The sequence below is a fragment of the Okeania sp. genome, assembly GCF_035285525.1.
Taxonomy (GTDB): domain Bacteria; phylum Cyanobacteriota; class Cyanobacteriia; order Cyanobacteriales; family Microcoleaceae; genus Trichodesmium.
Genome location: NZ_JAYKGW010000165.1, coordinates 1 through 57,671 on the forward strand (window position 1 = coordinate 1; position 57,671 = coordinate 57,671).

37 protein-coding genes and 1 pseudogene are annotated in these 57,671 nt (G+C 34.5%); 20 read left to right on the forward strand and 18 right to left on the reverse strand.

The window, feature by feature from the left end:
- Positions 1-185, forward strand: a pseudogene (locus VKJ25_RS15685) (chlorophyll synthase ChlG); the annotation flags it as partial.
- Between the two features lie 261 nt (positions 186-446).
- Here the strand turns inward: VKJ25_RS15685 and VKJ25_RS15690 are convergent.
- The 4 genes from VKJ25_RS15690 to VKJ25_RS15705 all read right to left on the reverse strand — a co-directional run bounded on the left by VKJ25_RS15690 (position 447) and on the right by VKJ25_RS15705 (position 5,033).
- The gene (locus VKJ25_RS15690; protein ID WP_324237574.1) at positions 447-1,226 is read right to left on the reverse strand and encodes a hypothetical protein; all 780 of its coding nucleotides are present in this window, start codon (positions 1,224-1,226) and stop codon (positions 447-449) included.
- Positions 1,227-1,994: 768 nt separating this feature from the next.
- A complete protein-coding gene (locus VKJ25_RS15695; RefSeq protein ID WP_324237608.1) occupies positions 1,995-2,927 on the reverse strand; it encodes an Npun_R2821/Npun_R2822 family protein in 933 nt (310 codons plus the stop codon).
- Positions 2,928-3,138: 211 nt separating this feature from the next.
- A complete protein-coding gene (locus tag VKJ25_RS15700) occupies positions 3,139-4,014 on the reverse strand; it encodes an Npun_R2821/Npun_R2822 family protein (RefSeq protein WP_324237575.1) in 876 nt (291 codons plus the stop codon).
- Between the two features lie 14 nt (positions 4,015-4,028).
- On the reverse strand, positions 4,029-5,033 hold the full coding sequence (locus tag VKJ25_RS15705; RefSeq protein WP_324237576.1) for an Npun_R2821/Npun_R2822 family protein: 1,005 nt from the start codon (positions 5,031-5,033) through the stop codon (positions 4,029-4,031).
- Between the two features lie 43 nt (positions 5,034-5,076).
- Between VKJ25_RS15705 and VKJ25_RS15710 the strand changes: the two genes are divergently transcribed.
- The 4 genes from VKJ25_RS15710 (at position 5,077) to VKJ25_RS15725 (ending at position 12,459) form a co-directional block, all read left to right on the forward strand.
- Positions 5,077-5,871: a hypothetical protein gene (locus VKJ25_RS15710; RefSeq protein ID WP_324237577.1), complete on the forward strand. Its 795-nt coding sequence runs from the start codon at positions 5,077-5,079 to the stop codon at positions 5,869-5,871.
- Positions 5,872-6,623: 752 nt separating this feature from the next.
- The gene (locus VKJ25_RS15715; protein WP_324237578.1) at positions 6,624-7,511 is read left to right on the forward strand and encodes a polysaccharide pyruvyl transferase family protein; all 888 of its coding nucleotides are present in this window, start codon (positions 6,624-6,626) and stop codon (positions 7,509-7,511) included.
- Positions 7,512-8,963: 1,452 nt separating this feature from the next.
- A complete protein-coding gene (locus VKJ25_RS15720; RefSeq protein WP_324237579.1) occupies positions 8,964-9,851 on the forward strand; it encodes a hypothetical protein in 888 nt (295 codons plus the stop codon).
- Between the two features lie 1,357 nt (positions 9,852-11,208).
- Entirely contained in the window at positions 11,209-12,459 is a 1,251-nt protein-coding gene (locus VKJ25_RS15725) for a glycosyltransferase (protein WP_324237580.1), read from the forward strand.
- A 157-nt stretch (positions 12,460-12,616) separates the two neighbouring features.
- Here the strand turns inward: VKJ25_RS15725 and VKJ25_RS15730 are convergent, their stop codons facing one another.
- Complete coding sequence (locus tag VKJ25_RS15730; protein WP_324237581.1) at positions 12,617-13,003, reverse strand: DUF1823 family protein; 387 nt, start codon at positions 13,001-13,003, stop codon at positions 12,617-12,619.
- A 140-nt stretch (positions 13,004-13,143) separates the two neighbouring features.
- On the reverse strand, positions 13,144-14,175 hold the full coding sequence (gene gap / locus VKJ25_RS15735; RefSeq protein WP_375340338.1) for a type I glyceraldehyde-3-phosphate dehydrogenase: 1,032 nt from the start codon (positions 14,173-14,175) through the stop codon (positions 13,144-13,146).
- A gap of 718 nt (positions 14,176-14,893) precedes the next feature.
- On the opposite strand from gap, the gene VKJ25_RS15740 reads away from it, so the two are divergent.
- From VKJ25_RS15740 to VKJ25_RS15755, 4 genes are all read left to right on the forward strand, one after another.
- Positions 14,894-15,604, forward strand: a complete 711-nt coding sequence (locus VKJ25_RS15740; protein WP_324237582.1) for an HAD family hydrolase — start codon at positions 14,894-14,896, stop codon at positions 15,602-15,604.
- Positions 15,605-15,679: 75 nt separating this feature from the next.
- Positions 15,680-16,780: a Gfo/Idh/MocA family oxidoreductase gene (locus VKJ25_RS15745; RefSeq protein WP_324237610.1), complete on the forward strand. Its 1,101-nt coding sequence runs from the start codon at positions 15,680-15,682 to the stop codon at positions 16,778-16,780.
- Positions 16,781-16,941: 161 nt separating this feature from the next.
- Positions 16,942-17,157 (forward strand): protein kinase family protein, encoded by a 216-nt coding sequence (locus VKJ25_RS15750; protein ID WP_324237583.1) that lies wholly within the window; start codon positions 16,942-16,944, stop codon positions 17,155-17,157.
- Positions 17,130-17,270, forward strand: coding sequence for a cupin domain-containing protein (locus VKJ25_RS15755; protein WP_324237611.1), 141 nt, complete (start codon positions 17,130-17,132; stop codon positions 17,268-17,270). The genes VKJ25_RS15750 and VKJ25_RS15755 overlap by 28 nt, the downstream gene beginning before the upstream one ends.
- Before the next feature lie 592 nt (positions 17,271-17,862).
- Here VKJ25_RS15755 and VKJ25_RS15760 read toward each other — a convergent pair.
- The 4 genes from VKJ25_RS15760 to VKJ25_RS15775 all read right to left on the reverse strand — a co-directional run bounded on the left by VKJ25_RS15760 (position 17,863) and on the right by VKJ25_RS15775 (position 24,834).
- Positions 17,863-19,386: a glycosyltransferase family 39 protein gene (locus VKJ25_RS15760; RefSeq protein ID WP_324237584.1), complete on the reverse strand. Its 1,524-nt coding sequence runs from the start codon at positions 19,384-19,386 to the stop codon at positions 17,863-17,865.
- A 384-nt stretch (positions 19,387-19,770) separates the two neighbouring features.
- Entirely contained in the window at positions 19,771-20,718 is a 948-nt protein-coding gene (locus VKJ25_RS15765) for a lysylphosphatidylglycerol synthase transmembrane domain-containing protein (protein ID WP_324237585.1), read from the reverse strand.
- A 506-nt stretch (positions 20,719-21,224) separates the two neighbouring features.
- Positions 21,225-22,148: an Rpn family recombination-promoting nuclease/putative transposase gene (locus VKJ25_RS15770; protein ID WP_324237586.1), complete on the reverse strand. Its 924-nt coding sequence runs from the start codon at positions 22,146-22,148 to the stop codon at positions 21,225-21,227.
- A 472-nt stretch (positions 22,149-22,620) separates the two neighbouring features.
- Entirely contained in the window at positions 22,621-24,834 is a 2,214-nt protein-coding gene (locus tag VKJ25_RS15775) for an energy transducer TonB (protein WP_324237587.1), read from the reverse strand.
- 882 nt (positions 24,835-25,716) lie between these two features.
- On the opposite strand from VKJ25_RS15775, the gene VKJ25_RS15780 reads away from it, so the two are divergent.
- From VKJ25_RS15780 to VKJ25_RS15800, 5 genes are all read left to right on the forward strand, one after another.
- Positions 25,717-26,598, forward strand: a complete 882-nt coding sequence (locus tag VKJ25_RS15780) for an alpha/beta fold hydrolase (RefSeq protein WP_324237588.1) — start codon at positions 25,717-25,719, stop codon at positions 26,596-26,598.
- 254 nt (positions 26,599-26,852) lie between these two features.
- Positions 26,853-28,172 (forward strand): hybrid sensor histidine kinase/response regulator, encoded by a 1,320-nt coding sequence (locus VKJ25_RS15785; protein WP_324237589.1) that lies wholly within the window; start codon positions 26,853-26,855, stop codon positions 28,170-28,172.
- A gap of 511 nt (positions 28,173-28,683) precedes the next feature.
- A complete protein-coding gene (locus VKJ25_RS15790; RefSeq protein ID WP_324237590.1) occupies positions 28,684-31,008 on the forward strand; it encodes a heavy metal translocating P-type ATPase in 2,325 nt (774 codons plus the stop codon).
- A gap of 1,118 nt (positions 31,009-32,126) precedes the next feature.
- A complete protein-coding gene (locus tag VKJ25_RS15795) occupies positions 32,127-33,206 on the forward strand; it encodes a DUF262 domain-containing protein (RefSeq protein WP_324237591.1) in 1,080 nt (359 codons plus the stop codon).
- An 11-nt stretch (positions 33,207-33,217) separates the two neighbouring features.
- Positions 33,218-34,210, forward strand: a complete 993-nt coding sequence (locus VKJ25_RS15800; protein WP_324237592.1) for a hypothetical protein — start codon at positions 33,218-33,220, stop codon at positions 34,208-34,210.
- Between the two features lie 38 nt (positions 34,211-34,248).
- Here VKJ25_RS15800 and VKJ25_RS15805 read toward each other — a convergent pair whose 3' ends face one another.
- The 3 genes from VKJ25_RS15805 to VKJ25_RS15815 all read right to left on the reverse strand — a co-directional run bounded on the left by VKJ25_RS15805 (position 34,249) and on the right by VKJ25_RS15815 (position 35,697).
- Complete coding sequence (locus VKJ25_RS15805) at positions 34,249-34,587, reverse strand: DUF5615 family PIN-like protein (protein ID WP_324237593.1); 339 nt, start codon at positions 34,585-34,587, stop codon at positions 34,249-34,251.
- Positions 34,584-34,808: a DUF433 domain-containing protein gene (locus VKJ25_RS15810; RefSeq protein ID WP_324237594.1), complete on the reverse strand. Its 225-nt coding sequence runs from the start codon at positions 34,806-34,808 to the stop codon at positions 34,584-34,586. Before VKJ25_RS15810 ends, VKJ25_RS15805 begins: the two co-directional genes overlap by 4 nt.
- Before the next feature lie 118 nt (positions 34,809-34,926).
- Positions 34,927-35,697 carry a metal ABC transporter ATP-binding protein gene (locus tag VKJ25_RS15815; RefSeq protein ID WP_324237595.1) on the reverse strand — a complete coding sequence of 257 codons (771 nt, stop codon included), beginning with the start codon at positions 35,695-35,697 and terminating at the stop codon, positions 34,927-34,929.
- Positions 35,698-35,838: 141 nt separating this feature from the next.
- Here VKJ25_RS15815 and VKJ25_RS15820 point away from each other — a divergent pair, with 141 nt between their 5' ends.
- Positions 35,839-36,861 (forward strand): metal ABC transporter solute-binding protein, Zn/Mn family, encoded by a 1,023-nt coding sequence (locus VKJ25_RS15820; RefSeq protein WP_324237596.1) that lies wholly within the window; start codon positions 35,839-35,841, stop codon positions 36,859-36,861.
- A 286-nt stretch (positions 36,862-37,147) separates the two neighbouring features.
- On the opposite strand, the gene VKJ25_RS15825 is transcribed toward VKJ25_RS15820, so the two are convergent.
- The 3 genes from VKJ25_RS15825 to VKJ25_RS15835 all read right to left on the reverse strand — a co-directional run bounded on the left by VKJ25_RS15825 (position 37,148) and on the right by VKJ25_RS15835 (position 46,913).
- Positions 37,148-42,772, reverse strand: a complete 5,625-nt coding sequence (locus tag VKJ25_RS15825) for an AAA family ATPase (protein ID WP_324237597.1) — start codon at positions 42,770-42,772, stop codon at positions 37,148-37,150.
- Positions 42,773-43,375: 603 nt separating this feature from the next.
- Positions 43,376-44,626 (reverse strand): sensor domain-containing diguanylate cyclase, encoded by a 1,251-nt coding sequence (locus VKJ25_RS15830; RefSeq protein ID WP_324237598.1) that lies wholly within the window; start codon positions 44,624-44,626, stop codon positions 43,376-43,378.
- A 643-nt stretch (positions 44,627-45,269) separates the two neighbouring features.
- Positions 45,270-46,913, reverse strand: a complete 1,644-nt coding sequence (locus VKJ25_RS15835) for an ABC transporter permease (RefSeq protein ID WP_324237599.1) — start codon at positions 46,911-46,913, stop codon at positions 45,270-45,272.
- 311 nt (positions 46,914-47,224) lie between these two features.
- On the opposite strand from VKJ25_RS15835, the gene VKJ25_RS15840 reads away from it, so the two are divergent.
- The gene (locus VKJ25_RS15840) at positions 47,225-48,370 is read left to right on the forward strand and encodes an ABC transporter ATP-binding protein (protein WP_324237600.1); all 1,146 of its coding nucleotides are present in this window, start codon (positions 47,225-47,227) and stop codon (positions 48,368-48,370) included.
- A gap of 330 nt (positions 48,371-48,700) precedes the next feature.
- Here VKJ25_RS15840 and VKJ25_RS15845 read toward each other — a convergent pair whose 3' ends face one another.
- The gene (locus tag VKJ25_RS15845; RefSeq protein WP_324237601.1) at positions 48,701-49,750 is read right to left on the reverse strand and encodes a Fe(3+) ABC transporter substrate-binding protein; all 1,050 of its coding nucleotides are present in this window, start codon (positions 49,748-49,750) and stop codon (positions 48,701-48,703) included.
- 977 nt (positions 49,751-50,727) lie between these two features.
- Here VKJ25_RS15845 and VKJ25_RS15850 point away from each other — a divergent pair.
- The 4 genes from VKJ25_RS15850 to VKJ25_RS15865 all read left to right on the forward strand — a co-directional run bounded on the left by VKJ25_RS15850 (position 50,728) and on the right by VKJ25_RS15865 (position 57,141).
- Complete coding sequence (locus VKJ25_RS15850; RefSeq protein ID WP_324237602.1) at positions 50,728-53,988, forward strand: efflux RND transporter permease subunit; 3,261 nt, start codon at positions 50,728-50,730, stop codon at positions 53,986-53,988.
- A 1,032-nt stretch (positions 53,989-55,020) separates the two neighbouring features.
- Complete coding sequence (locus VKJ25_RS15855; protein WP_324237603.1) at positions 55,021-55,440, forward strand: element excision factor XisH family protein; 420 nt, start codon at positions 55,021-55,023, stop codon at positions 55,438-55,440.
- On the forward strand, positions 55,428-55,763 hold the full coding sequence (locus tag VKJ25_RS15860; RefSeq protein WP_324237604.1) for a XisI protein: 336 nt from the start codon (positions 55,428-55,430) through the stop codon (positions 55,761-55,763). The genes VKJ25_RS15855 and VKJ25_RS15860 overlap by 13 nt, the downstream gene beginning before the upstream one ends.
- Before the next feature lie 484 nt (positions 55,764-56,247).
- Positions 56,248-57,141 (forward strand): metal ABC transporter permease, encoded by an 894-nt coding sequence (locus VKJ25_RS15865; protein ID WP_324237605.1) that lies wholly within the window; start codon positions 56,248-56,250, stop codon positions 57,139-57,141.
- A 225-nt stretch (positions 57,142-57,366) separates the two neighbouring features.
- Here VKJ25_RS15865 and VKJ25_RS24670 read toward each other — a convergent pair whose 3' ends face one another.
- Entirely contained in the window at positions 57,367-57,525 is a 159-nt protein-coding gene (locus tag VKJ25_RS24670; RefSeq protein ID WP_375340339.1) for an antitoxin, read from the reverse strand.
- Between the last annotated feature and the right edge of the window lie 146 nt (positions 57,526-57,671).

Sequence of the window (57,671 nt, forward strand, 5' to 3'; positions counted from 1 at the left end):
GTATTCAAGAAAATTTGTATGCTGTTATTTTGCTGTTAATGGTGATTCCTCAAATTACTTTTCAGGATATGTATTTTCTCAGAAATCCTCTAGAAAATGATGTGAAATATCAAGCCAGCGCTCAACCTTTTTTAGTATTAGGAATGTTAATCACAGGTTTAGCTTTAGGTCATGCAGGTGTTTAGTTTAGTTCAGTTATCAGTTATCAGCCAACTTAGAAACCCGGTTTCTTGAAGAAACCGGGTTTCTTTAGGTAACTAAACCTGCTCCCAGTTCCACGGTATGGGGGGCGGGTTTATTTAATTTAATATTCATACCGATAAATTTCTTGATAAACCCGCCCCTACATAAATTATTGGGGATTGAGAAAAGAATTTTATGCTATTGTTTGTTGGCAATAAAAACACACCTTATGACTGGGATATAGTAACCCGATTTTATACTGCTCATCGATAATAAAATTCAAAATCTTTTAAAGCCATTATCCTAGTTTTATTTAAACGATAATGATAACCCATTCTCTTGCGTAACTTCTCCCCATAAGTTGCTTTTGGTTTACTACGAGAAGCATCCCAGTGCTGAGTCACTCCACTAATTTTTTCCCACGCTTCACTATTAATAACCCATCCCACTTTGGCAGCAGCTAATCCCATTAAACTACCTTCTCCAGCGTGCATTCCTCTTAGTTCTGCATACTTAGAAATCTTTCCCCAAGTTTCCAAAAATTCTATTTCTTTACCATTATCTCTAACTATAATAAATAAAGCTTCTCCTATCCAACTAGAATTATTAAATGAATCATTATCAATATTTAGCTTATCTGCCAACTTTTTCAATATTGGTAAACTATAAGGGCGATATCTAGAAACGTGTTCTACTAAATTTTTATGCCGTCCAGTAATTCCTGGTTTCCATTCAATATCTTCTGGCAATGATTCTAAAATTCTAGTATCAGCATCTATATATATTGCTACTGGAAATAATGATATTGCTTTCTGACAGAGAAATCTTTTATCGTTATAACAATGTAGAATACCTTGTTGATGATATTTAAAAGCCATTACATTTTTATATATCCTAAAATCTTCAGGTTTCTCTGTATAAATTACCAATGAAATTCCTGGAGCATTTATTTCCAAGTCTTTAGCTAATTCTTTGGCTATATCGCGATATCTTTGCCCTAGTGCTAAAGTACAAAAACAAAATTTTTTTTGTTCCTGAGTCATATTTTTACCGATAAATTTTAACAATAAAAAATACTTAAAGTTATTTGATTTGAATAAGTTGCTTCATCTATACTCTTAATACTATATCAAGGAAGATCAAATTTTTTCGTTTTTTATTGGAGCTACATCTAAAAAGATGCGTTAACAAGGAAAAGTAATTTTTGAAACCATTTTTTTTTGTAACTAGGTTTCAAGTACCTCAACCTTTACTATCAAAACACCGATATATTTCTTGATATCCTGAAGCATTAATTTTTAAACTCAATAAACGAATCCAAAATACTAACTTCTTTTTCAGTCTTTTATTTATTTTTACAAAAATATTCGGAGAATAATTAATACTTTTTCTTTCTTTTAAAAATCGTAATTATTCCTCATTAACTTCTTGTTATTTACGCATTTTTGCCAAAGTTAGTCTATCTTTAAAAAATTAATTTTCAAATAGTTACTTTTTCTTTGAGCTAATCCATTATTAATTAGAGTACCTATACCTACAAAACATATTGCTTCATCATTATCAATTAGACTGGGAATTAGTTTTTCCCATAACCAAATATTGAGAGTATCACCAAAGTTCTTTTATTTGTAATAATAGAGTTTCATAGGTAATTGACCTTATTAATATATATAACAATAGTTATAGCAAATATTTAAGAATCCATATTGCCAAGAGTTATAGTTAGCAATAGCTTTTTTCACAAATTTGTACTACTTAGTTCCTTAGTATTTGACTCATCATGTTCTCAAATATTGTTTCCATAAGTTGACTTAATTTCGTATTTTACTTGTTATGTTTTTGACTTTATCTATAAACCTTTTTCCTAAACTTTTTTTGGTCTCAGTTTTTTGAGGATAGTAAGTAGGTTTAGCTTCCCCCAAATATCGATAATGCTCCCAAATATCCCAATAAGGGCATCCAGGTTCAATCCGAAAACCTGCCCAATGTAAATATTGTACAGGTTTACCAACTTTAGGGTCAATCAAGCGATCGCCTTCCCGTTGAAAATGAGAACTACCTGCCCAACTTCCGGAACCTTTACCTTCTGGGAGACGGACTAAGTTCAATCGCCGAGCAATATGTTTTAAGACAATATAGTTAAAAATTGGCTGATCTGTAGTTTTTTCAGAAAAGTCAAAATATTCGGTATTAGCAGCACATTCAGCAAAAGTTTCATATAATTCATCTTCTGTAAACAGGTTTTTCTTTGATGCCCACCAACCACTATTAAATACATCTTGAAGTTGTTCTTCAGTAAATATTTTATCCTCTATAACTTTGGATGTAAAGACATTTTTTATCCCACCTAAATATTGATAGTCGCAACACAGAAAATCATAACTTTCCAGATATTTGAGATTATCAATAATTTTTTCAAAGACAACAATATCAACATCAATATAGAGAAACTCATCGAATGGTCCGAACCAACAAGCTTGTTTTTTTTGTTTATTAGGAGTATTAAAAAAGCCTTCACCAAAAATGTTATATAATTTCTGACAAAGATTATCTACAAATTCAAAATCTGGATAAATTTCTACTCCATATTTGCTTGTAACAATTTCTGCTACCTGGTGATAATTTTCATCAAAAGGAATCATCATAATTGGAATATCAGGATCATGTAACCTGATACTTTTCAGTAGGGCAATTGTGTTATCTAGTACCTTATCATTAGCAACAATATAAATTCCTTTCATAATTTTTTCTATAAAACTACCATTAAAAATCCTTGTTATAGTAATTCCCAAGGTTATGAGGTACAGTTTTTTTCTTCTTTTTCCATTCCCTGTTCTCTAAAACCTAAAATTTTGTAAAATTTTCTACCTCACCAGTATGGGAATTACTATATGTCAATTATTCTAAATTTTCTTTTATCTCCCTAGCTACCTTTTTTACTTTATCAATAAATCTTCACCCAAGACTTTTTTTCCTCTCTTTCATTTGAGGATATTCAGTTGGTTTAGATTCGCCGATGTATCGATAATCTTCCCAGATATCCCAATAAGGACAGCCTGGTTGAATCCGAATTCCTGCCCAATGTAGATACTCTAAAGGCTGATTCAAATTCTTATCTATCAGTTTATCACCTTCTCGATGAAAATGTGATGTACCTGCCCAACTTCCTGGTGCTTTTCCTGGTCTACGAACAATATTGAAACGCTTTTTAATTAGCTTCAAAACCATATAATTAATAATTGGTTGATCGGAAGTTTTCTGAGCAAAATCAAAGTATTCTGGTTGAGTTGCACATTCAGCAAATATATCATACAAATCCTGTTCTGAAATTAAACCTTTTTTTGATGCCCACCATCCTCCATTGAAAATATCTTTAAGTTCATCTTGACTAAAAACTTGATATATTTCTGGAGTGAATACATTTTTAATTCCCCCTAAATGTTGATAATCAAAACATAAGAAACCATATTCATTTAGGTAATTGAGATTATGAATTATTTTATCAAAAACAACAATGTCTGTATCAATATACAAAAATTCATCAAATTCTCCAAACCAGCAGGCTTGCTTACGAAATTGATTTGGTCTGACAAAAAACTTTTTACCAAAGATTTGTTGTAGTTTATTTAATAATCTTTCAATCAATTCTAAATCTTCATAGATTTTTACTCCGTAATCTCTGGAAAAACGCTCTTCTACTATTTGAGAATTATCATCATAGGGAATTAAAATGATTGGTGTTTCAGTATCATATTTACGGATACTATTTAAGAGGGCAATACCTTGTTCAATTACCTTGTCATTTGCAGTGATATATATGCCACGACTCATAAAACTTTCCTCTCTTATTGCATAAATTTTAGCTTCTTGAAAATTCGCTGAAAAAGATTAGGTGTATTTTTATATGGTATTGGTTTGCCTGTAAATTTTGGTCTTTTTTCCGGTTCATGGAGATAGCGATAATGGAGGAAAATATCTCGATAAGGGAAATCTAAATTTTCTCCTGCACAAACTCTAGTAAATACTTTAGATGAGACCCCAATGTAGTGTAAATAAGTTAATCTTACACCCTTATCATAAAGTAAATTATCCCGATATTCAAAATGAGGAGAAGTTACAGAACAACCAGTTTTTTGTTCTGGGGGTAAATGCAGAGCAAAATTATAAATTGAGGCTTGCGATCGCATCATCATATAATTAATAATTGACTGATCTGGGCCATTAAGATATAAAATTTCTGATTCTCCAGAATTTAGTTTTTCTAACAACCAATTCCGCTTTTCTTCCGGAAATAAATCTTTTTTAGAACCATACAAACCAGCGCAAAATATTTCCGACTCAATCCTTTCTTTACTGAAAATTTCTAGTAATTTAGGTGAATTAACATTGTAAACATGGGTAGGATCTTTATATTGAAAATCATATACAACTGCATCATTTCCATCTATTTTTTCAAAGAGATAATCGAAAGAATTTAGCACCAATATATCAGCATCCAAGAAAATAAATCTTTCAAAAGGACTTTCCAAATCAAAAGAGCAAAATCTGCGGTGCATTCCCATCCGGTTCACACCAGAAACCCCTTTTTCCTGCCAACGAGCAAAAGCATTAGGATGACTTTCCCAGATTTTTGTCGAGAAGTCTTCCCACCGACTTAATATTTCCTGATTATCTAATAATTGTACATTTTTTCTGTTTTGAATTTCTGGTATAATTTTATTTAAGCGATCATCATAAGGGATGACACAAACTGGAAAGTCTGGACCAAGATTAACTTCTATACTATTTAGTATAGCAATAAGTTGATCGTAGACAACATCATTAGCGAGAGTGTAAATTCCTGTGGTCATTCAATTTCTCCTCCATACTGAATGAAATTCAATTTTTGTGAATATGAAAAACGAAACCATTGAAAATCCAATTTCCTACTGTTTATGTACTTTAGCATTTGGTCAATCATATCGAATGGCTGCCAAAGAATTAGCAACTAAGGCTGCAGAATCAGGAATCAGATTAACTGTTGCTACAGATGAGCCAGAGGATTTTAAAGACCATTATAATGTTACTGCACTGAATTTTACTAGAACCAGTATCTGGAAACCTTATAATGATAAAAGATTTGCTGTGGCTGCAGCTTTAAAAGACAATGAATGTGTAATTTTAGTAGATGCTGATAGTAATATACTAGCAGAATTGCCAAAAAAAATTAATGTTGAGCCAGGAATGACTGCATACACAGCTTATAAATCACTTGAAGAAGACTTGATTCTGCACCATGCCCAAGAAAATTTAGAAGGGTTTCGTCAATTAGCGAAAAAACTCCATATAGATTTAGCTCAGACAAAATGGGTAGCTGAAAATTTAGTTATAATCAGGAGAGATGGTGGCAAGGAATGGCAATTTCTAGATACATGGGCTTTTGCTGACCGATATTTGGGTATTAGAAAAGTATTTCAAGGGGATCATGGTTTTATAGGAGTTTCTGCTGCTTCCGTAGGTTGGCAAGTGAAGCGCAATGATGATTTTAATCAACTTAAGTCCATAATCAAAAATATGGGTCGCGATAGTTTAGAAAAACGGACAAAACCAACTTATCTAACAAAAACCAAAAGCAGAATAATGTTTCATTATCTCTACTACAAAGCTTTATTCAATTCATTATTGAATTATGACAAGTATTGGTCTTGAAAATTTTATTTTGTTAGAATGAGGCTAAAAGTTAATTTTTACTACCCTAAAATAACTCAAATACTTCAAATTTTCCTAAAGAGACACAAGATAGTTATTGATTTGATTTGATTTTTCGGTTTTGGTGAATCAAGCTATGATATCTAAATTGGAGTAAATAGAAAATGCGTTTGAGTTAATAGTTAGGCGCTCGTTATTGTAGCACAATCATAGCCAAAATCACCAATACTTATTTTTTCCTTCTGATACTTTTGGTGCATCTATCTAATCTAGTTTAAGCAAGAAAGACTGATTCTAGAATCTTGAGAAGGTAAGTTATATTTAGGTATCATTCCTAAATATAAAACACGCATCCTAGAGTTAAAATCTCTAGAGAACCTTATAGCTATCTAAAAAGTCAATATTATCAGGAAAAGGACTCGGCCACTTGAAAAGAAACTTCAATATTTTCAGTAGTCAGTTAAAGTAGGCGTTAAGATTTAGTATTATGTAACAATGTTTCAACCTCCACTCAAGTAAAATTCTTGGATAAATTTGGAGTTAATTTGTAAATCTTAATACATTGACCCAGTGTGCAACTCTCTACGAAAATCAACGGCTTATAGAACCCATTTTGGTTCTATAGAAATCTTTATGTTCCCACAGCAAATCAAACAATTATTGCCAGGAACATGATCGACTTTAATAATTAAGTCCTAGTGAATTTTGCAGTAATGAAGTGATAATTTAACTTAAATTTAGTCAAAAAAATTATGAAATTACATTACTTTAAACCCAGTAAAGGCAATGGTAACTTTGGAGATAATATTAATCCCTGGCTTTGGGAAAAATTAATTCCTGGTTTTCTAGATGAGGATCAAACAGTAGCTTTCATTGGAATAGGTACATTAATTAATGATTCCCTACTACTTAGCACTTCAATGGCTAAAAAAAGAATTATTTTTAGTACAGGAGTAGGGTATGGAGAACTTTCTACGATAAACATAGATAGTTCTTACCATATTTATTGTGTAAGAGGTCCATTATCAGCCTTCAAACTAGGATTATCATTAGATTATGCAGTTACAGATGGTGCTATTTTAGTGAAAAATTTTTTTGATTATAATCTGAAAAAAAATCGCAAATATTCCTATATGCCTCATCATAATTCAGTTAATCAAAATTGGAAAATTCTTTGTCAAGAATTAAATATTAGTTATATAGATCCATCGCTACCAGTTGAAGAAATTTTCAGGGAAATTGCACAAACAGAAATATTATTAACTGAAGCAATGCACGGTGCTATTATTGCAGATACATTTAGGGTTCCTTGGATTCCTATTGTTACTCGTGATGGTATTCTACTATCCAAATGGATAGATTGGTGTTTTTCAGTGGGATTAGAGTATAGACCTAAACATTTACCCCACTTACATTATCATCAATCGTATAAAAAAGATTTAATTACTCCCATGAGAAATGTTAAATATTTGTACCAAAATTGGAATCATAGAAAAGATATTTTGCAAAAATTTCATAAAATAATTAAGGAATCAAAACCTTGTTTAAGTAGTAATTCAAAGCTAAATGAACTAAGCGATAAATTAGAGGAAAAAATGAATCTCTTGATTAGTGACTATCGCTCTGGAAAATTTGAATAATATTTTTAACTATACAAACAAAGGGTAAAGGGAAAAAAACGGTTTGACATTTTTTTTCTTTAACCTTCTACTTATGGAGATAGGGAATAGGGAGTAGTTAGGAGTTAAGAGAAAGTAGGAGTTATAGAGGAGTTAGCCGGAAAAAGAGTAAGAGTGATTCTTCTATCCTAGTCAGCCAAAAATGATCAATTTTTGATTTTTCACCGATTTCTCGGGAACCGTACCCTACCTCAGTAGCCTAAAAGTTAGGACTTTTTGATACCTAAAATTTCCAAAACCTTTACTGGCAAAACTGTTTAGATTTAATCAGCTCATAATTCAGGTTTGCTGAAAAAGTATTTTTGTCAGGGGAGAAGCTAGAATCGAGAATCCAGGAGGAATGAAAATTATAGAATAGGTAGTCAGAATAGTCTTTAGAGTGATTTTCTCCCCTATCTCGCCCAAAATCCTAGAATGCATGATTTTTCGCGAACCGTACCGAAATTACCACTGAAACTGGTACTTTATTAGTTGCCAAGCTTGAAATCTTTATCTTTCAATGCTTTGATATTTAATCAGCCAGCTCTAATTAGAATTGATTAGAATTGTTAAAAATTGGCTCAAATCTCAAATACCCTTCACTAAGGACTTAAGTAAAAAACTAACTGCGAAAAAATGGCCTAACAAGTCAATTGTATAGCGCTGCGGGTAGGGAACAGGCAACAGGCAAGAGGAAGAATGAATAGCCTATAATATAAGGTTTTTAGCTATTGGACACCTCCAGTAATTTGTAAATATTAAGTGCGCACATTGCTATAGTATTCTTTTTAACAAGAGAATGTGTTAAGCAAGGATATGATGTGAAAATTTTCACTAATTGTGAAGATAAAGAGGGTATTTATGGAGTAATTAATATATTATTAACTCTGACAAAATTAACTGGTACGATACCTTTAATACTTTAATTATTTGGAAGTTTCCTAACATATTACCCTCCTATACCAACCCTAAAAGAACCTGGTTGGACTGCCATAATATTATTATTTGTGATCCTAATATTTTGAGCTAGGTATGATAAAAATTCTACTAAAAGTTATTATCACCTTAATTTATTGCTAGACATACCTGATAATAAACTTGTAATTATAAAAAGCACTGCCGATTCCTCTATTTTAGAACTAAATAGGGTTTTGGGAAAAAGTCTTTTTGTATTTGGTAGGGAGTGGGTAGTAGGGAGTAGGGCAAAAAAGTGGATCAAGCTGAAAATTTATTTTCTTTATACCTGTATATGTAAATAAAACATATACAGGTATTTTGATTATTTTCCGGATTTAGGAAATCTTTATTGAAAGATGAAAGAGAATAGTGAAACTTTTCAATATTCTACTGGTAGTTTTAATTAAGGATCCATAATTAATGTTATCTAAAACTTGTTCACTCTCAATCTTAGTAGCAAGAACAGACATACCTTTTATGATGCATACAATTCCTCATATCGTTAGAATGAGTAATTTTAATTTTATTGAAAAAGTTTTGTGTATGGATACAGCACCTCTATCTGGAGATAAAGTTATGCGTCCTGGTATTGGTACTCTAAGTGAACTGAGAGATTGCTGTGACCAACTAATAAGTGAAGGTATTGTAGATAAAGTTGTGGAGATTAAATATGACGAAACTTATCAAAAGGAAATGTACCAAAAGCATTTTGGCAGTCGGATTAAACCCACCCATAACTATAAAGGTTATCCAATCTTGGGATCAATTTTTCATTTAGAGTCTGTACCTGGAGATTATGTGTTGCATTATGACAGTGATATGCTTCTACATCAGCAACCAGATTATAGTTGGGTAGATGAAGGTATGAAGTTAATGGAGAAATATCCGGAAATAATGGCAATTAGACCATTGACAGGACCGCCAACTGAGGATGGTAGTATATACCAAAGACATGAATACCTAAAATCAGATGCAGGGGAGTTTTATCAATTCAAATTTTTCAGCAGTAGGGTATATTTGATTAACCGTAAACGCTTTGACAAGTTACTGCCATTGCCAATTTTATGGCGTTCTTACAAAAATAAATTTCTTAATCAACTGCCACTAAACCTAAAAACTCCCTTAAATTACTATACCAACAAAGGCAAGCTGGATTCTTGGGAGGTTATGGTATCTATGCAGTTAGAGAGAACTGACTATGTACGAGCAACTATGAGTTCCCCCAAGGCGTGGACAATTCATCCTAAAGACCGAAGTCCAGAATATATTAGATCTTTACCAAATATTATCGAAAAAATAGAGCAAGGATGGTATCCACCTGAGCAAGCTGGACACTATGACTTTATTTCAGAATATTGGCTTTGAGGAAACCAGAATTAACTTAAAAATATAGTTTTTTCCCCTATCTTGATCAAGGAAGTTTATGTTATTTAACTTAAGCCAATATGGAAATTTATTTACCTTTCAAACCTCTGCAATCATAAAATTACTATTTCTACAAATATAGCATTTATCAAGCTAACGAAGCCTGCTTATCATTTTCTTACTTATTTAGGACTTACAGAAGGAAACTATATATATTTTCCTGGCGTAAGTCCTGCTATGGCAAAAGTTGCTTTTGCTTATACCAATTTCATAAAATATTGCTACTGGACTGTTTTAGCTAAAATAGTGGGTTTATTTTTAGTTGTGAGTTGTGGCAAGACAAGGAAGACAAGGAAGACAAGGAAGACAAGGAAGACAAGGAAGAAAGGAAGACAAGAGAGAAAAATCTATTGCCACATTTAAGATGAAACAATCCAGTAGTGGACTGTTTCACTTAAAACTGTGCATGATTATTTGTCATGGCGCGACTCGCAGCGCCAGCGAAGCGCAAACACATTCGTTTGCGGAGCATGGCCTCAGGAAAGCAATCTCAGGCCAACTTCACTATTGCACCATTTTAAGAATATACTGACGTGTCAAGACTAAAATTGTGGATTAGGAACAAGCAACAAGCGAAGACCTCTCCCCCAACCCCTCTCCTGCGAGGAGAGGGGAGAAATATCCCCCAACGCTAGTAGGGAAGGGGCTTGGAGGCCGTGTTGTTTCATCCACATTTTCAAGTTTGACGCGCCACTACAGTGCTTTTATCTATAATGATGGGAATTTAGAGATTAACATTGTAACAACCTTTTTTTTCTAAGGACTTACGCACCAAGCGCTACATCTAGTCAGGGCAAATGGCATTTGCTCCTACGGATAGTGTATATTTTTATATTTGACGTAAGTCCTGTTGATTTGGTATGATAACCCATAATATCAAATCCAGTAGTATTGGTATAAAAAAACATAGACAGGACTTATGTATTAGGAAGGAGTTTTGGTCATTTGAGATTGCTTTCCTGAGGTCATGCTCCGCGACATGAATGCGGAGCGAAACGCTGTCGCTTGCTATAGCAAAGCTGCGAGTCGCGCCATGACAGAAATAAGTTGTTTTGCGTAAGTTCTAATCGAAACTGGGTTTATATGAAATACCAACTATACTAATATTTATCTTCCATAAACCGGGTTTCTGATAACCCTTCTATTGCGAAAGGATTTGATATAATTTTGTACTTCACCGCTATGGCAATTCCTATATCTGAACTGCCGATGTACAGGGGAAGTCCAGCTATATTTTGGCAAAATTTATTTATAATAATTGATTTTAATTCATTATTTGTCAATATTGAGCAAAAGCTTGAGCAAATTTTATTTACATCAATTTCATAAATATAAACAACAAAAACATAGTATTTTAGTAAAAATAATGGTTGAGTCAATGAGTATTGATAATTTAGGTAATGTCTCTAAAAAAAAGTCAATTGCTGTCTTTTATCCCTTATTTTCTGGTGGAGGTGCTGAGTCAGTTGGCTTGTGGATATTAGAAGCTTTAAAAGAAACATACGATTTAACATTATTTACTCTATTTAATGTAGATTTTGATAAACTGAATTCTATGTACGGAACTCAAATTTCTCAGGAAATGGTAAAAGTTAAAGCAATTTTTCCTAAAGTAACTGAGCGTTCTTTCAAGTTCTTATTTGCAAATAATAGAAAATTAGCAATTATGGCAATGCATCTTGTGCTACGGCATTTGAAAAGTCATAATCAGGAATATGATTTACTATTATCTGGTTACAATGCTGTAGACTTTGGCCGTATCGGAGTTCAATATGTTCATTGGATTAATGTGATTTCTAATGAGGGGCTGTATGGTAAAATTTCTAACTCTTCCTTGGAGAATATTAAGCTTAACATATCAATGGTAAATTCTTTTTCAGTATCTAAATTATTTAAAGATAAATTTGGTATTGATGCCAAAGTTGTATATCCTCCTGTTTTACTGGATGAGCAAAATATATCTTGGGAAGAAAAAGAAAATGCTTTTATTTGTAGTGGAAGATTGACATCAGCTAAAGCTCCTCATAAAGTGATTCAGATATTGAAAAAAGTTCGTCAAAAAGGTTTTGATGTTAAGCTTTATATTACAGGAGGGGGAGGAGGAGTATATGGGTGGAAATATAAAAGAACATTGACAAAAATGGTTAAAGAAAATAGTGAATGGGTGAAGTTGTGTGAAAATCTACCTTATAAAGACTACGTTAAAATTCTATTCAAGTGTAGATATGGTATTCACCACAAACCAGAACCTTTTGGTATTTCAGTAGCAGAAATGATGAAAGCAGGTGCAATACCTTTTGTCAGAAGTAAACGAAAAGGAATAGCAGGACAAGTAGAGATAGTTGGAGAAGAAAATCAAGAGTTATTTTTTGAGGATCAAGATGATGCTGTAGAAAAAATCACTAATGTTCTTCAAGATTCAGAAATACAGCAAAAACTTCAAGGAGCTTTGCTGAAGAGAAAAGATTTCTTTTCTACTGAGAAATTTATGGCTGGTATTAGTGAGGTTGTCAAAAATTATTTTCAACAACACAGCAATCCTATTTGATAGGAATTTCGTGTTTTTTTATTTGATTTGTCACAATCAATTTAGGATTATGATAATATAAAAATTATGTGATATTTCTAATTTATTGAAAATCTTGTATTGTAAGCAGAGCCTCAAAATATTTAGGGTTTGTTGAAAAAGTCTTTTTCAGCAAGCCTTAATTATCATTTGTGCTAGATTTTTGAGCAATTTCCATATAGCTTAATAGCCAATTTGCCATAGTAGCACGACGAGCTTGTGTAGGGGTAAATTCGCCTATTTTATAACCTTTGAAACCCAATTTTTGTTTTAATAATTGTTTATTTTCTGGAGGAATAGAGCGAGTCAATTTGACAGTGGGCGGACGAAATTCAATAAAATTTGGAGGTTCTGGATATTTCTCTCGCCATTCTGGTGCTACCTGGGAAATATCCCATTTATGAGAAGTATTATCATAACGATAACCAAGATAATACCAAACTAATTGATTGACAGTATTATCATCAATTTTTTCGTCAATAATTGCTTGAATAGTTTCTGTGTTTAGTGGTGGTAGTTCAGGCATAAAAGCTATTTTTTTTTACTATTAAGTTATTAAATATCATTTCTTTATTTTACCCACGCAAAGAAACCCGGTTTCTTCAAGAAACCGGGTTTCTGGGTTTCTGAGTTTCTGAGTTTCTCCGTGTAAATCCTAATACTTTTTTATTTAGTTAAAATGCCTTCTTTTTCTGCCATTGATAACATTAAATCTACAACTCGATTGGAATAGCCCCACTCATTATCGTACCAAGAAATAACTTTAAAGAAATTAGAATTAAGTTCAATTCCAGCGCCTGCATCAAAGATACTAGAATGAGAATCACTGGTAAAATCAGTAGAAACAAGAGGCTCTTCTGTATAGCCAAGAATACCTTTCATTGAACCTTCAGCGGCAGTTTTCATTGCTGCACAAATATCCTGGTAACTGGTTGATTTTTCTGTTTTGAAAGTTAAGTCAACTACAGAAACATCTGGAGTAGGTACTCGGAATGCCATACCAGTTAATTTTCCTTTTAACTGTGGTAAAACTAGGGTTACTGCTTTGGCAGCACCAGTAGCAGCAGGAATAATGTTTTGAGCAGCGCTGCGTCCACCTCTTAAGTCTTTTTTACTTGGACCATCTACAGTTGGTTGAGTAGAGGTCATGGCGTGAACGGTTGTCATTAGACCTTCTGTTAAACCAAAATTATCATCAATAACTTTGGCGATAGGAGCTAAACAGTTAGTGGTACAGCTAGCATTGGAAACAATTGTATCTTGATCAGGATCGAATAAATCGTGGTTTACACCCATCAGCAAAGTTTTTACTTTGTCAGGGTCTTTTGTGGGAGCGGAAATAATTACCCGTTTTGCACCTGCTGTCAAATGGTTGGCAGCACCATCGAAAGTGGTAAATAATCCTGTAGACTCGACTACATAATCTGCACCTTTTTCTTTCCAGGGTAGTTCCGCAGGGTTTCTCACTGATACACAGGGAATAAACTTGCCGTTGATGGTTATGCCATCATCGGAGGAGGTTATTTCTCCTTGGAAACGTCCGTGAGTTGAATCATATTTTAATAAATATGCTAAATTGTTGGGTGGTACTAAGTCGTTAATTCCCACAAATTCGATTAAGTCTGGGTAGTTTAGTCCAGCACGGAATACTAGACGTCCGATACGGCCAAATCCATTGATGGCTACTTTTAAAGGCATAATATACAACTCCTATATAATTAAAAGTTTCTCAGGCGAACCTAGAAACCCGGTTTCTCGTAGAAACTGGGTTTCTTTGTGTAAGTTCTGTTAATAACTTCACGTCACTACCAGAATAGAGTAGAGATATTCTATGGAACATTCCTACTCTGGTTTAACAATTGAAAACCGTTGTAAGTATTAAGACTTACCGATTAAAAATTATCACAAGAGAAATTAGTTATGAATTATTCTTTTCCATATCTTAAGAATCTGGAAGTACCTGGAGGAATATGGGAGGTGTGGGAAGGTTGGGGAGTTTGGGAAGTATCACTTCTGACTTCTGACTTCTGACTTCCAAAGGAGTATAGGGAGATTTGGTCAGGACTTACGCAAAATAGCAAATTATACATCAGGTGTAGGGGCGTTTCATGTCGCGGAGCGCGATACGGCCGTTTGCTTCGCATACTTCGTAACGCCCCTACTAAATATAGTGGTTCTGCGTAAGTCCTGTTGGTAATAGAACATTTTTTTCTACTGAGTGAATTAAGCTGATATGATTTATTAATCTCTCAAAAATTAATTGCTTACCAAAAAATAAGGGTAGGTGCCTCCCCTTTTAAGGGGATGAAAAAATATTGAACACGGTTCCCGATAAATCAGTATTTCAAGCCTCCGATTTCTAACGCCCACCGTGTTTACTCGGAGGTTCGCTCTCTACTGATAACTGATAACTGAAATGACCCCAATCAAAATGACTACAATCTTATTCTGGGATATTGATGGAACATTATTAACTACTGATAGAGCAGGTATCTTTGCTCTAGAAGATGCTGCAAGAGAAATTATTGGTAAAGAGATAGATTTATCAAACCTTAATACAGCAGGAGCAACGGATCGTTTACTAGCAGCTCAAATTTTAGAATTAGGGGGTATTACTCCTGATGATGGAAAAATAGATCAACTATTACAAGTTTATGGTGAATATCTACCTGAAAGTCTCACTAGAAAACAAGGAGGAGTATTACCAGGAGTCAAAGAAATTCTCTCTCATTTACATCCTAACCGTAACGATGTAGTTTCTCTATTACTAACAGGAAATACCTCTGTGGGAGCAAGGGCAAAACTTACTTACTATGGTTTAGATAGTTATTTTAATTTTACTCAGGGTGGATTTTCAGATACAGTAGCAGATAGAAAAGCGATCGCTCGTCAAGCGTTAACCAGTGCCCAAGAATTAGTAGGAGAAATTAATTTAGAAAAAGTTTATGTGATTGGAGATACACCCCATGATATAAGTTGTTGTCAGGCGATTGGTGCTAGGTCTATTGCTGTTGCTACTGGTTCGTTTAAATTAGAGGAGTTACAAGAACATAATCCTTGGTGGGCTATACCTTGTTTACCAACACCAGATGTTTTTATCGATAAAATCAGCTTAAGAAATTATTAAAAAGGTACCGAAAAACAAAACTTTCAAATAAAAATAAATAGAAAAATATATTGAGACCCAAAAGTTTTGAACAATATGAAACTACTAACTAAGACTCATAAATTTTCTCATGTTTTAGACAGAAAGTTAGATTTATTTGGATGTGTGCGTGTAGGTAATGGCAATGTAGCTTCATGGCATGAAAAAAAATTAAGGGATATAGGAATTAGTACTCTAGGGATTATCGAACCAAATTTGCTTAAACAACAAGAGGCAGTCAAGAGAGGAATCAATGTATTTTCATCTTTTGTAAAAGCAGCAGAAATGCGCCCGCTATTCTGGGATATTTGTTGTCCTACTAATACTCATGTTGAAGTTATTAGGAAAATTATAGAAATTGATAATAAGGCTAATATTGTTGTAGAAAAACCTGTCTGCAATTACGAAGAGATTGAAATGTTATGTGAATTGTTGCAGGGATTTCAAGGAAAGCTTGTTGTTAATGAAAATTATATAGAATCATCAGTAACTCAGAAGATTAAAGAATTAATTATATCTCTGAAAATTACGCCCCAAAGGGTTGTCTCAGAAATGACTAAAAATAGAGTAAATGATTTTATTAATGGTCGATTTTTAGATAATAATTTTTATGCTTTTGGCTATGAAGATTCACATATAATTGCCAATGTTATGGCTCTGGGAAAAGAATATTTACCTCATAAAATTGGGAATATCTTTTATCAAGATATAGACATAAAAGTTAAGGATAAAAATTACTTTTTGCCTAAGCAAGGAATGGTAGAAAAACATTATACCGCAGTTAATGATGCAGAAGTGGTATTGTACACTTCTATGACAGGAAAAATCAAATATTTTTATCCAGGATGGTCTTCAAAATACTTTGATCGAGTTCCTGAAGAGGAAAATGTTCGGTATCGTGTATTAGCTGTAGAAGACTATAACACGGGTATAACTATAGCTGGATTTTATGAGCCAATTATTGGTCAAAATCGAGGGGAAGGAAAAGTTGTTGTTTACCAAGATGGCATTGTAGAAGAAATTATCTCCTCTATAACTGATGATACAATGGGCATATCAATGAAAAATGCTGTAGAATATTTTCAGGGAAAAAGAAATAATCCTTGTTCGGCAAAAACAGCTATTCAAATAGTAGAAATTATGAATTTATGGCATTAGTCATTTCAGTTATCAGTTATCGGTATCTTCCAGCTTTTGCTAGAGACTTAAAATACTGAATTTTCTTTTTTTTTCATGCCCTTGAGAGGAGAGACAAATATCCCTTGATTTCGGCAAAAAAATGAAAGTAAACATTAAAAAAAATGGAGGTTTTAAATAAAATGATACTTTCTAGCGATAATATTCCCCAGGTAAGAGGACATTGTGGTACTATTAGAAAACTTGTATCAGAAGGACCTGCTAAACTGATACATCTAATTGTAGATAAAGCAGAAAAGCATTATCACAAAAAACCACAGAATATTATTATGTACTTGATGGAAAAGGATACATATCTCTTGACGATCAAATACAACCTATTAAGAAAGGAGATGTGATTAAAATAGAACCGGGAGTAAAACATCAGGCGATTGAAGGCGAAACTCCATTAGAAATTCTTGTCATTGAAGTACCTCCTGCTACAGGTGACTGTTATATAGTAAATCAATAGTTCAAAATCAATGACTATTCCAACTATCTTAAAAGGCAACAGTCATTTTAGTTATCAGTTATAAGTGATATCAAATCCGGTAGTATCGGTAGAATTAAAGACCGTAGGGGTTGGGTTTCCAAATCCCTACAAGCTAGGAATTTTAGCCAATACTGATGGTATAACCTTATCCTCCAAAGCAAGCAGATTTGATATAACTCTGGATCAACCTAGAGAGTTGAAATACTGAAGTTCATTTTTTTCATCCCCTGAAAAGGAAAGGCGTAAGACCTTATTTTTTGGTTAAAGTTTGACAAGTAAGAAGGAATAGAATATTTGTAAATGGATACATCTCATATAGCAAATTTTACTAAGCGTGAGGTACGCCTGCGCGAGCAAGATGCACGGTTCCCGAAAAATCGCACGGATAAAATTTAATTATTAATATTTGTACCTCACGCTTCTTGGAAAATGCTATATTTTATTTACCAAAATACTTTTTTCCTATTCTATTGAGTGTTAAGTATTCTCTAAAAGCGATAAACTTTTGGCTCTTATATTTTTTTGCTTACATTTTTCTGAGTAGTTATATTCTCAAACATCAACCTAGACTTCAACTCATGTCATACAAATATACATAGGAACCAGGTTGTTCAAAGGTATCTATTTTTATACCAATTTCATCTAAATAAGAATTTAAAAATCTTCTTTCTGCGGGAATAAGAGTATGGGAAAATAATAACCATACTCTTTTATTTCCCAGGAGTTTATTTAAGTCTTTTTTATATCTTTCCTCCTCAGCAATTGATAATTTTTTACCATCATATTGATCTAAATCATCGACTCCAATAATATAGTCACCTTCCTGATAACCATATTTTTCTGCATAATACTGAAACTGATATATTCCCCGTTGATAAATATACAAAATATCTCCTGGTTGTTGATGTTTTTGGATATAATTCAATACGGGTTTAATTTCTGAGGAATTTAATGGTTTTTCTATTAGTTCAATGGCTTTTACTACGGGTTGTTTGAGTAATAAAATAATCAAAAAAAGACTGATAATTTTGATTGGTCGAGATTTCGATTTTTTCAAAAGATAATTTCCACTTTCGGCGATGAGGAAAATTACGAATGGTGTGAGAAATAAAACTAAACGACTCCGAAATGGATATTGATGTAAAAAGGATGCTAAAAAAGTCATTAATATTGGAGAAAGTAAGAGCAACAAAATTTTCTTTTTGTGTAACCAACAAGCAATACAACCTAACAAAAAAAATACAATTGCTAATCCATCAATCCATTTGCCAAAGCCTAATGGTTTATAGAAAAATTTGCCGAAAGCATCTAACATCCAAATAATATCAAATGGGGAACTAGGAAAAGCTTTTCCCCAAGAATTTGTTAATGTTTCATTGCCTGTTAAATTTCTCAAAGATACAAAATAAAAGATGATAAAACTGAAAATCCAACCTGAATAAATAAGTAATAACTGTTTGATTTTAGTTAGGTCTTTCTGCCAATAATTAATTAATAAAGCACTACCACCAATACTTGCCAAAATAAAGATAGAAGGATGAGAAAACCAAATAGCGATCGCTCCGACTAAAGCAGATTTAATTATCTGACTTTGGTTTAATTTTTGTTCTAGCAAAGGTAGTAATAATAGATATAAAAGGAGAGCGATCGCTACATCATTAGAATATTGTTTGACTTCTGCTGAGTAATAGACTAAATATTGTAAGTTGGCAAATAAGGTTAAACCAATTATTATAGCAGATTTAGCCATCCATTTTTTGGCTAATTCATAAAATAAAAATAATGAACCGATACCACAAATTAAGGGAAATAGTCGCAAGGCATATTCATTATTTCCTAATATCTGAACTGCTAATTTTTCTATAATTAGAAAACCTATTGGCGCACCTTGGTCATAATCTAAAGGTTGGAATAATTCTAGATAGGAACGATTGACAATATTCAGGGCTAAAACTGCTTCATCTGCCCAGAGAGAACGATTAGATAAATATTGAATTAACCTCATGGCTACCCCAAAAGCAATTATTAAATAAGGTAGTATTGGAGTGTCAAATAAAAATTTAAAATCTGGTAAATATAACTTTTGATTTTTCATAAAGATCGGAAAGAAGAAAGAAGAAAGAAGGAAGAAGTTGGAACAGAAGGAAAAACCTTACAGAAGGTAGATATTTTCCCAATTTTTTACACGCTCCGATACCAACGGACATGATATTAAATCTAACATTAATAAGATTTTGTTGGGTTTCGTTACAACTATTTTGGTGATTTACACTCTAACATTAATAAGATTTTGTTGGGTTTCGTTACAACTATTTTGGTGATTTACACCTTAACATTAATAAGATTTTGTTGGGTTTCTTTACAACTATTTTAGTGATTTACACCTTAACATTAATAAGATTTTGTTGGGTTTCGTTCCTCAACCCAACCTACAACTATTTTGGTGATTTACATCCTAATTCTTTCTACTCCCTACTCCCTAGTCCCTAGTAACTAAATACTTCCCAAAAAATGGTAAACCTGCTATTGCGGGTAATAAATAACGGGATGTACAAAGTAATCCTAAAGCTGCTCCAACTTCTTGAGGAAAATAAGGTTGATAAAACAGAATAAACGCAGCATCACGAGTACCAACTCCAGCAAATGTTAATGGTAATAATCCTGCTAAAATTGCTAAAGAAGATAATGCTAAACTCTCTATAAATGGTGCTTTAGCATTTAACGCTAAAATAAAAAACCAGATTTGTGATAAATGCCCGAACCAGATAAATAGAGAGAGAGTAGCAAATTTTATTAATTGTAATTTATCGTGCCAAAAATACCTGTGCATTTCTATCCAAGAATTTTCTAAACTATCAATTTTCAAACTCATTTTCTTGGGGGCAATTTTTCGGGAAGTTGCAAAAAATATACTGGCAATTTTACGAGAAGATAATAATAATAATCCGATGATTAAACCTGATGCAACTCCAGCAGTCATCATCCAAAATAATAAGTCTTTTTCTGGATAAACAATTAAACCAAAAACACACCAAATCAATAAAGAAATTAAGTCACAAGATTTTTCAAAGATGACTAGAGATAAAGATAAAGTTCCTTCTAAATGCCCCCTTTGTTTCATAAAATAAGCTTTGACAATATCTCCCATTTTTGAGGGCAATATCATGTTTAAAACACTGGCAGCTAATATTAATTCGTTAGCTTCTCTAAAGTTGAGATAAGATGATGATTTTCTCCCTTTTTTTGGCATTAACTGTTGTAGTCGCCAAGCTGTTAACATTGTCAAAGGAATTATCATACTGATACTGATTATCATCCATATTGGGTTAGAGTTTTGAAATACTTTTATTAGTCCAGAAAAGTCAATTTTCCAGTAGATAGCTATGAGAATAAGTAAGCTGATAATTAGAGAAATTAGTCGTTTCATTCTAGTAGATTTATTAGACGGCTTAATTATTATAGTTGTGTCAGTCCACAACTTTGAAAAATTGAAGCTAAAAACTGAGTAAGCATTCAGCAGTCAGAAGTCAGCAGTCAACTATCTATTTTATTTTGAGATAAAAGCTTTATGATACGGTTCCCGATAAATCAGCAATTTTATCTGACTAAAAAATTCAACTTTCACTTTCTTTATTCGTTTAAATATCTTCCTTAAGGTTGAAGTTTTTATTGCTGAAGTGCTGACAGCTAATATCTGAATGCTTACAAAGCAGTCAGAAGTCAGCAGTCAACTATCTATTTTATTTTGAGATAAAAGCTTTATGATACGGTTCCCGATAAATCAGCAATTTTATCTGACTAAAAAATTCAACTTTTACTTTCTTTATTCGTTTAAATATCTTCCTTAAGGTTGAAGTTTTTATTGCTGAAGTGCTGACAGCTAATAGCTGAATGCTTACAAAACTGATAACTGATATGAGCAACCCTATTTAGCTATTTTAATTGTTGATTTAACCAGTTTTCCAAATCTACTACAGTTGCTAAATCAAAAATTTCATCACCTAAAATATCTAATTTTTCCAGAGATAACTGTTCTATTTTAGCTTGGATTTCTGGAGCTATTTCTCCAAATTTTCGCCGAATTTGACGTTTAACTAATATCCCTATTCCTTCCTCTCTTCCAATTCCAATTCCAATTTCTATTCCTGCGCTTTTTGCTAGAGAAATTTCTGCTTTTCTATCTTCTATCAATATTTCCTGTTTCTGTATTTCCTCTAATTCTTCATTATTTAAGTTCGCCCGATTTGCTATATTTAATGCTGCTTTTATTTCTGATACTTTTTCCAATGAGTTGGGTATTATTTTTAAACTTGGTGCTGATTTCAGAAAATATATCCATTTCTCACTTAGGGTTTCTAAAGCTGATAATTCTTTCTTAAATTTAGGTAATTCCAGAAACATTAATGTTAATTCATCTCGATAATTAAATAACTCTTTCTCTTCTTTAAATCTAAACTTAGTAATGATTTCTTCGGATTCCTCAAATAAAATAAAATCAGTAATTGTTAAACCGATAAAAGGTTTCAACATTCTATAACCTTGACCCACATCTAATTGATTTCCATAAGCCTTAGCTAAATTATAAATTACTCGTTTTTCAAAATCTTCTACATTCAAAACTTGCATTTCAATAATCACAGTCGAACCATTATTTAAAATTGCTTTAACATCTACATAAGTCTCCTTGAGAGTATTAGTAACTCCAGGATTATAAGGGTTGATTATTTTCAGGGATTGAATAATATTTTGATTGTTATAAACAATAGCATTGAGAAAACTAATCAGAATATTTTGACTGTGAATAGAACCAAATATTTTTTTAAAAGCAAAGTCAGTTTTGGGGCTGATAAATTTCATTTTATATATTTTCCTGAACTGATATTATTTATAGCAGGGAACAGGGAACAGGGAACAGGAAACAGGAAACACTTTTTCAACTGTTCCCCAGTCTAAGATTGATCATCAGTCCATGTCCTAACCGCCTTGGCGGTTGCTATATCAGGACTTACGCATGAACGCTATTGGTAGGGTGCGTTTTGCTGCGCGACATGAAAAGCGTAGCGTAACCCACCGATACTCCATATATATTGCCTTTGCGTAAGTCCTATATATGATAAACTATGCTGATGGTAATTTCGTCAAGTTACTATCCTAACAGACATAAAAACTTTGAGGGGTTTAGAAACCAAACCCCTACAAAATCCCTACAGCGCTTTTCACTCTCGATAAACCACATCGAACCAAAATCTAGTAAAGACCTTGTATGCAACATCCTTACTGTGGTTTACTTAAATGAAAACCGCTGTAATTATTAATTATCCATTATTAATTATCCATTACAACTTGAACTATCAAAATTAAACTCATACTGATATAACTTAGACTCATCACTAACGTCAAATGATTCTTTAGCTACCGCATCCAAAGCAGCATCATCCAAAATTGTCGAACCACTTTCTAATAACAACTTTGGTCCGACACTAATACTACCATCAGGATTCACCAAAACTCCCACGATCGCCTTACCTTCCAACTTTTGCCTGCAAGCAGCATCTGGATAAATACCAGAAATAGCTCTAGGTTGAGTCAAACTTTCTTCACCCAACCCTAATTCGATCGCCCACTGCGTATAAGCATCAAAAGCACCTAAAGCTAAATTCCTTGACTGCGACTCTTCAGCAAGTGCAGCATCTGCTTCCTCTAGTTCCTTGAGTCTATCTAACATCGAACCCTCAAATTTTGCTTCCCCTTTTTTTGATGGAGATGATTCAGAAGTAGGTGTTATTTCCTCCTCTGATGTTGACGGTTGTGTTTCTTCCAAATTGTTAGCAGCTAAATTTTCTTCTGGGGTGGGAGATGCTTCAGCTTCAGAATTAGGAGTAGTTTCAGCTTTTTCTGATAATAAACTTTCCAGCTCTTTTTGGGTTTCTAATTTGGGAGACGCTTTAGCAGTAGGAACAACTGACAGTGTTTCCGGTTCAGATTTTTCGGTTTCCGTAGGAGTGATAATAATAATCTTTCCTTGTTTGACTTCTTCCCTGATCTTGTCTAGAGTCTTGCCATCCCATAATTCTTCAAGTATGGAACTTTTGGGCGGTTCATTTTCAGTAGTTTGCTCTGGAGGTAAGGTAGTTTTTGGAGTTACGGCAACTGTCTCTGGTTCAGACTTTTCGATTTCTGGTTCAGACTTTTCAGTTTCATTTTTTGAGGGAGTGACAATAATAATTGTTTCTTGTTTTGCTTCCTCCTGTATCTCATCTAGAGTTTTGCCATCCCATAATTCTTCAAGTATGGAACTTTTGGGCGGTTCATTTTCAGTAGTTTGCTCTGGAGGTAAGATAGTTTCTGGAGTTACGGCAACTGTTTCTGGTTCAGATTTTTCGGTTTCCTTTGGTCGGGGAACGATCACAATAATCTTTCCTTGTTTTGCTTCTTCCTGTATCTGGTTCAGAGTTTTGCCATCCCATAATTGTTCGAGTATTGACTCTTTTGGCGATTCATTTTCAGAAGTCTGCTTTGGAGATAAAGTAGTTTCTGGAGTTGCTGCTGCTACAGAAGTTTCTTCTGTGGGAATAACAGCAGTTTCTTCTGGTTGAGTATCGGTGTTATTTTCTGTGGGAATAACAGCAATTTGATTTTCGGGTTTATCTTGATAACGTTCTGGAGGTAATTCTAAACCGTCTGAGTATGATCCAGTAAATTTTTCTGTAGATGGAACTTCTTGAGAAGTTGTCTCTGGAGTTGAACCACGAGATAAACCTGAGTCATTAACTTCATTAGTCAAGTTTTGATTTTTCCTAATTTGATACTCATCTAATATACTTTGATTTGGAGGTTGTGGTGGTTCAATGGGATATCTATCTATAGGTGGAAAATTTGTACTAGGTACTGGAGATGGAAATATTGTGCTTCGTGGGATTGGAGATGGAAATGTTGTGGTTTGTGGTGTTGGAGATGGAAATGTTGTGTTTTGTGGTGTTGGGGATGGAAATGTTGGAACCTCTAGTGCTGGTGGTGGAAATATTGGGGTTTGTGGTGCTACTGCTCTACCTGGTATGGTATCGGAAAATTCTAGTTCTATTGAAGGCTGATTTTTCAGCAACTCAGAAGCAGTAGGACTTGGAGCTGCAGGACTTGGAGCTGCAGGACTTGGAGCTGCAGGAGATGATTCTGATAATTTGTAATCTGAGGGATCTAATGGAATGGTGGGTAAGTCTGAAGATGAGGATGAAGACAAAGGTGGTATTTCACCTGGAGTTGTTGGTGCAGTTAGGGAAATCTCAGATGGTACTGTAGAGAATTTAATTTCTTCTTCTGGTTGAGGTAAACGTTGGAGTTGTTCTGGAGTTAATTCGATAAATCCTACTGTTGGTGGTAGTTTAGCTTTCTCAGAAAATAGGGAGAGTTTTGGTAAGTTAACTCCTAGAATAGTATGGATAATTACAGAAGTAAAGAGTCCTATCCATATTGGGTGATTCAAGGAGTCTTTGAAGAAAGGTTGTTCAATTGGTTGTTCTAATTCTAGGGAAGAAAAGTTAGACATCTAGGGGACTCCTATAAAAATAAAATTTTAATTTAATAATTTAATTTAATCACAAAAGAAGTAAGAAGTAAGAAGGAAGAAGGAATCACAAAACCTTAAACTTACAGCAAATTCCAAGCATAAGACGTACAGATATAGATATTAATAGTTAAATCTTACCAGTGCGATTTTTCGGGAACCGTGCATCTTAATATCATGTCCGGTTAAATAGTTATAATTAAAGTTATCCTGTAGGGGTTTGGTTTCTAAATCCCTGATGCGCTAGGGTTTGGTCTCCAAACCCCTACGATAAAATGTGACAATCTAGTTAATGAAATTCTATACAAACAAAAACTTTTTTATCACGCTCTTATCCGGACATGATATTACTCCTGTGGATGGATGTACTTCGCTCAACTGGAATCTGCTGTAAATCAGTAACTATCCAAAATTAATTACAAGTTCTCAGGACTTACGCACCACACCACATATATAGTGTTTAAAACTATAACATTATAGTTTTTTAACTCTATATTATAGTACCTTTGCGTAAGTTCTGATTCTATTAGAAATATCCGATTTTATCTATAAATTACCAATTATTTTTTTCCTCTTCCCTCTCTCAACAGTTGCAGTTTAACAAATAATATGTTAAATCGCAACATTAAGTTGGCATTCATGGGTACTTCCTCGGAAATAGAGAATTTTCATTATTCACAACTTGTCAATCATTTACCGGAAATATGATATATATTTATACTATGAATATATCTAACAGGACTTACGCAGGTAAACCCGGTTTCTGGGTTTATCGTAGATATTTATTGTTAAAAACAATGATTTACTCTAGAAACCAGGTTTCTTTGGGTAAGTTCTGTCTAAAAAATATCTCTTTTATTCGACATGACAGAATTTTATACTTGGAAAGGATACCGCTGTGCTTATGAATTATATTCTCAAAAACAGGGTGATACTACTCACATACCTTTATTACTAATACATCCAATTGGTGTTGGTTTATCCAAATTTTTCTGGCATAGATTTTGTTCTTTATGGCAGGAGAAAAATTTCCCCAATCCTATTTACAATCCTGATTTATTAGGGTGTGGTGAAAGTGATATGCCATCTGTGGGATATTACCCTGTGGATTGGGCGGAACAATTACAATATTTTTTAGAGACAATTGTACAAAAACCAGTAATTGTAATTGTACAGGGTGGTTTATTTCCTGTGGCTGTATCTTTAGTAAAACTGCAACAAAAATCAAATTTAATTGATCGTTTAATTTTGTCAGGACCTCCTCAATTAGAATTAATGCAAAGAGCTAGTTCAGCTATGACAAATAAATTGAGATGGAATCTTTTTTATTCGCCAATTGGGAAAGCTTTTTATCGCTATGCACGGAGGAGAAAATTTTTAGATTCTTTCTCCAAAAAACAATTATTTGCTAATCCTAATCAAGTCGATGAAGAATGGTTAGATACTTTAGAAGAAGGAGCCAAAAATCCCCAAAGTCAATATGCAGTTTTTTCTTTTTTAGCAGGTTTTTGGAGACAGGATTTTAGTCAGGCGATCGCTGAAATAAATCAACGGACTTTAGTATTAGTTGGAAATCAAGCATCAACTATTACTAAAACTAAAAAAACTGAAACTCCAGAAGAAAGAATGAATACTTATATAAAATATTTGCCTCAAGCAAAAGGTAAACAAATATCAGGAAAAAATGTTTTACCTTATGAGTCAACAGCAGAATTTGTTCAATCTGTTAGTGAGTTTTTACCATAGAAATTTCCATATTTGTGAGGTAAGTTCATTAATTAATAATTAATAATTAGGGCTTGCTGATTAAATATCAAAGTTTTTACTAGCAAAACTTTCAGCATTTATAGATACTAAATTCCCTATTTTCTATTGCCTATTGCCTATTTTCTATTGCCTATTCCCTATTGCCTATTGCCTATTGCCTATTCCCTGTTCCCTATTCCCTATTCCCTGTTCCCTAATTATTAATTATAACGATCTTTTAGGTATAAAATCAAATGACTATAGTTGAAAATAATAGTAAAAATGAAACACTAAACCCAATTATTTTAGTTGTAGATGATAACCAAATAAATGTTAAATTGTTAGTTAGTGTTTTAAAGAAATATAACTTCGATACTTTAGTATCTTTTAGTGGTGAAGATTGTTTAAAACAAGCAAGAGAAAATAATCCAGATATTATTTTGCTTGATGTTGTGATGCCGGGAATGGATGGTTTTGAAACCTGCAAGCGTTTAAAAGAAAATACAGAAACTAAAGATATTCCGGTAATTTTTATGACAGCTTTATCAGAGATAGAAGATAAAATTACTGGGTTTCAACTGGGAGCAGTAGATTATGTTATTAAACCAATTAAAATAGACGAAGTTTTAGCTAGAATAAAAGTACATACAAAACTGCGAGAATTAAACAAAAAATTAGAGAAAAAAAATATACTACTTGAAGAAGAAATTCAACAAAGAATAAGAGCAGAAGCAAAGCTGCAAAAAACCTTAGAACAGTTGCAAGTAGCTCAAAAGGAAATTATTGCTAAAGAAAGACTTGCTTATTTAAGTAATTTAACTTCAGGTATTGCCCATGAACTTTGTAATCCTCTTAATTTTGTTCAGAATTTTGCCCAACTTTCCTCAGAATTATTAGATGAATTTATAGAGGAATTAAATTTAGAAACTAATAATATTGAAGCTGAAAGATTTGATGAATTTACAGAAATAATTAATGAGCTAAAACATAATGCAGATGGAATTTATCAACATGGTAAAAGAGCTGAAAGAATTATTAAAATGATGGTAAAACACGCCAAACTTCATAATAATCAGTTACGCTCTAGTCAACTGAATCAAATTTTACAGGAATCATTGCAAATTGCTAGTGATACTCTCTGGAAAAAACAGAATTTTTCCATCAAAATTAATACAAATTATGATCAGTCAATTGGTGAAGTTATTGTATCACATTCTGATATAGTTCAGGCTTTTATCAATATACTTGATAATTCCTATTATGCTCTAAAGTTTAAGTCAGAAAAACAGGAGTCTAATAATCAAGATTTTATGCCAACTATATCTGTGAAAACTGCCAATTTAGGAAAAAAAGTAGAAATTAAAATTTATGATAATGGAATAGGAATTGATGCCAAAGTTAGAGATAAAATTTTTAATCCATTTCTCACAACTAAACCGCCTGGAGAGGGAATAGGTTTGGGTTTATCTCTTACTTATCAAATTATTGTTGGGCAACATCATGGCAGTATTAAAATAGAAACTGAATTGGGAGAATATACTGAATTTATTATAGAAATTCCTGTCAGAGAATAATTAATAATTATCTCTTTATTATAAGGAATAGGATTGACTAAAAAGAGTGTTTTTATTTCTCTTGGTCGATATTTTTTGGTAAATATAATAATAGTATAAGGGAAAACTATTGTAGTCAGTTAATGAAATTCGCTGTATAATCAGAGTAATGAGGGCTTGCTGAATCAATATAAAAGCCTTTACCAATAAAATTTTTAACATTTTTTTTGTCAAAAAAAGTGCAAAAAGTTAGGAGAAAAAGTTGAGTATTACAGAAAAATTAAGAGATAATTATTAAAACTAATTCCTTGATAATTCCCATTTTTCCTAACTCTTAACTACTCCCTACTCCCTACCTCCACCATCAGACTGAAGAAGCGCAAATCCTAATTAATTGTCCTGTTAAAAAAACTTAAAAGTAAGAAAAAAAGATAAAGATTTAAGTTAGTAAATTAATTCATTGTAAACTTTTAAAAAAGTACAGTTCCTTGTGTTACCTGTAGAATTTGACAAAATAATTGGAGAAAAATTAATGCAAACTGCCTCTAAACCAGAAACAACAATTAACCATTTCCCATTAGAAACTATTACCCTGGATGTGAGTGGGATGAAATGTGCTGGATGTGTCAAAGCAGTCGAACGACAACTGACTCAACAAACAGGTGTTGTTTCAGCTCGCGTCAACTTAGCAACCGAAGTCGCAACAGTTGAATGTGAAAAAAACCTGATCGATCCAAATACCCTCGCTCAAAAACTTACAAATAATGGTTTCCCAACTCAACCCCGTCTCGATACCTCGGAAATAGATGCTGCCCAAAAACAAAGCGAACGTCATCGCCAAGAAATGAAACAACAAATTTGGCGAATAGCGATCGCTTCTTTGTTACTACTTTTCTCAGTTATCGGACATTTAGATCATTTCATCGGTGTCAAAATTTCGATCCTGGGAAATATTTGGTTTCATGCAGCATTAGCTACCACCGCGCTATTATTGCCAGGACGAGAAATTATTATTGATGGTGTCCGTAGTTTGTTACGCAACTCACCCAATATGAATACTTTAATTGGTTTAGGTGCTGTGACTGCTTATACTGCTAGTATTGTTGCCTTGTTATTTCCAGGATTGGGGTGGGAATGTTTTTTTGACGAACCTGTAATGATTCTTGGTTGCATTCTTTTAGGCAAAACCCTGGAGCAACAAGCAAGATATCGAGCAGCATCTACTTTACATTCATTAATTTCACTGCAACCAGCAACCGCACATTTAGTTCCCCCACCCGACGGCAACAATAATTCTTCTGAATCTCTAGAAATCCCTGCTTCACAAGTCAAAGTAGGAGAATATTTACAAGTGTTACCTGGAGAAAAATTTCCTGTGGATGGTAAAATATCTGATGGTAAAACCACCGTCGATGAATCTATGTTAACTGGGGAAGCAATACCTGTAGTCAGAGAAGTTGGCGCGAATGTGGTAGCAGGAACTATTAATAAGTCTAGCGCTATAGTTATGCAGGCAACTCGCACAGGTTCGGAAACTACATTAGCTCAAATTGTCAAATTAGTCGAAACTGCCCAAACTAGAAAAGCTCCTATTCAAAATTTAGCAGATACGGTGGCAGGATATTTTACTTATGGCGTAATGACTATTGCTACTTTGACATTTTTATTCTGGTATTTTGTCGGTACTAATATTTGGTCTCAGGTTTTACAAACATCTAGTCACACAGAAATGATGATGAGTCATTTTACTTCTCCTCTACTTTTGAGTTTGAAATTAGCGATCGCTGTTTTGGTTATTGCTTGTCCTTGTGCTTTAGGTTTGGCAACACCTACTGCTATATTGGTAGGTTCGAGTATAGGAGCGCAAAGGGGTTTATTGATTAAAGGTGGGGATATTTTAGAAAAAGTACATCAGTTAGATACTATCGTTTTCGACAAAACTGGAACTTTAACTACCGGACATCCGACTGTCACCGATATTATTGGAGATAACCCCAAATGGTTATTAGAGGTTGCTGCTACTGTGGAAAGTGGTGCGAGTCATCCTTTAGCAGAAGCAATTTTACAAAAAGCAGAGCAAGAAAATGTTACCTTATTGCCAGCAACAGATTTTTATACTGAACCTGGTTTAGGAATATCTGCGGTTGTCGATGGTAAAACAGCTTTGGTTGGAAACTGGGAATGGTTGCATCAACATCAAATTATAGTTCAGCACGAAAATATTCCTACTTTAGTAGGTAAAACCGCAGTTTATGTAGCTGTCAATGGAATGTTCTTGGGAGTTATCGGAGTTAGTGATGTTTTGCGGAATGATGCTCAAACAACAGTTAAACTTCTGCAAAATATGGGTTTAAAAGTAATATTATTAACAGGCGATCGCTCTTCTGTTGCCATAGCTATTGGCAAACAGTTAGGTTTAGCTGCTGACAATATTTTGGCAGAAGTACCACCCGAAGGTAAAGCAGAAGCGATCGCTACTTTACAAGCAAAAGGCGAGAAAGTGGGAATGGTAGGAGATGGTATTAATGATGCTCCTGCTCTAGCTCAAGGGAATGTGGGTATTGGGATGCAAGCAGGTACAGATGTAGCGGTAGAAACTGCTGATATTGTTTTGATGCAGGATAAATTGATGGATGTGGTGGAGTCTATTAAACTGAGTCGCACCACTTTTAACAAAATTCGTCAAAATCTATTTTGGGCGTTTGCCTATAATATTGTTGGTATTCCTGTAGCTGCGGGGGTATTGTTACCGAGTTTAGGAATAATGCTTAGTCCGGGTGCAGCAGGTGCTTTGATGGCATTTAGTTCAGTCAGTGTAGTGATGAACTCCTTATTATTGCGTAGCACATTTCGTTAAGAATAGAAGAAAAACAGAAGGGAGCATCTTGCTCCCACTGTTTTTTTGAGGAAAATTTAGGTGGTGGACTGATAAATCTAAAATGCTGCATTAGTCGTAGGTTGGGTTGAGGTACGAAACCCAACACAATTAACGAAGTCAGAACTCAGAAGTCTGAAGACTCTATATATAGAGCCTTTCGTAAGTCCTGTGTGAAAAAGATTCAGCACTCCCCCCTCAAGAAGCATTGATTAGGGTTAGTTTTAGGAGCTAGTAGTTGATAGTGGTGTGGTGCGTTACGTTTCACTAACGCACCCTACTAGATTAACACTAATAACTGATAACTGAAGATGCTCCCACTGTTATTTTGAGGAAAATTTTTGAGGTTTTTCGGCTCAAAACTGATAACTGAAACCGGAATTACGCAAAGACTCTACATATAGATATAGTGTTGAAAAACTATTGTACAATAGTTTTAGACTCTACATTTAGTATATATGTGTAAGTTCTGTGAAATAAACACAGAAGGGAGCAAGATGCTCCCACTGTTTTTTTTGAGCAAGAATCGACTTGAGCAGTTGTCCCTATCGACGAAGCGGAAGCAATCTCGTGAAACCTCTGAGATTCCTATCCTTCCACTCCGTTCCAGTCGCAATGACTTAGACATATTAATCAAGATCAGGACTTACACGGGATGTACTATATATAGATCAAAAAAACTATTGTACAATAGTTTTGAACGCTATATGTAGCGTCTATGCGTAAGTCCTAAAGATTTGACAGCGGTTTTAAAATCAATAAACCACATCGCCATCAAAGAAATGTGCTAAATTATATGACAAGTGCTATAAATTGAATCATCTTCCATAGTAAAATATTCTCAAGGTAACATAATAAACATTACAGGACTTACGCATTGGTAAGGAGTTTGGGTCATTTGAAATTGCTTCACTCCTCGCGAGCAATGACAGAAACGCGTTGTTCTGCATAAGTCCTATATTAGATAGTAATATAATCAGGACTTACACAAGTGCAACGTATTTTCGTCTCATACGACCGAAGGGAAGCAATCTCAAAGCCCTGTTTTTCGTACCTCATGGGTAAGTCCTCATAATAATTAATCCTAGAAAGAAAATAAAATGAGAAGAACAATTAATTTTCAAAATATTTCCTGGTTTTGGGACTTATATCAAAGACAACTTCTTGATTTAGAGCCATCATACCAAAGACGTAGTGTTTGGAATCAAAACTATAAAGATGACTTTATTGATACAGTATTACATCAATATCCAGCACCTGCAATTTTTATATATCAAGAAATTACTCCTGAAGGATTTTCCAAAGTGAGTGTAGTTGATGGAAAACAAAGATTATCTACCCTATTTCAATTTGTTAATAATGAATTTCCTGTATATGAAAAAACTAAAATTCAACGCTTTATCGGTAAATATTTTAAAGATTTAGAAACTGAAGATAAACAAGAATTTTGGAGGTATCAATTTGCCATTGAATATTTACCATCATCTAACGAAAACATTATTGGTGATATCTTTAATCGTATTAATCGTAATGTAATTAAATTAACTCCTCAAGAGCTTCGTCATGCAAGATTTAGTGGTGATTTTATTACTCTTGCAGAGGAATTATCTACTTGGATGTTTAAGCATTTTGGAAAAAACAGTAAAAACTTTCCTAACCTTAATTCAACTTCCAGAAAACAGATGAAAGATGTTGAAATTGTAGCACAACTACTATTATTTTTAGAAGAGGGAGCAAAGTCTTATAGTGCTGATTATCTTGATAAAGCTTTTACTGAACGAGATAGTGAATGGGAAGAAAAAGATGAAATAGAAGATGAATTTCGGGAAACTATTAAATCTATAAGCAAAATATTAAATTTATCAAGAGATATTAATCTAACTAAAACTCGGTTAAAAAATCAGGCTGATTTTTACTCTCTATTTGGTGCTATTGCTGAGTTAAATCGCGAGAATATGCTAGAAATAAATGAAGATGTTGGCTCAAAAATATCTGACTTTCTAAAAATTGTAGAAGATCAAGAATTACAAAATAAATCCAAACAAGAGTTAAAGGATTTTCAACAGAAAGCATTAGATTATTATAAAGCAGTAAAATCTTCTTTTACAGATGCTGGTCCTAGAAAAACTAGAATTGAAATTATTAAATCTTTATTGAAAGGGGATATTCATTTAGAATAATTTTAAATATTATGAGATATCCTGCTATTCTAGACCGTAAATATAATCAATATCAACCCTTTGTTGAAAAAGTAGCTAAACAAGTCAAAGAAACATTATTAAACTTTTGCGATACCAAAGGATATCCTTTTACCTCTCGAATTAAAACTATTGAATCTCTAGCTGAAAAAATTGAAACGGGAAGATTTCAAAAATGGTCAGATTTAGATGACTTGTTTGCTTGTACAATTATTATCCCAACTCTATCTCACGAAAAAGAGGTGACAGAATTTTGTAAAAGTATATTTAAAACTATCAAAACAACCAAAAGAGGACAGAATAAAAAATCTCCAGATACATTTAAGTTTGATTCAACTAGAATTTGTGCTCAACTTCAAAGTAATAATGACATAATTCCAGAGAATAAATTAAGTATTTATCAAATTAAATTTGAAATTCAAATCAAAAGTGCTTTTGAACACGCTTGGTCTGTTGCAACTCACAATCTTATCTATAAAAGTTCAGAAATTGATTGGAGAAAATTACGTTTAGCTGCACAAATAAAAGCAACGGTTGAACAATTAGATATGTTAATACTTGCTTTTGAAAAAACTTCCGAATTTATTGAAAATAATGATTACCTAGAAATCAAAAATAAACAATTTTTAGTCGCAGAAATAAATAAATTATTTCAAACTAAAAAAATACCTGATGAGCTTAAGCCAAAAGATATGAGTCGTTTTTGTGATAACTTATATCGTCTGTTAATTAATGTAGTTGAAGAACAACAAATTCAAGAAAAAGTTAAAGCAGTAATCCAGAAAATTCAATCAACAAAAACAAATCAAATTCCACTCAGTATTTCATTATTTCAATATTTTATTAGCATTTTGATATCTGAGAAAATAATGATTGATTCTTCTATAAATAGATATTATTGGCATATTACCCAAGAAGTTATAACTTTGTATCCAGAACTAAATAATATTAATTCTACTTTTGATTATGAAGAAAATAAGTTTTAGTGTTTGGTTATAGTAATTTAATTTATTAGCTTATACTGTTAGTCTCCACTAATTTCAACCAATGATTCACCAGACTCTAGAATTTCTAATGCTTCTAGTAAAGTAGCACTTAAAATTTTTCGGAACCGAGAATTTGAGGTATTACCACAGGTTAACCAGATAATTTGAGGTGGTGAGTCAAGGGGATTGACTAGATCGACAAAATCACTATCTTTAGTTATCAAGATAACGTTTTGAGCTTTTTCTGCTTCAAAAATCTCAAAGTCTTCAGCATCTCTCAAACCAATATCCCGTACAGCTAATGCTGTTATTCCAAAAGTTTCCCTAATCCAAGTCGCGATCGCAGGCGACAGTTGTGCATGTATCCAAATTATCATACAACTAGCACAGGATGATTAAGTTTACGGGAAGCATATAAAAGCGCTGCTTGCAAATCATTGGCCTCTAGATCTGGCATTTCTTCCCAGATTTGTTCGGCACTCAGTCCAGCAGCAAATAAATCTAGTACATCTGATACCCTAATTCTCAAACCTCGGATACAAAGGCAGCCACTACATTGTTTAGGGTTAATCGTAATTCTTTTGAGTAATTCTGACATATAGTTTTACTCCAGAACGAATTTTTATGTCGCTACAGTTGTCAAGGATTTCTATTTTATGAAAATTCTAACACTTTTTTGTTGATTACCTATTCCCTGTTCCCTCTCTTTAGAAAAATTAATTATACATCTTGTTAAATACCTCTTCCCTGTTCCCTTTCTCAACAAAGAAACCAACCTTACCTCCATAAGCACGATACAAATTTTCTTCCTGCAATACAACTTGCCGATCGCCAACAGCAAGTAACTCCTTATTTAACAGAATTAAATCATCAAAATTAGTAATAGATTCCCCCAAATCATGGTTAACAACAACCACAATTTTTCCAACTTCAGCTAACTCGTGAAAAATGTCAAAAAGAATATTTTCAGTCTTCTGATCTACCCCAACAAACGGCTCATCAAAACAAAAAATATCTGCTTCCTGAGCTAAAGCTCGCGCTAAAAAAACTCGTTGCTGTTGACCGCCAGAAAGTTGACCGATAGAGCGATCGCGATAACCATCCATTCCTACCCTGATTAACGCCTCAAATGCTATCCGGCGACTCATACTAGAAAAACGACGAAACCAACCAGTTTTGCGCACTCGCCCCATCATTACCACATCCCAGACAGTCGCAGGATATGTCCAATCAATTTGCGATCGCTGAGGTACATAAGCAACTTTTTCTAACTGTTCCGGAAGTGGTTTCTCATTATAGGTTACAGAACCGTTACTCAGAGCAATTAATCCTAGCATTCCTTTTAATAAGGTACTTTTTCCTGCGCCATTAGGGCCAATAATACCTGTTAACCTTCCTGCCTGTATCTGTAGAGTAATATTTCGCAATGCCTCAACCGTGCGATAATAAACTCCTAAATGACTAACTGTAATTTTGGCTTGATTCATTAATAATAACTCCTATGTAGCACAGGTATCTTGCCTGTAAAAGGCATACCTCGCTTAAACAAAATTTGCTGTATATTTATGATATAAATTATCGAAAAAAAGTGAAATATTGTCAATTAAATCAAAATCAAATCAATTCTTATGAAAAAATTACCAATTACTTCTTCCGATTCCCTGTTCCCGATTCCCTGTTCCCGATTCCCGATTCCCTGTTCCCTATTCCCTATTTTATTAGGATTATTAATTAGTAGTTGTACGGCTCCATCTGCAAATATTTCTCCTGAAAATGAGGATAAACTTTTAGTAGTTTCCACAAGTACCATCATTGCCGATATGACAGAAAAAATAGGTGGGGATGAAATTGAGCATCAGGGAATTTTGGAACCGGGAGCAGATCCTCATATTTATGAACCTGTACCTGCTGATAGTGTGGCTTTTGAGAAAGCAAATTTAATTTTTTATAATGGGTATCATTTAGAACCTGGTTTAATTAAACTTATTAATTCTGCGGGTATGAAAGCGCAAAAGTTAGCAGTAGCAGAAAAAGTGACACCGTTACAAAGTCCGAAGGAGGGAGAGTTGGTGCCAGATCCCCACGTTTGGGGTGATGCAGAAAATGGAATTGTGATGGTGAATGCTATTCGGGATGCTTTGATTGAGTTATCACCGGAAGATAAAGAGGTGTTTATGGAGAATGCTGCCAAATTAGTTGAGGAGTTACGACAGGTTGATATTTGGATTAGCAAACAAATTGCAACTATTCCAGAAAATCAGCGCCGACTGGTGACTACCCATGATGCTTTTAAATATTATGTGAAAGCTTATGGTTTAGAAATGATGGGAACTTTGATTGGGATGAGTACGGAGGAACAACCTAGTGCGCAAACGGTGAAAAATTTAGCAGAGGAGATTAAGAAAACTAGGGTTCCTGCTATTTTTGCGGAGACTACTATTAATCCTCAGTTAATTACTACTGTTGCGGATGAAGCAGGGGTAAAGTTGGCAGCTAGGGAGTTGTATTCTGATTCTATTGGCGCTTCTGGGAGTGAAGGGGATAGTTATGTAAAAATGTTGATCTCTAATACTCAGGCAATAGTGGAAGCTTTGGGTGGAGAGTATTCTGCTTTTGAGTTACAAACAAAATCGACTGCGGAGGGTAATTAACGGAAAAGTTACAGCAGATTTCTGGCAAATAGGAAATCAGACTTTGTAGGGGCGGGTTTCATTATTAAGTTAAGGAGTCTTCACCGATAAGTTAGCTAAACCCGCCCCATGAGATCGCGCACCCTCTAACGGGGCGGGGTTTATAAAATCCCTAAACAGGTTTCTAAAATTATTTGGGGGGATGGGGAGTTGGGGCTATCAACAGCAGATCATAAAGATCGCCAAGGATTGAAATCCTGGGCTGATAGCTTAAGTTATCTAAAGATGACTAGATGATCTAAAGTCACTAAGCAATTGGTATTTTAATAATAAATTCTGTTCCTTCATCCACATTACTAACACAAATTAGCTCTCCAGAATGATGCTCAACGACAATTTCATAGCTAGTATACAATCCCAAACCAGTACCTGAACCTACTGGTTTAGTGGTAAAAAATGGGTCGAATATTTTATTAACAATTTCTGGTAAAATTCCCGGGCCGTTATCAGCAATTTTAATTTCAATGAATTGATTTTCAGTTATTGCTGTAGTAATTGTCATAATAGGAAGAAAATCAGATTTTTTTCTCTTAATACTAACTTCATTTAAAGCATCAATACCATTACTTATAATATTAAAAAATACTTGGTTTAACTGATTAGGATAACAAGTAACTAATGGTAATTTTCCATAATTTTTCATCACTTTGATTTCGGGATATTTGACTGCACAATCTCTCTCTGGAAAATTTTTCAACCGATGTTGTAAAATTAGCAAAGTAGATTCAATCCCTTCGTGGATATCTGCTTTTTTAATTTCCGATTCGTCTAAACGAGAAAAATTTCGCAACGAAGTTACTATATCCCTAATCCGTTTTGAACCTGCTTCCATCGAATCTAATAACTTTTGCAAATCTTCTGCCAAAAAATCTAAATCTATATCTTCAATTATTTCTTCAATTTCAGCCGTCGGTTTCGGATAGGTATCTTGATAAGCAGTAACTAAATCTAACAAGTCACCAACGTATAAACTTGCTGGTTGAAGATTGGCATAAATAAAATTAATTGGGTTGTTAATTTCATGGGCAACACCTGCTACCATTTGACCTAAAGAAGACATTTTTTCACTGTGAATTAATTGGGCTTGGGTTTTTTGTAAATTTGTCAATGCTTGCTCTAAATCAAAAGCTTTTTGACTCAGAGCTTGAGTTTTTTTCTCCACTTCTGCTTCTAAGGTTTGAGAATAGTTTTCTACTTGTTGATACAAGCGGGCATTTTCAATTGAAATGGCAGCTTGTGAAGTTAAAATTTGTAATGTTTCAATCCGAGCGCTGGTAAATGCTCCCACTGTGAGATTATTTTCTAAATACAAAATAGCAATTAATTTTCCTTGCTTGGTAATAGGAGTGCATAAAACTGATTTTGGTTGCTTGCTAATGATGTAGCGATCGCCTGCAAATTCAGGTATTGCACTCAAGTTATCAAAAACTGTGATTCTTTTATTTCTAGCAACGGAATAAATTAAGCTTTGAGGTAATTCTTGACATTGAGAAAGAGGGGTTTGCAAGTTTTCTATATGGTTTTGACTAGCCTTGGCCACAACTAACCATCCTGCTTCTTGATGAATCACTAAAAATCCTGTTTCTGCGCCTCCATTAGCGATCGCAACTTCCATGAGAGTGGCTAAAAGTTTCTCTAATTCTATTTCCTCGGAAATAGCTTGAGCTGCTGTCATCACTGCTGGAAAATCTAATAGATTGGAGTTTTGGCTGTTTGTAGTGTTCTTAATGCTTCTCCTGGCACTGGTAGAAATCGTTTCCTCAGAGCTACTTGCTAGCTTAGTTGCTTGCAGAATAACTTCTAGCAGTTGTGGATATTTTTCTTCTAAATAGACAATTTTTCCCTTCGCTCCCCACCTTGCATAACAGTAGTAGGCTTCTTGCATATATCCAGCAGCAACTTTTTCTTTTCCCCAATGCAGATAAAATTTAGCTGCTAGTTCATTTGCTAAGGCTTCTTCATGAATATATTCATTTTCTTTGGCTCCAACGATTGCGCAATCATACCAATCTGCTGCTTCATAATTTTTGCCTAAAAGCCGACATTTTTCTGCTTCTAATAAATCAACTCTATGTTGATGATTCATGGGAGCATAATGCGCCCATTCCATCAGAGTAGTTTGATAAATTTGCACTTTTTCTAGAGTTTCAGTTTGCTCAATTTCACATTCTGTAGAGCAGATTGCCAAGTGAGTTAAGCCAGCATAAAAATTGAAAACTGCCATGTAAGTTGCTCCGGCAATGGTGGCTAAAAAACAATTAGCTTCGGCAATGTAATTTAGAGCATTAATATAGTTGCTGAAAAAATAGGCAACCATCAGTTTACCGATATAAACAGCAGCTAATGCACTTAATTCACTATTCTGATGATGTTGAGGAATCATTACTGTTTCATCATAAGCACTTCCATTTAGGACATCCGGTTCCTCCATCGCGGTTCGTAAATTCTGCACCATCTGCTGTTTCATTTTGACAAAAACCAGAGAAGAATCTTGCTTCATTTGAGATAAAACCACACAGTAATGTTCGACTTCTGACTCCCAGTCATCCAGACAGACTCCAGCAAATAAACTACTATCTAAATAGTTATCAGCATTGTGTCCAGCACTGAAAAAATCACCTGTTTCCATTCCCACTAGATAACCCTCTTTCATCATAGGAATAGTGTTTCTCAAAGCTTCTCGACGATGGTTAATCAAAAAGCTACACAACAGTAAACTTAGAGACTTAAATTCCCTGCCATTGAGGCGATCGAGTAGACTCAATGTTAAACGACTAAAAGCATAACCTCTTTCTACCTCGCCAAAAGAAGCACACAGTAGCATCCCATAACTAGCATACCCAATAATTGATGCTGGTGTATTGCCAAATTCTAGGGATAAACTAACCATAATGGAAGTCAGCACTGGCAGCAAAGCAAAATTCCCGATAAAAATCGGCAAAAATAACATTGCCAATAATTCCATCGTGGCGATTTTTTGTTTGTCACTCATTAAAGGGAGGTTCGTTAGTTCTGAAACCTGACTATTTGAGATGCGCTCCGCCAGAATTTGTAGAGATTTATCGCCTAAGTCTTTGTCAGCTCCTGTAGGCAGTTCAACTCCTAATTGTAATAGAGCAATTCTACCGACAGCGATCGCTTCTAACATCTGACTTTGAGCTGCTAAAGCACTAATTTTAATCTCATAAATTTTGATTTTTTCTAGTATGGTTTGGGCAGATTCCAAAACTAAGGTAGCCATTTTTTCCATACCCTCAAAATCAGCATTTAAGTAGGCAGTTTCCGTCGCAGCTATATACAGATTTAGAGTTAATTCATATTGAGTTTGCCAACAATTTTCAGTCAGTAAATCCAGCCCTATTTGCACAAAATTTCTGGCTGCTGCATAAGCAGTTGAATTTCTAGCTTTTTGTGCAGTAGTTAAGTTAAGTTTCGCCAAATTTTCCCGTTCTATTGGTTCAGTAATTAACTCAATTGCTATATTAAAATGCCCGACAATATCAAATATTTTTTCTTCTTTTTCTGTCTCAGATAAATTTTGTTGTAGTAATTTTCCAATTTGCCAATGAGTTAACTGTTTTTGGTTTTCGGGAATTAGAAAATAACCAGCCTGTTGAACCCGATCATGTAAAAATCTATATCTAGCATTTTGTTGATGATAACTTTCTTTTTTAGAGCTAAAATTCTCATTTTCTTCAAGCTGATAAAACTTATAAACATCACTAACAGGTAAAATCAAACCCTCCTGCAATGCCTTCCACAATAAAATTGCTGTATCTGTTTCTGACTGTTGTGAAACTATTGCCAAAGTTTGTAAATCAAACCCAGAACCAATACAAGCTGCTAGTTTAATAATTTCCTGAGTTCCTGTTGGTAATTTCTGCAATTGTAATGCCATAAATTCTACCACATCATCTGTAATTGCTAATACTTTAACTTGAGCAATATCACATTCCCAATGTTGAATATCCCAATTAAAGCGAATTAATTTATCATCATATAATGCTTTGATAAACTGAGTCGCAAAGAAAGGATTTCCCTTAGTTTTTTGATAAACTAATTTTGTTAAAGGTTCAGCCAGAGACGATTCACAATTTAGAGTATCTGCTACTAACTGATTCAGCTCGGACTCAATTAAAGGTAATAAAGTAATTGTATTTACTATTGACTCTATTTTTCTCAATTCATCTAAAGTTAAGATCAAGGGATGAACCGGGGAAACTTCATTATCTCGATAAGCACCTAATAATAATAAATATTTTGTCTCTGACACTAATAATTTCAGCAGATTTAATGAAGCAGAATCTGCCCATTGCAAGTCATCTAAAAATATGACTAAAGGATGTTCTTTTTGAGTGAAGACTTTCACAAATTTTTGAAATAATAAATTAAAGCGATTTTGGGAGGCTGTTCCTGATAATTCTATAGCTGGTGGTTGTTTACCAATAATATTTTCTAACTCAGGAATTACATCTATTAAAACTTGTCCGTTTTCACCCAATGCTGCCAGAATATTAGTTTTCCAAATTTCTATTTTTGCTTCTGATTCTGATAATAATTGCCCCATTAAATCTCGAAAAGCTTGCACAAAACCAGAAAAAGGAACATTACGATTAAATTGGTCATATTTGCCTTTGATAAAAAAACCTTGCTGCCGAACAATAGGTTTATGAACTTCATTAATAACGGCAGTTTTTCCTATCCCTGAAAAACCTGCAACTAACATCAATTCTCCTCTTCCTCCCCCCTTACTAAGGGGGGTTTGGGGGGGATTACTAAGGGGGGTTTGGGGGGGATTACTAACGCGGGTTTGGGGGGGATTACTAAGGGGGGTTTGGGAAGGATTACTAACGCGGGTTTGGGGAGGATTACTAAGAGGGGTTTGGGAAGAATTACTAACTCGTTCAAAAGCATCTAATAATTGATTAACTTCTATTTCCCGACCGTAGAGTTTTTCAGGAATCATAAATCTGTCACTAATATCTCGTTTCCCTATTTCAAAATCTGATATATTTCCTGTTTGTTGAAGTTGATTTAGACAGTTTTCTAAATCATGCTTAATTCCCAATGCACTCTGATAACGATTTTCGGCATTTTTTGCCATCAACTTATTAACTATATTTGACAAAATTGGAGGAATTTGTGAATTTATTTTATGGGTTTCTATAGGTTGTTTTGCTAAATGAAAATGCAATAATTCCATGGCGTTGTCGGAAACAAATGGTAATTTTCCTGTCAATAATTCATAGAAAGTGACACCCAAGGAATAAAAGTCGCTCCGATAGTCTATACCTCGATTCATTCGACCTGTTTGTTCCGGAGAAATATAGGCTAATGTACCTTCTAAAATATTAGGATTCTGAATTTCTTGAGTTTCTCGTGGCAAGAGAGAGGCAATACTAAAGTCAATTAATTGAATTTGTTTAGTGTCAGGATTAATGAGAATATTAGCAGGTTTTATATCTTTATGAATGACTCGGTTTTGGTAGAGATAGTGTAGAACTTCTGTGAGGGGGATAGCTATTTCCAGAAATTCTGTTAAAGATAAATATTTATATTGAGGATTTTTATCTGTGGTTATTTGGAGGTAATTAGATAGAGAAATTCCACCTATGTCTTCCATAATTAAAGCATAGCCATTGTCATAAACTTCTAGACTTAAGAGTTTGCTAATATTAGGAAAGTCCAGATTTTGAGCAATAGTATATTGGTTGCGAAATTGGACAATTTCGTTAAAGTTTGGGTATTTGTTTCTGAGTAGTTTAATCACAACAGGTTGTTCGTCGCTGTTACGAATACCCCGATAAACTAGAGTGCGAGTACCTGCGTACAGTTGCTCTGTGATTTGATAATTAGGTAAGTTAGGAATCATTTTGAGAATTTTTTCTATCTTTGATTAATTATAATCATTTTTATTCTATTTCCTCTTTGTTGTACCCTTTTCCCTAAAATCCAGAATTTTTTACCTCACCAGTATGGAAATTGACATATCTAATACCAAATCAGATTTTCTAAACTTGATTACAGATAAACTATCAGGACTTACGCAGATAAACCCAGAAACCCGGTACGAGGGTAGATTATTACTGCTTAAAACAACGATTTCTGCTAGAAACCGGGTTTCTTTGCGTAAATCCTAACTATATTAAAATTATGCGTCACTTCTCTACAAAACTTACATTTTGCACTTCATATAAAATTCGGTTATTTGATTAAGTATAATTACTTGTTAGTTAAACACAGTAGGGACTTTGCATGCAAGGTCTCTACAAGGTTTTAGTTATGAGAACTGAAATGATGATGTAGTTGGTTCATTAAATTGAAAAGCAATGTAATAATTGTCACAAAAAATTTAGGATTGCTATAGTTATAGCAATCCTATTTAATGTCATGTCCGGATAAGAGCGCCATCAAAAAAACTTTTTCCCTAAACCTTTCTTTCCCTTCTACCTTCCTTCTAAATCCTGATTCAAAACTATAATTGATACAAAACAACTTGATTACGTCCATTTTTTTTCGCCTGATACAACGCTCGATCTGCTTTTTGAAGAATCTCTTCTCCTGTGGTTCCATGTACAGGAAAACTCGCAACTCCCAAAGAAACAGTTATAGATGGCAAAACTTCATCCTTATTTTTTAAGGATAATTCCCTGATTCCCACACAAATATCTTCTGCTCTTTCTTTGGCAACACTTATTGGAGTATTAATTAAAATTAGAGTCATTTCCTCTCCACCGTAACGACAGGCAATATCATATCCTCTAATTTTTTGTTGCAAAAATTTTCCTAGTTCTCGAAGTACAATATCTCCAACATCGTGACCATAAGTATCGTTAAGTCGTTTAAAGCGATCGACGTCTATCATAATCACACTTAAATGTTGTTGACTTTCTTGAGCTTTGATAATTTCTTGCTTCAAAGATTCATCTAAGTAACGGCGATTATATAAACCTGTTAAAACATCGCGAATACTATCGTTTGTTAATTTTTCTCTGAGTTTGAGATTGTAAAGTCCTAGAGATATTTGTTTTGCAACGGTATGAGCTAAATTTTTTTGACGATCGCTAATTTTGTCTGAATCTTCTGTTCGTAGATAAAATAACCCCCAAATTTTGTCTTGATTTAATAAAGGAATACAAATAGTTTCAGTAGGTTGGAACTCGCGAGCAACATGATGACAAAATAATCCTGGGTGAGCATTGCTAGTAATATGAGTTTTCCCTCGTCGTAATGCCCAACAATCATTAAATTCTGCAGATATTTCACGATCTGCTAGACTGCCATAGGCACTAACACTTTGAAATTTACAATTACATTCATCTGTTAATAAGATATTACAAGAAAACCCTGGAAATAGTTTTTTGAGAAATTCTACTAGAAATTTCTGAGCGTCTGCAACTTTTTCACACATTTGTAAAGATTCCATCATCTGGTTCATAGTTGTTATTTCATAGTTGCGTTGCTCTAGTCTATGTACTGATTCTTGCAAACGTTTTACCTGTTTTCTCAGATGATTATTATTACGATATAATAGCTCAATTTTTTTAGCTTGTAGCTCTTTTATTTCCTCATTTTGCAATATAGAACTTTGATTGATCAAAACTTCCTCAAGTTTTCTAAGGGCATTGGGAAGAGTTTTGGGGCTAATTGAATCTACTAGCTCTTTCGTTCGTGAAATATCTGCCTCAATTATTACGTTTGACAACATATTTGGATTAATAGACATGGCATAAAGTACATATAACAATAAACTTACAAGTATATAATACAATAAATTGTCTTAATAGACATCTATAAAAATGCTTATTATTCAGAGACTCATAACATTTTATAGAGGTTTTGAAAGGATGTTTGGATGGTATATCCGGTTCTAAAAAACCTTTATTCTGAAGCTAAAATAAAATAAAAATTCCATAAATTATAACGGTTATAGATGAATTTTAACAAGGTACTTTTAATAACCGGATTTTATATTAATTGTAATTAAATATTGCTAATTAATATTTTTTATTACAATTGTTAACTTGTCAGTATAACGTAATCAAACACACAATTTATATTTTACAAATCTGATAAACATAAGAGACTTTTAATATTCAGCATTTCCGGCAAAATGCTGCCCAAAGAGCTATTCACTGTCAAGTATCAAAAATAATACCTCATTCTTAATAAAAATAAAGCCAACTTTTTAACTTTTGTAGTAATATAGAATTTTACCTTAATAATATCTCTTAAACAAAAAGTTTAAATAAAGCTTTTATTCCATACCAAAATCAATAGCTAATCCCTGTTAACGCAGTTCCGATCCAGGAGACTTGCTGGTAGCTGTTTGCGCAGCATTCCCCAGGAAATGCTTACTTTTAATAATATTAATATTGGCGGGATTTGGCAATTCTTAAACTGAGTATAATTACTGGAATTATTCCTACTAATACAATTGCTAAAGCTGGACCTGCGGCTTCGGTTAATCTCTCATCAGAAGCTAAATTATAAACCCTAACTGCTAAGGTATCAAAATTAAATGGACGGATTACCATTGTTGCTGGTAACTCTTTCATTACATCTACAAAAGTTAACATGGCTCCAGTTAATAAACCGCCCCACATCATCGGTACATGAACTTTAATTAGAGTTTTACTAGAGTTGTAACCTAAAATCCGGGAAGCATCATCTAAATTTGGTTTAATTTTTAATAAGCTTGATTCCACAGCGCCAAATGCTACGGCCATAAATCTAACTAAATAGGCAAAAATTAATGCTGTAATAGTTCCACTTAATAATAAACCAGTGGAAATACCAAACATGGAACGCATAAAACTATCAATGGCATTATCAACTGTACCAATGGGAATTAAAATTCCGACGGCAATAACTGAACCGGGTATGGCATAACCCATAGCAGCAATACGAGTAGATAAACGCATTCCCATGTTGGGATTTAACCGCACGCCATAAGCTATGATGAGAGCGATCGCTACTGCTAAAATAGCGGTAATTCCTGCTAAAGTCAAACTATGGGAAGCATAATCCCAAAACCGACCCCGAAAACTTGCTCCCCCTTCAGCAATAGTCATTTGTAGCAATAATCCTGCTGGCAAAAGAAAACCTAAGAAAACTGGCAGTAAACAACCAAAAAAAGCACCAATTTTCCGTATACCACTTAATTGAAACTGCTGTAAGTTTTGCTGACTGATGGTTTGATAATATTTGGCTTGGCGACGAGACCAAAGTTCGAGCAAAATCAACCATAATATAAATAATAACAATACTGCTGCTAACTGTGCTGCTGCTATTCTCTCTCCCATACCAAACCAAGTACGGTAAATACCAGTGGTAAATGTATCGACTCCAAAGTATTGCACTGTACCGAAATCATTCAGGGTTTCCATGAGTGCTAGAGCTAAACCTGCTATTATTGCTGGTCTTGCTAGGGGAAGAGCTACTTTGAAAAAACACTTCCAAGGGTTAGCTCCGAGGGAACGACTTGCTTCTAATGTACAAGTTGATTGTTCTAAAAAGGCGACTCGCGTTAGCAGATAAACGTAGGGGTATAAGGTTAGGGTTAAGAGAGCGATCGCTCCTCCAATGGAACGGATGTCTGGAAACCAATAATCGCTTACACTCTCCCAACCAAATATTTCTCGTAACCATGTTTGTACAGGGCCGTAATATTCTAGGAGTTCTGTGTAGGTGTAGGCGAGAATATAAGCAGGAGTTGCTAATGGTAATAACATTGCCCATTCAAATAGACGACTTCCGGGAAAACGGCACATTGTAATTAACCATGCTGTTCCTACTCCGATGATTGAAACTCCACAACCTACTCCCACCATTAAGATGAAGGAGTTTAGGAGATAACGGGGTAAAACTGTCGATGCTAAGTGACTCCAGATTTCTCCTGTATTAGTAAAAATACTGCTGAGAATGAATATGACGGGAGCTGAGATCACGGAGGCGATCGCTACCACAAATATTGTCCAAGCATCCCACTTGAGAGGGTTAATTTTTTTCATATTATCATAATTTTTTATTTTAAACATTATAAATTTTTATATAAACTTAATGAGAAGATTTCTTAAAAATAGGATAATTTAAAAAGAGTCTGAAAAAACATTAAGTTACATTATTGGGGGTCGAGTTGATCTGAGCAAATGTGAAAACTCATTAAATGTAGTTGGGTAGAAGAAGTGAAACCCAACAAAGCTTTATGGTTGTTGGGTTTCGAGTTCCTCAACCCAACCTACTGGACTTTATGGTTGTTGGGTTTCGTTCCTCAACCCAACCTACTGGACTGATAACTGAAATAACGGAGGTTAAACAATAAATGGCCCAATCGGTAATTCTCCAAATGGAGAATGTCAGCAAGCAATTTTCTCAAACCACTACCCCTGCTCTGCAAAACGTCAATTTAACACTATACCAAGGAGATATATTAGGATTACTAGGACCTTCAGGTTGCGGAAAGACGACTTTATTGAGAATAATTGCTGGATTTGAGCAGCCACAATCAGGTATTGTTACAATTAATGGGCGAGTAGTTGCTGGTAAACATGATTGGGTTGTACCGGAAAAACGCAATGTTGGTATGGTATTTCAGGATTATGCCCTATTTCCCCATTTGACTGTAGCCAAAAATATTGCTTTTGGATTACACAATTCTGGCAAAAAGTCAAGTAGAAAAATTAATCATCAGGTAAAAGATGTCCTGGAATTAGTAGGTTTATCTGGACTGGAAAATCGTTATCCCCACGAATTATCTGGAGGTCAACAACAGCGGGTAGCTTTAGCGCGGGCGTTGGCACCAAGTCCAGCTTTGGTATTATTGGATGAACCTTTGAGTAATTTAGATGTACAAGTGAGGATGAGATTACGTCAAGAATTACGGGATATTCTCAAAAATGCTGGTGCTTCGGGAATTATTGTTACTCACGATCAGGAGGAAGCGATGGCTATTTCTGATCGGGTAGCAGTGATGCGAACTGGACGTGTGGAACAATGTGGTACGCCAGAGGATATTTATATTGAACCCGCTTCTAAGTTTGTGGCGGAGTTTGTGACTCAGGCTAATTTTTTGCCTGCACGTCGTCGCGCTCAGGTTTGGGAAACGGACTTGGGTGTTTTTGAGTTAACAAATAATAATGTCTTTCGTGGGGAAGTTAGTAGTTTAGATGAATTTGATCGTCTTGAGTTGATGCTCCGTCAGGAAGATTTAATGTTGAAAGCTGACGATGAGGGATCGATAGTGATTCGCGATCGCCAGTTTTTAGGTAGAGAATTTCGTTATTGTTTACAAACTGAGTCTGGAAAAGAGTTAATTGCCCGTACTACTCCAGCAGTGGCGTTACCAATTGGAATTTCTGTAAAAGTATCTGTGGCTAAAGATAATTTACGAGTTTTTCCGGTAATAACAGAAGAGAAGTATGGAGCATATTCTGAGTTAGTCGGTAGGGGTTTGGTCTCCAAACCCTAAGATGGAAATTTTTGATATTGGTAGGGAACCCAGAAACCCGGTTTATCGCAGAAACCGGGTTTCTTTTGCAATTTTTGATATCCTAGAACTTACACAGGAGAACCCAGAAACCCGGTTTCTTTGTGCAATTATAGATAATTTACAGGACAGAAATCTTCCTTACTCTTCATTCCTTATTCAGGAAGCGAGTTAAGATGCTCGCACTAACTTTTCTCTTCAGAGGAACCTAGAAACCCGGTTTCTTTGTGCAGTATAGATAATTTACAGGACAGACCCCACTCCTGAATGAGGAAGCGAGCGTCTTGCTCGCACTAACTCTCCCCTACTTTCTTACTTCCAACCTACACGATCCATTAATTTAATCGCCTCAGCATTCAACTTGCCATAAACAGCAACATTAGTAGAATCAGCCTTGAAATCACCAAAACTTGCCAAAACACTAGAAGCAGGTACACCTGGAACTACAGGATATTCGTTATTACCCTCAGAGAAGATTTTTTGAGCTTCTGGACTGGTTAAATATTCCAGAAACTTGATTGCACCTTCTTTATTAGGAGCAGTTTTAACGACCCCGCCACCACTAATATTAACGTGAGTACCGCGTCCGTTTTGGTTCGGAAAAAACATACCCACTTTTTCTGCAACCGCTTTATCCCCTGCTTTGGTAGATTTTTTTAAACGCGCTAAGTAGTAGCTATTGACAATACCAATATCACCAATACCAGCAGCAACAGCTTTTATTTGAGCAGTATCATTTCCTTCTGGAGGTCTGGCAAAATTGCTGACAAAGCCTTTTGCCCAGCTTTCTGTCTTTGGCATTCCCAGAATTTCGATTAAAGATGCGACTAAAGATTGGTTGTAAATGTTGTTGGAAGAGCGAATGAGAATTTTTCCTTTCCATTTATCTGTAGCTAAATCTTCATAAGTTGATAACTGAGAGGGTTTAACTTTATTTTTGTTATAGATAATTACTCGCGCTCTTTTAGAGAAACCAAACCATAGATTTTGAGGACTACGGAAGTTAGCGGGAATTTGACTGTTGAGAATAGAGGAAGAAACTGGTTGCAAGATTCCCTCTTGTTGGGCACGCCACAAATTACCTGCATCGACTGTGAGGAAGACATCTGCGGGACTGTTAGCTCCTTCACTTTTGATTCGTTCCATTAACTCTCCTCCTTCGCCTTCAATTAAATTAACTTTGATACCAGTTTTTTTGGTGAAACTGTTGTACAGAAGTGGGTCTGTGTCATAGTGGCGTGATGAATAGAGGTTAAGCACTTTACTTTGGGCTAATCCTCGGTTACTTTTTCCTAGTTCAGCGATCGCCACAGTTGCCATTGCTGTGCCTGTTCCTAGAAATAATCGTCTAGTGATTTTCATTTTTAATTTTCTCCTTATTTGCTTTTAGTCAGCAGGTATAAGTCATTGCTCTATACTTGCTAATAAGTCTCAATATTATTGCAAGTAATTTTTAATAAAGTCAATACTTTATGAAGATAAATTTACAAAAGCTTGATTTTGAGAGTAGGGCAAAGGCTATCTATCCTAATCTTGGAAAAGCTGGAAATTATAAGGGTTGTAGAGAAATTTGAAAAGGGTACTTTAGACAAGTAGATTTTGTATAATTATTGTTATGACTTTTAATATTAACTGAGAAATCTTGAAATTATGTAGGTGGGAAATATGAAAGTTGCTGTATGTGTAAAATTTGACAATTATCATACTAAATTATCATTTATATTAATAATATTTTTAGTTATTAGTTTTTTTTAGAGTGATAAATTCTCAACTTTTTGGTAATAATGTATGAATAGTGGATTGACATACCTAAAATAGTGCAATAGTAGCGGCGGCGATGAAAAATACTGTAGGGGCGGGTTTGACCAGAGATTCCCCTGTTTCATCTCAGATTTATCTAAACCCGCCCTCTTCTCTACAACATCAAAAATGTGGGGGGCGGGTTTAGCTGACAATGTGTCAAAACTCCTTAGCTTTCGTTGTGATTTTTCGGGAACCGTAACCCGCCCCTACTTACGCAAACTAACCAAGAAACCGGGTATGATCGTAGAAACCGGGTTTCTTTGCGTAATATAGAATCCGAATAATTAGTTAACGAAAAACTTTGTACCTTCTCAGAGATTTCCCTGTTTAATCTCAGATTTACCTAAACCCGCCCTCTTCTCTACAACATCAAAAATGTGGGGGGCGGGTTTGGAGACCAAACATCGTAAAATCTGACAAACTATTTAGGATTGCTATACAAAGTTTTTCATCAACTAATTATCCGGATTCCATATTAAACTAATAATTATTCTCTAACATTACTTTTGACTTTTGAATTTTGACTTAAAAATACAATGTTTACCAATTTTTTTATTAAAAAACCAGTATTTGCATCAGTATGTTCCCTAATGATTATCTTGATTGGATTAGTAGGTTATACTCGCTTACCAATACAAGAATTTCCTACCATCGAACCACCAGTTGTCAGCGTGCAAACTACCTACCCAGGAGCTAACCCCGAAGTAGTAGAAACAGAAGTCACAGAAATTCTTGAAGCCGAAATTAACGGTGTAGAAGGGGTAAAAACTTTGACTTCTAGCACCAGAGAAGGTTCCAGTTCCATAAATGTTGAATTTATACTTGGTCGCGACTTAGAAGCAGCAGCTCAAGATGTGCGCAGTCGCGTTGCCCGCGCTACCAGAAATCTTCCCGATGAGGTAGATACACCAGTAGTTTCTAAACAAAATAGTGACAACGAACGGATAATGTGGATAGCTTTAACTGGGGAAAAATATTCGCCATTAGAGTTAAGCAACTACGCAGATAAATTTGTCAAAAATGCTTTGGAAACTGTCAATGGAGTCGGTAGTATTTTCATTGGTGGGGAACGTCGCTACGCTATGCGACTGTGGTTAAACCCCAAAAAAATGGCTGCTCGAAATATTACCGCTCTAGACGTTGAGCAAGCTCTCAGACAACAAAATGTAGAAATTCCTAGTGGCAGAATAGAAGCAGAATCTACAGAATTTCCGATTCGGACTTTTGGTCGTTTGCGAACCCCAGAAGAATATCAAGAACTGGTTATCAGAAAAAATAATGACGGTTCCTTCAGTAGGCTCAGGGATATTGGGAGGGCAGAAATCGGAGCCGAAAATGATCGCACTACTGCCCGCTTCAACGGCAAACCAGCAGTAGCTATCGGTATCAGCAAACTTTCTGGGGCAAATATTCTGGAAGTAGCTCAAGGTGTGAAAGAAAGAATGAAAGAATTATCCCAAGACTTTCCAGACGGAATGGAATATAGCATCGCCGTTGACTACTCAAAATTTGTGGAAGTAGCTATCAAAGAAGTTTGGAAAAGTTTGCTCTTAGCAATAGTGTTAGTTGTCTTAGTTATCTATGGGTTTCTGCGAGACTGGCGAGCAACTATTATTCCTACTGTCACTATTCCCGTTTGCTTGATCGGTGCTTTTGGGGTAATGTTTTTTATGAATTTTTCCATCAATACCCTCACTCTATTTGCACTCACTCTGTCAACAGGTTTGGTGGTTGACGATACCATTGTCGTCCTAGAAAATATAGTCCGATATATTCAAGAAGAAAGAAAAACTCCTATGCAAGCAGCAATGTTAGGAGTGGGAGAAGTAGTATTTGCCGTCATTGCTACAACCGTCGTCTTGATTGCAGTATTCTTACCCGTAGGATTTTCCGGTGGTTCCGCAGGAAAAATATTTAATGAATTTGCTCTCACTATTGCCGTATCTGTTGTATTTTCCACCTTTGTTGCTTTAACCTTAGCTCCCTCATTATCAGGTCTAATCTTAAAAAAATACGAACCAGAAAAACGAAAAAATATAATCTCCCGACTGTTTTCTCTGCCTCTAGATTTATTTGACTGGGCGATCGCTCGCATCTCAGCTATCTATAATTGGTCATTGCGCCTGTTGATGGCAATGAAACCATTAGTAATATTAGGATTTATCCTATCTTTTTGGGCGATCGCTTGGTTATTCCAACAATTACCCCAAGGGTTTTTGCCCACAGAAGACAGAGGTAGAATATTTGTTTCGGTGTCAACACCAGAAGGGGTGAGTATTCAATACACTCACAAAGTGATCGGTGAAGTCGAAGAGAAACTATCTCAAGTACCAGAAATGAACAGTTATTTTACCATCAGCGGATTTGGTAGCACAGCGCAAGCAAACCGAGGTTTTGCTTTCACTAACCTCAAACCCTGGTCTGAACGCCAGAAGCCGGAACAAGCACAGCAAGAGATTGTGAAACGTTTATTTGGAGTGTTTGCACCGATAACAGATGGGCGAGTATTTCCGATAAATCCGGGTTCTTTGCCTGGTAATGGTCGCAGTCAACCCCTACAATTTGTTTTGCAAGGAACGGATTTAGACGAGTTGGCGCAAGTATCAGAAGAGTTTGCTAATGAAGCGCAAAAGTTACCTCAATTGCAGAATATTGATACAGATTTAAAAATTAATAAACCAGAGGTGAGAGTAGAAATTGACCGCGCTCAAGCAGCGAATTTAGGGATATCGGTGCAGGATATTGCCCGGACTTTGCAAATTATGATGGGAGGACAAGATATTACCAATTTTACCGATGGCAACCAGCGCTATGATGTGATTGTGCGAGCTGACGAACAGTTCCGCGAGAGTTTACAAGATATTGATGAGATGTATGTACGCACCAGTAGTGGAGATATGATTCCATTGAGCAATGTGGTGACAGTGAAGACAAGTACAACTCCTCCGGAAATTAACCATTTCAACCGATTTCGTTCAGCAACGATTGAAGGAAGTCCTGCTTCTGGAGTTAGTCTGGGTGAGGCGTTGCAGGTATTGAATGATTTGGCAGATCAAGTTTTGCCTGCTGATATGCGTACAGATTTAAAAGGTGAATCGTCTCAGTTTCGAGATGCGGGTCAAGCGACGGTGTTTATTTTTGGGTTGTCGCTAATTTTTATTTTTTTGACGTTGGCGGCTCAGTTTGAGAGTTATATTGACCCGGTGGTGATTTTGTTGGCAGTTCCGCTATCGTTATTGGGAGCGTTTGGAGCGTTATGGTTAGCACAGTTGGAAATTAATGTTTATAGTCGAATAGGGTTAATTATGTTAATTGGTTTGGCAACTAAAAATTCTATTTTGATTGTGGAGTTTGCTAATCAGTTGTTAGCAGAGGGAATGTCTGTTACTAAGGCAGCAGTTGAAGCATCGCGGTTGCGGTTTCGCCCAATTTTGATGACAGCGTTTTCAACGATTTTCGGGGTGATGCCATTGGCGTTTGCTTCCGGTGCGGGTGCTGTTAGTCGGGTTTCTATTGGGATGTCGGTTATGGGTGGAATGTTGGTATCTACAGTTTTGAGTTTATATGTGGTTCCTGTGTTTTATGTGATGGCGAAAGGTTTACAGTTGAGTTTATTTCCTAAGTATACTGAAGATTTGGCAGAAGTTAATGAAAAGAGAGCAGCTTTTCAGGGGAATGGTTATTATGTTAACGGTAATGGTAATGGCAATAACTATGTTAATGGTAACGGGAATGGGAAAGGTAGTTATAGTGATACCAAGCATGAGAATGGTGTAGAAAAAATTAGACGAGGATAGTTATTTTGAGGATTTCTATCATGTCGGTTTGAATAGTGATAAATAACGAGGGAAGAGTAAGGATTCAAGAGGGAAAAGGAAGAAGTTTTTAAGTATAAAAAAACTTTCTTATTCTTCTTTCTTCCCTCCTGACTACTGACTACTGACTCCTCAGTTCGACCTAGTTATTTATCGATCGCTGTTCAACCGGACATCATAGAAAAATGCCCATAGCTTATAAAGAAGCTTTAGAAACAAAGTATTATTTATCTATTCTCAAAGATGCTAACTATATTGAAAAAAACCTTATTTTCAGTTATCACTTATCAGTTATTATATTTGATCGATTGGTTTTTAGCTTTTTCAGAAGTTGATGGATATAAATAACAGTATTGTTTATAAAAAAGCCTATCAATCTTTCATTTTAAAGTATCAATTAGGATGGAAATAGATTGCTAAAATATTATTTTCTATCATCAAAAAAACTGAAAAAAACTAATAACTGAAAAAGGGGGTTGACAAAAAAATTTGACATGGTATTATATTCATAATGGAAAAGTTGCGCTCATATATACTCAGGTTAAGTTAAGCCCAAAAAACCATACTTGCTTGTTGAGGAGCATCCCAGAAATTATGACAACTGTTAACTGATTTTTCGGGCACTGTAAAAGCTGATAACTGATAATTGAAAAAAAGCGACGGCAGCGGAAATGAACTTTAGTTCGAGGACTTTATGAACGAGGTGACAAGAAACAAGATATTTTAGAACTTTTCCGGGGGAGAAACATTTTTGTAACCTACAGCTATTGCAGCATTTTAAGTGTGTCGGTCTAGTAGGAACATTTTGCTGACGCAAAGCTCGGCTTTATATGTCGCGCAGCGAAACGCTGGGCGACATGAAACGCATTTTTGCCGATGCAACGTCCCTACAGGATTTTGATTATAGCAATGTAGTTCATTACTGCAAAAAAATCCTTAACTGAACCGTATTAAGTTACAATGTAATCTACTTCTATTGTATATAATTTGAACTATTAAATTCTTAAATAACTAATGTCAGCTAGAGATATTTATCATAATACAGTTGTTGAAGCCTTAAAAACAGATGGTTGGAAAATTACTAACGATCCTCTATATTTAGGTTATGGAGGTAAACATCTTTATGTTGATTTGGGTGCAGAAAAAACAGCGATCGCTGCGGAAAAAAACGGACAAAAAATTGCTGTAGAAATCAAAAGTTTTATTAGTCTTTCTCCCATAAATGATTTACAAATAGCAGTAGGGCAATATGAAATTTATCGAAGTGTATTATCGGAACTGGAATCAGAACGTTTACTTGATCTTGCTGTTAATCTAAAAGCTTATGAAAATATTTTCCAAGAGAAACTAGGTCAGTTAATTATTAATAAAATACAACTGCATCTGATAATTTTTGATGAAAAAATTAGGAGAATAATTAAATGGATAAGTTAGATAACTATCGTGAAATTATTAAGAAAATAATATACGAATATGGCACTCATAAACCTGCTAATGGTCAAATAGATGTGGAAATTGTAATTGACACTGAACGAGACCATTATGAAGTAATTCATGTGGGTTGGGATGGTGTACGTCGAGTTTGTGGTTCAGTGGTTCATATTGATATTATTAATGATAAAATCTGGATTCAATATGATGGTTGTTCTCAACCTGTTGCTGAAGAACTTTTGGAAGCAGGCATAACCAAAGATATGATAGTTTTGGCTTTTCATCCAGAAGAAGTGCGTGAGTATACAGGTTTTGCAGTTTCTTAATGTAAAGCATTCAGCATTTAGCAGTCAACTATCAGCTTCTATTTTTTGTTGTAAATTAATGGAAATTTTAGTAGTTTATGTTTACTTTATAGGAGTTTTCAGGTCAGTAAACCAGATTAAAAAATAATGATAACCTAGTAGGGAAGTTGTATACAATGTCCCTAATTTAGTCTACCAAAATGACAACTGCTTTTGCGTAAGTCCTGTTGTAAGCATTCAGCCGTCAGCTATAGCTTTTAGCTGGTGATAAAAGCTTTACTATTCAGAATGAAATATTACTATAAAAACCAATTTTCAAGTCTATATTCGTTTAAATTTATTCCTTAAGGTTAAAATTTATATTGCTAATAACTGACAGCTAATAGCTGAATGCTTACCTCCTGTTTTACTTAATCATCTTAAATATTTTCAACTTTCCACTTAGTTATTTTGCTATAAAATCAGAATAATCAAACAGATAAAAAAAAAGGAAAAATTGACACTAATGTTAGAAACATTACTAGAACCATTACAATATAATTTTATGCAGCGCTCGCTCCTAATAGCAATAATAATTGGAATTATTTGTGCAGTAGTTGGCAGTTACTTAATTGTACAAAGATTAGCTTTATTAGGAGATGCTATTAGTCACTCAGTCTTACCAGGATTAGCTGTGGCTTTTTGGATAGGAATAAATATATTTATCGGAGCATTTATTGCCGGAATAATTAGCACTATTTTAATCAATCTAATTAGGACGCGATCGCCAATCAAAGAAGATGCAGCAATGGGGATAGTTTTTTCTGCTTTCTTTGCTTTAGGAATCACATTAATTACAATTATTCAAAAAGACAATAAAATTGACCTCAATCATTTTTTATTCGGCAATATTCTAGGGGTAACTATTGGAGACGTCAGAGATACATTAATTATTGGTACAATAGTTTTATTCGTAGTATTTCTACTCTATAAAGAATTATTATTTTACACATTTGACCCCCTTGGCGCTCAAGCAGTAGGATTACCTGTAAATTTATTAAATTTGGGTTTAATGGTGTTAATTGGTTTAACAATTGTAGCGAGTCTCAAAGCAGTAGGAGTAGTCTTAGTTTTATCCTTATTAATTACACCAGCATCTACAGCTTATCTATTAGTTCAAAGACTCCACCAAGTAATGATATTAGGAGTAGGAATAGGAATTTTATCTAGTATTAGTGGAATGTATATTAGCTACTTTTATAATTTGCCTTCTGGTCCTGCCATTGTATTAGTATCATTCGGCTTATTTATATTAGCTTTTTTGTTCAGTCCTACTCAGGGGATTTTGACTCATCCTGCATCAATTTCTAGTCAACCTTTTATTTGGCGGGAGTTAAAAAATTTAATCAAATTAAATTGATAATCTCAGGTTTTTGATTAGCAAAAAGTGCAATAATAATGTTTATATTTAGGGAGGAGAGAATAGTTAAGAATCAAGAATAATAAAGTTATAATCTCCTGGAAAACTCTACCTTCAGGATGTCTTACTAAATCTGATAGAGTGTTAGTATTAAGAAGGTATTGATAATTCATTTATATCAGGAAAATCATCTGTTATGTCTGACAATGTAGTTAGTAAGGAAACTCAGGAATTAGAAGGAATAGGTTCAATTATTAAGCGATCGCCTTCTTTGCCTAATAAAACTTCAGTACCTGGCAAAGCAAATTCATGGGGAATGGTTATGACTTGATTTTTACCAATTATTTGTAGAGAAACATAATGTGAGTTTTGCATGAGTATCATTCCTATTCTTTGAAGTTTCAGAACAGTGTTATAATACACTATTTTTAGATATAAATACCAAAAATTTGACACTTTTCTCAAATCATCCTTACTTCTTATTATGTGAATATCCTCATATTTAAAATACAATAAATATTAAAAATATT

Coding starts and splice junctions, on each gene's coding strand:
- VKJ25_RS15845 (WP_324237601.1), bottom strand. CDS start 49,750: ATGAAAATCACTAGACGATTATTTCTAGGAACAGGCACAGCAATGGCA.
- VKJ25_RS15785 (WP_324237589.1), top strand. CDS start 26,853: ATGACTATAGTTGAAAATAATAGTAAAAATGAAACACTAAACCCAATT.
- VKJ25_RS15740 (WP_324237582.1), top strand. CDS start 14,894: ATGACCCCAATCAAAATGACTACAATCTTATTCTGGGATATTGATGGA.
- VKJ25_RS15850 (WP_324237602.1), top strand. CDS start 50,728: ATGTTTACCAATTTTTTTATTAAAAAACCAGTATTTGCATCAGTATGT.
- VKJ25_RS15730 (WP_324237581.1), bottom strand. CDS start 13,003: ATGCCTGAACTACCACCACTAAACACAGAAACTATTCAAGCAATTATT.
- VKJ25_RS15810 (WP_324237594.1), bottom strand. CDS start 34,808: ATGTCAGAATTACTCAAAAGAATTACGATTAACCCTAAACAATGTAGT.
- VKJ25_RS15820 (WP_324237596.1), top strand. CDS start 35,839: ATGAAAAAATTACCAATTACTTCTTCCGATTCCCTGTTCCCGATTCCC.
- gap (WP_375340338.1), bottom strand. CDS start 14,175: ATGCCTTTAAAAGTAGCCATCAATGGATTTGGCCGTATCGGACGTCTA.
- VKJ25_RS15770 (WP_324237586.1), bottom strand. CDS start 22,148: ATGAAATTTATCAGCCCCAAAACTGACTTTGCTTTTAAAAAAATATTT.
- VKJ25_RS15815 (WP_324237595.1), bottom strand. CDS start 35,697: ATGAATCAAGCCAAAATTACAGTTAGTCATTTAGGAGTTTATTATCGC.
- VKJ25_RS15775 (WP_324237587.1), bottom strand. CDS start 24,834: ATGTCTAACTTTTCTTCCCTAGAATTAGAACAACCAATTGAACAACCT.
- VKJ25_RS15835 (WP_324237599.1), bottom strand. CDS start 46,913: ATGAAAAAAATTAACCCTCTCAAGTGGGATGCTTGGACAATATTTGTG.
- VKJ25_RS15805 (WP_324237593.1), bottom strand. CDS start 34,587: ATGATAATTTGGATACATGCACAACTGTCGCCTGCGATCGCGACTTGG.
- VKJ25_RS15750 (WP_324237583.1), top strand. CDS start 16,942: ATGATACTTTCTAGCGATAATATTCCCCAGGTAAGAGGACATTGTGGT.
- VKJ25_RS15830 (WP_324237598.1), bottom strand. CDS start 44,626: ATGTCTATTAATCCAAATATGTTGTCAAACGTAATAATTGAGGCAGAT.
- VKJ25_RS15700 (WP_324237575.1), bottom strand. CDS start 4,014: ATGAGTCGTGGCATATATATCACTGCAAATGACAAGGTAATTGAACAA.
- VKJ25_RS15790 (WP_324237590.1), top strand. CDS start 28,684: ATGCAAACTGCCTCTAAACCAGAAACAACAATTAACCATTTCCCATTA.
- VKJ25_RS15840 (WP_324237600.1), top strand. CDS start 47,225: ATGGCCCAATCGGTAATTCTCCAAATGGAGAATGTCAGCAAGCAATTT.
- VKJ25_RS15715 (WP_324237578.1), top strand. CDS start 6,624: ATGAAATTACATTACTTTAAACCCAGTAAAGGCAATGGTAACTTTGGA.
- VKJ25_RS15745 (WP_324237610.1), top strand. CDS start 15,680: ATGAAACTACTAACTAAGACTCATAAATTTTCTCATGTTTTAGACAGA.
- VKJ25_RS24670 (WP_375340339.1), bottom strand. CDS start 57,525: ATGATACTCATGCAAAACTCACATTATGTTTCTCTACAAATAATTGGT.
- VKJ25_RS15855 (WP_324237603.1), top strand. CDS start 55,021: ATGTCAGCTAGAGATATTTATCATAATACAGTTGTTGAAGCCTTAAAA.
- VKJ25_RS15825 (WP_324237597.1), bottom strand. CDS start 42,772: ATGATTCCTAACTTACCTAATTATCAAATCACAGAGCAACTGTACGCA.
- VKJ25_RS15860 (WP_324237604.1), top strand. CDS start 55,428: ATGGATAAGTTAGATAACTATCGTGAAATTATTAAGAAAATAATATAC.
- VKJ25_RS15780 (WP_324237588.1), top strand. CDS start 25,717: ATGACAGAATTTTATACTTGGAAAGGATACCGCTGTGCTTATGAATTA.
- VKJ25_RS15865 (WP_324237605.1), top strand. CDS start 56,248: ATGTTAGAAACATTACTAGAACCATTACAATATAATTTTATGCAGCGC.
- VKJ25_RS15690 (WP_324237574.1), bottom strand. CDS start 1,226: ATGACTCAGGAACAAAAAAAATTTTGTTTTTGTACTTTAGCACTAGGG.
- VKJ25_RS15720 (WP_324237579.1), top strand. CDS start 8,964: ATGATGCATACAATTCCTCATATCGTTAGAATGAGTAATTTTAATTTT.
- VKJ25_RS15705 (WP_324237576.1), bottom strand. CDS start 5,033: ATGACCACAGGAATTTACACTCTCGCTAATGATGTTGTCTACGATCAA.
- VKJ25_RS15710 (WP_324237577.1), top strand. CDS start 5,077: ATGAAAAACGAAACCATTGAAAATCCAATTTCCTACTGTTTATGTACT.
- VKJ25_RS15760 (WP_324237584.1), bottom strand. CDS start 19,386: ATGAAAAATCAAAAGTTATATTTACCAGATTTTAAATTTTTATTTGAC.
- VKJ25_RS15800 (WP_324237592.1), top strand. CDS start 33,218: ATGAGATATCCTGCTATTCTAGACCGTAAATATAATCAATATCAACCC.
- VKJ25_RS15765 (WP_324237585.1), bottom strand. CDS start 20,718: ATGAAACGACTAATTTCTCTAATTATCAGCTTACTTATTCTCATAGCT.
- VKJ25_RS15795 (WP_324237591.1), top strand. CDS start 32,127: ATGAGAAGAACAATTAATTTTCAAAATATTTCCTGGTTTTGGGACTTA.